Genomic DNA, 57,671 nt, shown 5'->3' with positions numbered 1-57,671 from the left:
GGGATAGAATCGCCCCACAAACGAAGCTGACAATCAACGGCGATATCCCTGATCGTACCAAAGGTTTAGAGCTAGCAGAAAAATATGGCGTAGACGGAATCATGATCGGTCGGGGTATTTTCAAGAATCCCTATGCCTTTGAAAAAGAACCGAAAGAGCATACCTCAGAAGAGCTATTAGGCTTGTTGCAGCTGCAATTAGACTTGCAGGACCATTACGCCAAAATGGTGCCGCGCTCGATCGCAGGATTGCATCGTTTCTTTAAAATCTATGTCAAAGGCTTCCCTGGAGCCAGTGATTTGCGGGCAAAATTGATGAATACGAAATCAACGGATGAAGTTCGGCAACTGCTGGCAGAGTTTGCTGAGAAAAAGAACCACGAGGAAAGTATTGAAGCGTAAGTTTCAATGCTTTTTTGTTTTTGGTTGCTGTACCCGCTCGCATTGTCAATCCTTTCTTGACAATAGATAGGTACCTATGTAAAATGGAGAGCGGACTTTTAACTAGGTACCTATCTAAATAGTGAAGAGGCGAAAGGAGCTGAAGGTCGATGGTTTCCGAACAAGAAATCGTGGAACGATTGTTTGAAGTGTATAAATTAAATCGGCGGTATGCGGAACAAAAATATGGGCGTTTTATGCCAGGTCGGGGACAGTTCAATTGCCTACTGGTATTGGACGAAAAAGGCACGTTGACCCAAAAAGATCTCGCCGCGTATTTAGCGATTCGCTCGACATCCACTGGCGAACTACTAAAAAAACTGGCTGAAAAAGGGCTGATCCAAAAAGAAGTCGATCCGAAAGATAAACGCAGCCATCTGATTTCGCTGACGGAAGCAGGCAAGGAAGAGGCACAGCGAATGAAAGAAAAACGCAGCAAGGCGCACCAAGAAATGCTGACCTATTTGACGGCAGAAGAAAAACAAGCCTTTGGTCAAGCCTTAGCAAAAATCGAACAGTTTTATCTTGAGAAGGAGGCGGACGTTGATTGAGTGAAACAGTCCAACGAACGGAACGTCAGCGGACGCTGATTTTTATTAATTTAATGATTACATGTATTGCCGTATCCATGTTGGCGACCGCCTTGACGACGGCTTTACCCGCCATCGTCACTGACCTGCAGATTTCCGTCACTACGGGACAATGGCTGACTAGCGGTTATTCCTTGGCGATGGCGATCGTTATGCCCTTGACGGCATATCTTATGAATCGTGTGCCAACCAAAAAGCTGTATCTCGCTGCCTTAGGAATTGCGTTGGTGGGCTTGCTGCTTTGTGCTGCAGCTCCCAATTTTCTAGTCATGATGCTTGCTCGTATTTTGCAGGCCGTAGGCAATGGAATCTTGACCGCAATGGCGCAAGTGATCCTCTTATCGATCTATCCGATCAATCGTATTGGTGTCGTGATGGGCTGGTATGGACTATCGATCACCGCGGCACCCGTGATCGCACCGACTCTTGCTGGGGTGATCGTGGACCGCTTGAACTGGCATGCGATTTTTTATATCGTTGCCGTGATTGTTTTGATTTCACTGATTTGGGCCATAAAGGTTTTTGATGATGTGTTGCCAGTAAGCAACAGCAAATTTGATCAGACCTCTTTTGTTTTGAGTGCCTTCGCCTTTGGTGGGATTACTTTAGGCTTTGGCAATATCGGCAGCTATGGCTTTTTCAGCTTACCCGTTTTAGGAACCTTAGGGCTCGGTTTGGTAGCAGGGATCTTCTTTGTCTTCCGTCAGTTAAGAGCGGAAACTCCATTTTTGGATCTGCGGGTCTTAAAAACAAAAGAGTATGCCATCAGTGTCTTTGGCAGTATCATGCTTTACTTGGTCTTGATGGGTTCGGCGATGCTGATGCCGCTTTACGTGCAGTCGATTTTAGGCAAATCAGCGACGATCTCGGGATTAGTCGTTTTGCCAGGTTCTCTGGTCTCGGCTTTTTTAAGTCCCGTGGCTGGGCGAATCTATGACAAAGTCGGCATCCGTTTGTTGACGCTTTTTGGCGGCGGCTCACTGGTCTTGAGCAACATCGGCATGTATTTTATCCATATGCACACGGGTATTTGGGTAGCAGTGGTTTTGAACATGCTGCGCTGTGCCGCCACAGGTTGTTTGTTGATGCCCTTCGTGACATGGGGAAATAAAAATATTCCGCCGCAGCTGACGGCGCATGGAACAGCGTTATTGACTTCTTTGCGAACGGTGGCAGGCGCCATCGGGACAGCATTATTTGTCGGGATCATGAATAGTGTGGCGCAAAAAAGCACGACCTTAACAGGAACAAGTGCACTGCTTCATGGGATGAATGTTTCTTTCTTATTGATGACGATCGCTTCTGGACTGCTGTTTGCAACGGGGCTATTCTTGATTCGTGATCAGAAGCCAGAAGCCGTTTGGCTAGAAGGGGCAGAAGAACCACTGGAATAAAGAGGGGCACCTTTCTTTGAAGGGTGCTTTTCTTGATTTATTTCATGAAACTCTATGAAAAACCAAAAAATTCGATATAATAAGATAACTTATGGTTTAGGAGGAGTATTTTTTTTCATTAAAGGCTTGCTTTAATGGAAAAAAATCAGGGAGAAAATGAAGAATAAAGGCGTTTATTTTGGGTTGTCTGCCTATGTCTTGTGGGGCTTGGTCACACTATATTGGAAAATAATCGTTGGGGTTTCGCCATTAGCAACGATGTGCTACCGAATCGTGTGGTCCTTTGTTTTTATGGTGTTGTTTATCGTGCTTTCTGGGAAGAAAACGCAATTTTTACAAGAAGCGCGTCTGCTGTGGAAGAACAAAGCATTTGCTGGACTGATCGTTTTAGCTTCTGTGCTGATCTCCATCAACTGGTTCACCTTTATCTTCGCGGTGAGTGCGGGCCACGTGATGCAAGCCAGCTTAGGCTATTACATCAATCCGCTAGTCAATGTCTTGTTAGCGACCGTTTTTTTGAAGGAACGCCTTAGTCGTACTGGCATGCTGGCGTGTCTGCTGGCAAGTATCGGGGTGATCTTATTATCGATCCAAACAGGAACGATTCCTTATGCCTCACTGATCATGGCCTTTTCCTTTAGTACGTATGGCTTGATCAAAAAAAGAATCCCCATTAGTTCGGTTACTGGGTTAACGATCGAAACGATGGTGATTTTCCCCTTTGCCCTCGTGTATATTTTAGGATTTTCAACCGTCGGCTTTATGAATTATCCCTTGCAAACCAATCTCTTATTGATGGGTGCTGGGATCGTGACGGCTATTCCGCTGCTGCTGTTTGCGGAAGCCGCGAAAAATGTTTCTTACATTACGCTTGGGTTTATTCAATACGTCAACCCGACGATCATGCTTTTGTTAGCCATCTTTTTGTTTCACGAAACCTATTCACTGGCCCAATTTTCCGCCTTTGCGTTTATTTGGCTGGGGATCGCTGTCTTCACCTATGGTACGTTAGGAACGGCGATGAAAGAGCGGCGCATGGGACAGCAAAGAAAGCAACTCTGATAGATCAGGAATGGCTGCAGCTGGGCCGTTCCTTTTTTTATTAAAAAACAAAACATTTTAGGTAGTGAAGGATGTTGCAAGGAGAACGCTTCAATGGTATAACAAAGGAAAAACCCGTTGTAGAAATTCTGCTTGAAAAGGGTTGCATCTGCCACAGGGGTGTGTTATTATTCTTTCAGTTACAAGGATTGTTACTGTTCGGCAGGCAAAACCAGAATTGACCGCAGCGCGCTAACGGGGAGATTCTAGGTTTTTTTATTTTGGAGTGAGGGAAAACGATGGTTATTGGAAAAATTTTAAATAATAATGTCGTCATCTCGACCAATGATGCCGGTCAGGAAGTGATCTATATGGGCCGCGGCATTGCGTTTAAGAAAAAAGTCGGCGATCCAGTGGATGAAGCCTTTGTCGAAAAAGAATTTGTGTTAAAGGATACCTTTACTGCAAATCAGTTTCAGCAATTGTTTTCAGACATTCCTGTGGAAGAAGTCGAAGCCGTCAAGCAAGTGGTGGATGATGCGGAAGCATCCTTGGGGATCGAGCTGTCGCCAAATATTTATTTGACCCTGACCGACCATATCCATTATGCGCTGGTTCGGGCACGAGAAGGCATTGAGCTGCCGAATCCATTGTTGTTTGAGACCCGCAAATTTTATCCGAAAGAGTATGCGGTTGCAGCAGATGCCGTTGCTTATTTTGAAAAAGTCTTCGGGATTACATTGCCAGAATCGGAGATCGGCTTTATCGCCTTTCATATCGTCAATAGCGAACAAGCCAATGGCACGATGGAAACCACGATGCAAGCGGTAGAAATCGTACGTGACGTACTGGCGATCATCAGTCGCTTTTATGGACGAGTCTTTAACCCAGATTCCTTGAATTATCAACGGATCACCACGCATTTGCAGTATTTTGCGCAGCGTTATTTAAGCGATGAACTTTCGGGGGAAAAAGATGAATTTTTATTTGCCCTTGTGCAATCGAAGTACCCTAAAGCGTTTCAAACGGTCCAACGGATCAACGAGTACTTGATCAAAACCTACGACAAATCGATCGGTGAATCAGAAATGATCTACTTAACGATCCACATCGAACGTGTCGTCAATGATCAAACCAATTAACATTCAATCATTAACGGATTGTTACTGTCAGGCAGGCAATACCCAGATTGAAAAGACAACAGTCAGCGAGGAAAAAACTCGTTAGACGGTCGTTTTTTCAATCTGGGTTTTTTTATTAAAAAAAGGAGTGTTGAAAAAATGAGTTCAAATAAAGAAATTGCCGTTCGTGTCCTTGATGCGGTGGGCGGCAAAGAAAATGTCAACAGCGTGGTGCATTGTGCGACCCGCTTGCGTTTCAAATTAAAAGATGAGCACAAAGCGGATACGGCACGCTTGAATCAAGACGACGATGTGATCCAAGTCGTTCAAAGCGGCGGTCAATACCAAGTGGTGATCGGCAGTCATGTCAGCGACGTTTACCGTGAATTGAATGGAGTAGCGAACTTTGATGGCGAAGCAGACAGCAAAGGCGACAAAGGCAATTTGTTGAATCAACTGGTGGATATTATTTCGTCGATCTTTACGCCATTTTTAGGCGCAATGGCAGGTGCCGGGGTCTTAAAAGGATTCTTGACGCTGGCAGTCACCTTGAATTGGTTAGCGGCTGATTCTGGGGTCTACACCGTATTGTATGCGATTGCCGATGGGTTATTTACCTATTTACCAGTGATGTTGGCTTTTACTGCAGCGAAGAAGTTTCGTACCAATGAATTTCTAGCGGTTTCCTTAGCGATGGCGTTGGTTCATCCAGACATCACCGCTTTGGCTGGGCAAACGTTGAGTTTCTTAGGCCTTCCGGTCATTATTGGTGCGAGTGCTTATACGTCTTCCGTCATTCCGATTATATTAGCGGTCTTTTTACAAAGCTATGTGGAGCGTTTCTTTAAAAAAGTCATTCCTAGCTTCTTACAGATCATCTGTGTGCCTTTAGCGGTCTTCTTGATCATGGCGCCATTGACCTTTATTGTCGTCGGTCCACTAGGAACGATTTTAGGAAACTTGTTAGGTAGTGCCTATGACAGCATTTACCACTTCAGCCCACTGATCGCTGGCGCTGTCATGGGTGGTTTATGGCAAGTCTTTGTGATGTTTGGCATGCACTGGGGCTTTGTACCGATCATCATGTTGAACCTCAGCCAAACTGGTGTCGATACCATGGTACCCATGCTATTGCCAGCTGTCCTTTCTCAAGGGGGTGCAGCGCTAGCAGTGTTCTTTATGACAAAAAATGTGAAATTGAAAGGCTTGGCCCTTTCTTCAACGATCACCTCAATTTTTGGGATCACAGAACCGACGGTGTATGGGGTGACCTTACCTTTGAAAAAACCATTCATCGCCGCGTGTATCAGTGGTGCCCTCGGTGGTGCCTTCATTGGCTTCAGCCAAGTCGAAAACTATACCTTTGGATTAGTCAGCTTACTAAGTCTGCCGTCCTTTATCCCACAAGATACGAAAGATCTAAGTGGTCTGATCGCAGCTTCGATCGGCACGGCTATCGCTTTTGGGGCAGCGTTTGTCTTGACCTTCTTCTTACGTTTTGAAGATCAGCCAGCAACTGATGCCAGTGCAGCACCAGCAAAAGAGCCAGCAGCACCCACAGAGAGTTCGTCTAAAGAACGAGTGATCCTCAGCAGTCCGTTAGAAGGCAAAGTGGTTCCCTTAGCAGAAGTCAAAGACCAAGTCTTTTCTTCTGGTGCATTAGGAAAAGGTATCGCTATCGAACCAACTGTCGGGGCTTTATATGCGCCAGCAGATGGCACCATCACGACGCTCTTTCCTACTGGCCATGCCGTTGGTTTGACCACCACGGATGGAGCCGAAGTCTTGATGCATATTGGTATGGATACTGTGGAACTAGACGGCAAAGGCTTTGAGGTCTTTGTTAAACAAGACGATCAAGTCAAACGCGGCGATTTGTTAGTGAAGTTTGATCTAGATACGATCAAAGCAGCTGGCTTATCCACGATCACACCGATCGTTGTGACGAACACCCCGCAATATTTAGATGTGATGGATATGAACCAAACCGATGTCTTGCAAGGAGAAGACTTCTTAGCCATCGTAAAATAAGCAAAAGAAACCCGATCCTCGACTGAATATCAGCAAGGATCGGTTTTTTTGTAAGAAAATAAGGCGCAGTTGCCCTTCTCGCTTGCCTGACATGGTAGAAAATGCTTGTCACAGCGCGAGTTAAGGGCAAGACCAACATCAGGAACGCCTACTCAGGGAAAACCCGAACATTCTTATGGTCTGCTCCTTACACATGGCTTAAATTTTCGGCAAGCGACTCTAAAGCGGGGAAATCGAGAATCGCATAGCCCTGTTTTTGTTTTTCGATCAGCTTGTCTTCCCGAAAGCTGGTAAAGGTTCGCAGCAGGTGGCGATAGCTGACATTCAAGATTGCGGCACAGGTGGTCAACTGAAAGGAAAAGTGTTGATTTTCTTGATGCGCAAGAATAAATTTGGCCAACCGTGTCTCTACAGGTTCCGTCAATGAATTCGCTAAGTTGATCCCCGAATTCAAGCGGGAACTGAGCAACTGACAGATGGTTTGCAAAAAGCGGACGTCTTGTTGCAAGGTGTTGCGGTAGCGATTCAAAGGGATGCAGACACAGACGCAAGCAGAAGCGGCTTTGACACTGCTTTTCGGCAGGAGTTCCCACAAAGAGGAAGCTTCTCCTAAAGGTGCAGCTGGCTTGGCGTAATCAATACAAATTGTTTGGGTATCCGAAGAGAAGGAATAGACCATCACGGTTCCATCTACGAGAAAATACAAGTATTCAGAAGGCGTACCTGTTCGAATCAGGTGCTCTTCTTTTTCAAAGGAATGCAAAGTGGCCATCGCTAACAAATCATTGTCCATATAAGATTGCAGATCGAAGGTGTCAATGTAATTACTGAGGCGTGCGGTATCATCGATTTTTTTCATGGAAATCAGCCACTCCTGAATGGTTTTCTTTAAGTATAGCTTAGTTCCCCTTTTGACTCAACACGAACGATAAATAAAATCTAATGTAAATTGTATGTAAAAATAAGGTAAAATAGGACATGTGTCACTTCGTTTTGACGGGATACTTGGTATGATTTGAATGTAAGAAAGCGTCAAACCATTAGGAGGAGAAAAAATGCCATTGAAACGAATTGTTAAAGGAATGTTAGGAATTGCGTTAGTTGCCGCATTGACCGGCTGTGGGAATGGGAGCAGCAGCAGCGACAGCAGTGCCACAGCCGAAAAAGAAAAGCTGGTGGTACAATTCGTACCGACCAATAATGACGGCTCGATGCAAGCCAAAGCAAAACCGTTTGCTGAGTATTTATCAAAAAAATTAGACCGTGAAGTAGAAGTAACGTTAGCAACGGATTATTCGACGATCGTAGAAGCGATGGCTTCTGGACAAGTTGATTTAGGGATCATGCCGCCAGCCGCTTATGTTCAAGCCAAAGACATGGATGCAGCTGAAGCGATTTTGACTTCTCAATTAGGTGCTTATGATCCAGAGACGGGTTTGCCATTAGAAGGGGAAAAAACCAATACCTTCAAAGGGGAAATCTTGGTCCGTGCGGATAGCGACATGACAGAATTGACGGACTTAAAAGGGAAAAAAATCGCCACATTGAGTCCAAACTCTGCCAGCGGCTATATTTACCCAGTTGCCGAGTTGAAAGATGCAGGAGTTGATCCAACGACGGATGCTACATTAACGACGGTGAATGATATTCCAAGTGAGATCACTGCAGTCTTGAATGGTCAGATGGACGCCGCCTTTGTGTTCCAAGGGGCACGAAATGTCTTTGCATCAAGCTTTCCAGACAACGATTTATTCAAAGACCTAAAAGTCCTTTACTTGACTGAAGGGGATATTCCAAATGACGCCATTGCCGTCCAACCATCAATGGATGCTGAACTAAAAGAGCAGATCAAAGAAGTGTTCTTGAACATGGCAGATGATGAAGAGGGTGCCGAAGCAATGAGCTTGTGGGGACACCAAGGGTATGAAGAAGCAGCAGATTCTGCTTACGATACCATTCGCGATTATACACAACGAGCAGCAGAGTAAAAAATCAGGGATTGCGGTAGAAGGATAACGGGACACGGAGATGTGCAGCGATTTACTAGGGGAATAGGTGGAATACGCAGTACCAGTGCATTTTTTAGTGAGATAGACCGTGACCGATTGGGGAAACTTTGCCGCGGTCCCTACATAATGGAGAAAACAGATGATAACTTTTGAGAATGTATCCAAAGTCTACCCAAATGGGGTCAAAGGATTACAGAACATAGATGTAACGATTGAGCAAGGTGAATTTGTGGCCATCATTGGCTTGAGCGGTGCTGGTAAGAGTACCTTTTTACGCTCAATCAATCGTTTAGTGCCAATCACTGAAGGAGATATCCGGGTAGACGGCAAATCAGTCACGAAAGCCAATAAAAAAGAATTGCGCTTGATTCGTCGACAAATCGGATTGATCTCGCAAAGCTTCAATTTGGTCAAACGCAGTACCGTTCAAAAAAATGTTTTGTCTGGGCGTTTGGGATATTACGGGACCTGGAAAAGTATTTTAGGGTTGTTTACGAAAGAAGACTACGAAAGAACGAAAGAAGCGCTAGCGACTGTCGGCTTGTCAGACAAACTGCAAACGAGAAGTGACCAGTTGAGTGGGGGGCAACAGCAGCGGGTATCCATCGCCCGTGCCTTGGTCCAACAAGCGCCGGTGATTTTAGCAGATGAACCTGTGGCATCACTAGATCCCATCACGACAGAGAAAGTGATGGAGGATCTGAAGAAGATCAATCAAGAAATGGGCAAAACGATTGTCATCAATCTGCATTCGATTCCCTTGGCTCGTCAGTATGCGACAAGGATCATTGCCTTAAAAGCAGGTGCGATCGTTTTTGACGGCAACGCAGCCGCTTTGACAGATCAGCGTTTAGAGCAAATCTATGGCAAAGCAATTTTTGAAGAAAAGGCAGGAGAAATCGATGAAACTGAAAGAAACAGTTCATTTTAATTGGTACAAACACCTGCTGCTGGTTCTTTTATTGCTGCTCTTTTTTCAAAGTAGTGCCTGGATCACAGGGGCTGATTTTGCACAAGTGTGGTCGAATCGCAGCCAGATGACGGCTTTCATGGCTCGCTTTTTGCACCCAGACTTTAGTTATCTACCGCAACTGATGATGCCCTTGATCAAGACATTGCAGATGTCCTTTTTAGGCACCGTTTTAGGAGTAGTCGCAGCGATACCGGTGAGTCTGTTGGCGACAACAGTCGTGACAGAAAGCCGTTGGGTCTCGGTGCCGATGCGTTTTCTCTTAGGGCTGGTGCGGACGATCCCCAATCTATTGTTGGCGGCATTGTTCGTAGCGATTTTTGGGATCGGTGAAGCCACTGGTGTTTTGACCATCGCGGTCTTTACCTTTGGTATGGTTTCACAGCTGATGTTCCAAGCGATCGAAACCATTGATTTTGCGCCGATCGAAGCAGCAGCGGCGGTAGGAGCGAATAAATTTCAAGTGACCGTTTGGGCGATCATTCCCCAAGTCATCAGCCAGTTTGCCAGCTATACTTTTTATGCCTTTGAAGTCAATGTTCGAGCTTCGACGGTGTTAGGGTATGTGGGTGCCGGCGGGATCGGGGTCATCTTGAACGCCTCATTGGCATTGTTGAATTATGAGCGGGTCTCAATCATTATCTTGACGATTTTGCTGACGGTAGCGATCGTTGATTTTCTCAGTGAGCGGGTAAGGAGGTCTTTCCTATGATGATCAGAGAAGTGAAGAAAACGACTTGGCTGTTATGGGGACTCTTTGCTGTTTTACTAGTTTTATCCGCTGCGACACTGGATTATTCTGGATTAAGCACCTTTTCCTTAGCGATGGGAAGAGATGTCTTGCAAGGGCTGAGTCAGCCAGACTGGACCTTCTTTTATGACGGCAGTGGGGAAGATCTGTGGAGCTTGTTGTTACTGACGATCGGGATCGCTTGTCTAGGAACGATGATCGCAACAGTCTGCGCGATTCCAGTGACCTTGCTGAGTGCCGCCAACCTATGGACCTCGACACCCTGGGTCGCAAAAATCGGCAAAATGATCTGCAATATCTTGCGGGCATTTCCCGAGCTGGTTTATGCGATTATTTTTGTCCGTGTGGTAGGTCCAGGACCTTTTGCTGGAGTTATGGCGATCGGTGTCCACCAGATCGGTATGCTGGGTAAATTGTTCACCGAAGAAATGGAAGCCATGGATGAGCGCTTGACGGAAGAGATGCAAGCCGTCGGTGCCAATTTTTGGCAGACGATGTTTTTCGTGCGGGTCCCTTACTTAGCACCCATCTATAGTTCCTTTGCACTGAATCATTTTGAAATTGCGGTCCGCAGTGCGGCAACGTTAGGGTTAGTCGGTGCTGGCGGGATCGGTGCATCATTGATTTTTGCTATTCAAACCAGAACCTGGAGCAAGGTAAGTATTATTTTGTTGGGCGTCGTTGTGACCGTCTTCTTATTAGACCAGTTGACTGGAATCATCAGAAAGAAATTGAGATAAACCTATGAATGTATTGCATATATCAGATATCCATTTTCGAGAAAGTTACCTGCCTTGTGAAGAAGGGTATCAAGGAATGCTGGCAGCCATGCAAAATCCCTTGATTCCTCTTGAAGAGTGTATCCAAGATGCCAAGGCGCGAGCAGCGATCGATTTGGTGGTGATCAGCGGCGATTTGACCGAAGATGGCGCGCCTGCCGATTATGCCTCTTTGAAGCAATATTTAGAAAAAGCCTTTGGCTCAGTGCCCATCGTAGTAACGCTGGGTAATCATGATATCAAACGGCATTTTCGCCAAGGCTGGCAAGGTAAGTCAGTAGAAACCGCCAGTGATACACCTTTTAATCAAGTCTATGAAACGGAGACATTGGCGATCGTGACTTTCGATAATTCCTGCTATGGCTATGCCGACGGTATCGTAGATGAGCGACAGTTTGAATGGCTGCAAGCCACGCTGGCGCAGCTCAAAGAGAAAAAGATCGTTTTTGTGACGCACCATCATTTGTTGCCCGACCAAGCAAGCACGCCGGCATGGGCCGGTGCCAATCGTTTGGTGGCATTATTGCAGCAGTATCAAATCTCTTGTATTCTCAGTGGACATACCCATCATGCGTTTACGGGAACGATCGCAGGGATTCCTTACTATACTGTGGCAAGTATGTCGTTTGTCGGGGAAGATGAAGGCGATGGGATGGTCCGTTTTGAAGAACGCTATGGATACAATTTGTATCGTTTTGAGGAAGGTGCATTGGTTCATCAATCCTCAGAAAACTATCGACCGAACCGTGTATTGATGCGGGTCAACATGCAAGGATAAAAAACAGACGTTCCGTCAACGCTGCCTTTAGCAGCAGGAAAGGAACGTCTGTTTTTGTGTGAAAAAGGCTTAGCCTTGATTGCCAAAGGTTTTGACAACTTCAATCGTGCCGTCGATATGAAAAAACAAGGTATAATTTTCTTCGGTTTTGATACCGTCAAAGCGGCGGGCATAATAGGTGACCGCGTCTTTGAAGGTTTGTGGGGGAACCCCTAAAAAATCAGCGCATGCCGCCAATGTTTTGCAGCCTTCTTCAAAACAAGCGATGATATCATAGGGCGTGACCACGATCGCAGAACCAATGTCGCGGGCTTTGCGTTCTTGTTTGCGCTTTTCGTTGGTATCTTGGGCGGTAATGTCGCCAGCACTGGTCAGATAATGACCGATTTCTTCACCGATGGTGCTCAAGAGGTCTTCTTGTGATTGGTCAGGGTTCAAGTAAATATGGTGATCGATGTACAATCCTTGCTGACCATCAGGCATATTTTTATCGAAAATAAAGTGCAAGTCTGGGTAGGCGGCCATCAGTTCTTCTACTTTATCCATTTCCATCATTCCTTTTGGGCGTGCCGCTGTTTTATAAATTCAATATAGCTGAGGATATCTTCCATCTGCTCATCGGTGACGTCATCATCAATATGGGCCGCAACGGTTTGAACTTTTGCAGAGGGCTGCGTAAAGCCTGCCGGGACTTGTCTGCCTAATAAAAAATCGGTGGATACTTGAAAAATCTCCGCGAGTTTGACGATGGTCTCGCCATCGGGTTCGTTACGATCATTTTCGAAATGAGAATACGCTGCGCGGGTGATTCCCAGCTGATCTGCGATCTGCTGTTGGGTTTGATTGGTTCGTAGTCTGAGTGTTCTTAGCCGTTCGCCAAGCATGAGTGATCGCCTCCTTTTTTGTAGTATAGCACGTTAGATATAATTTGTATCTATTTTTGTATTATTTGATATAAAAAATATCACATCAGTTGACGATACGAATTGTATCTTTTATACTGGAAACAGATGATATGAATCGTATCAAAAGAATGGGGGAGGATCATGGATACATCGATCGTAACAGTTGTCTTGCCGTCACTCATTACTGGTGTACTTACTTATTTGGCTACCCGAGTATCCAGCAAAGCGAATTTGGAACAAACGAATATCGAAAATGCCCAGAAGCTTTACCTAAAATATGAACAGATCAATCAAGAATTGACCCATAAAATCGATCAGTTAGAAGAAGAAGTCCAAAAGACCGCCAAAACTTACCAAGAAGAAGTCTTAGTTTATCAAGGAAAGCTTGCTACTGCCCAAAGCGAACGGGATTTTTTGCGGGCAGAAAATCAGGTGCTGAAAGAATTACAGCGAGTAAATCAAGTGTCTGGCACGCGTGAAGAGAAGCAACATTCAGCCGTTGGCTAATCGAAAAAAACTGCTTATCCGTCAATAAGCAGTTTTTTCGATTAGTTGATCATTTGTTCATTGACATAGGCAGCATAAAGCGGGTGGTTGTTGATCAATTGTGCATGGGTACCTTGACCGGTAATGGTGCCTTTTTCTATAAAGTAGATTTGGTCGGCATCCACGATGGTCGATAAGCGATGAGCGATCACTAATGTCGTACGTCCTTCCATCAGATGATCCAACGCCCGCTGGACTTTTTCTTCTGACTGAGAATCTAGGCTGGCAGTCGCTTCATCCAGCATCAGCAGCTTGGGATCCCGCAAGAATGCTCGAGCGATAGCGATCCGTTGTTTTTGCCCGCCAGATAGTTTGACGCCGCGTTCGCCGATTTGTGTTTCTAGTTTTTCGGGGAACTCTTGGACGAACTGATCGGCATAAGCCAATGCCAGTCCTTGCCACAATTCCTCCTCTGACAGCGTCCGGCCCAATCCGTATTGCAAGTTTTCCCGAATCGTACCAGCAAAGACCGCACTGTCTTGGGAAACATAGCCGATCTGTGCCCGCCAGTTTTGCAGATCAATGTCAGCTATCGGCTGATCTCCAATCAGCAAGCGCCCGCTGGTGGGCTCATAAAAGCGTTCCAGTAAAGCAAAAATCGTGGATTTTCCGCCGCCGCTTGGTCCTGCAAAAGCAATCACGGTGTTGGGTTTGGCTTCAAAAGAAATGTTTTGCAAAATCGGCCGTTTGGGATCGTAACTGAAATCGATTTGTTCTGCTCGTAAGACTGCGCCATCGATGGCGGCTTTGGGTGCTGCTTGAATTGGTTCTAGCGGCGTATCCAAAATTTCTTGGATCCGTTCCGTAGCACCCATCGCTTTTTGGACTTGTGAAAAGAACATCGCAAACGTCGTCACAGGCGCAATAATATTAAAGAGATACAGTAGAAAAGCGATCAATGCGCCGCTCGTCAAGGTGCCGGCTTGCACACGGATCGCGCCATAACCGAGGATTCCTACGAGTAAGCCCAGCATGGCCGTCGTCATGATTGGCTGCAAAATCGCACTGACTTTCGCATCCTTGACCCCGAGGGTAAAAATTGCCCCAATGTTGCGCCGACCGTTTTCTTGTTCACTGGCTTCTCCGTTGCTGGCTTTGATCAAACGGATCTCTGAGAGCTTTTCGCTGGCATCCGCATTGAAATCGGCGGTCGCTGCTTGCAACTGGCGTCCTAGTTTCGACATGATCTTGCCGATTGGCCACATGATCAAGGTGATCAAAGGCACCGCACTGAACATGATCGCAGCCATCTTCCAATCCATCAAAAACAAGATGATCATTGAACCGACCAATTGGATCAAGCCAGTGACAAAGCTGGGAAATTGCGAGGTGACTAGTTCTTTGATCACGGAAGTATCATTGACGAGTCGCGAACTGCTTTCCCCCGACTTGTGGTCATCAAAATAGCTGACTGGCAAATGCAGCAGATGTTTCCAAAGACGTTCCCGCAACGTTTTCACAGCACTTTCTCCCACATAGCGCAAGAGAAAGCCGCCTAAAGTCCCTACGCCTAATTGCAGCACAAAGGCTAGGATCAAAACGACCAGCATGGAGGTGCTGAACGTGGGGGTGCCGCTGGCATCGACCAGTGTTTTCGTCAGCTGCGGCACGACCAAACTGGCGGCACTTGTGATCAGGCTAAAGAGCATCCCTAAAAGAAACAAGCCTTTCTTAGGATTGACACTGACGATCAGGTGGATAAAGTCTTTCATTTTAAATTTGTTTTTGTTCACTGTTGGTGTCGTTGTTTCCATTCGTTTTCCTCCGCAGCAAGCAAGATGGCTCACCGCTTTTTCTTTTTAATTAGGTGCTATTAGAAATCCTGCCAATCCTCCTCGGCGGCTTCGTCTTTAGAAGCGGAAGTCGGTCTTGCTTTGCGGTCTTGTCCAAACCCGTAGGCATCAAAAAAGTTGCCTTTTACCCATGTGTACCGTGGATCATTCGCCTCGCTACTATCAAACGGCCCAAACGGCCCAAACGGCTCAAATGGTCGATTGCCAACCATGCCGCGATGACCAGGAAACGGCATTTGCCGCATGGCTTCCTTGATCTGTTTTTTCATTTGGCGCCGCTCATCAACGCCCATTTCTTGCCAAGTATCTTTCATTTGTTGCCTCATTTTTCGGCGCTCGTTATTCGACATTTCCTGCCAATTTCCGCCCCATTGCTTCATCATTTCTTCCCGAATCTCTTGCATGGCTTGCAAACGATCCATTGGGTCAATAAAGCGCTGTGCCTGCTGTTGGAAGTCCGTCTCCCACCCAGCGGCGATGTTTTCAAGCAGACGAGCAAATTCGGTTTGTTCCTCCTCTGAGAGCCCAGCAAAAAACGACTGACTGCTGGTGGCTTCTTTTTGTGCTAGTAATTTTTCCGCTTTTTTTCTTCCAGTTTCTGTCAGGTAGATTCGTTTGATCCGTTTGTCAGCAGCATCTTCTTTGCGCTGAATATCGCCACTATTTTCCATTTTCTTCAATAGTTCCGCTAGAGAGCTTGGCCGTAGGTCTAAGACTTCTGCAAGATAACTTTGCACCAAGCCGTCTTCTAAATTTAAAACGGCCAGGACACGTTGCTGTCCAGAAAGGCGCTGGTTGTTTTGACTCATAAAGGCATTGCTGGCTTCGCTGATAAAACGAAGCTGTTTCATTAAGTGGTCGGTCATTGTACTCATGGTGTACACTCCTTTTGATTTATCGTTCGGTACCTAACGATATCGATGAGTTGATTATAGTTCGGTACCGAACGAATGTCAATAAGAAGCAGTTGAGATTTTTTTCTAACAAAAAGTAAGCAGAATGATTGACTTACTAAAAGTAAGTTTGGTATGCTGAGTCCATCGTTAAAGAAACCACAACAAAAGGAGTACAAAAGAATGGTCTTTGGATTTGGGAAAAAAGAACAAATAATTGAAAAAGAAGTAATGAAAGAGGTCTATCGCACCCCGGAAAAGAAAAAAGCGCAAAAAATCGGGATCATCGTTGGCAGTACGAGAGAAGGCCGCGTGAGTCCGCAAGTAGCCAATTATGTTTTACAAACAGCACGCGCGCATAGCGACCGCTCGTTTGAAATCATTGATATCAAAGACTATGACTTGCCATTTATGGGTACAGGTGAAGTGAACCAAGCGTGGAACGAAAAAATCGCTGAGTTAGACGGCTACCTCTTCATCGTACAAGAATACAATCATGGCATATCAGCTTCCTTGAAAAATGCGTTGGACAGCGCTCGAGAGGAATGGTTCAACAAAGCAGCAGCGATCGTCAGCTATGGTTCGGCAGGAGGGATTCGTGCCGCTGAGCAAGTTCGCTTGATTTTGGCGGAACAAAAAGTAGCCACGGTGCGCACCAATCCTGCCTTCAACTTATTTACTGATTTTGAAAACTTTGCCACCTTTACCCCTGGCGAGCATATGACTGCAGGAATGAACGACATGTTGACGGAATTATTGGACTGGGCAGACACATTCGCCAATCGTTAAAAAAACAAACGAAAACAATCTTAGGAGGAACCTATCATGAAATTTGGTATTATTTTAGGCAGTACAAGAGAAGGACGCGTAAGTCCGCAAGTCGGAGCATATATTCAAGAAATTGCTAATCAACGGTCAGAGCATCAGTTTGAGATCGTTGATGTAAAGGCATTTGATCTACCGTTTATGGGAACAGCTGAGCCAAACATGGCGTGGAACAAAAAAATTTCTGAATTAGATGGCTATATCTTCATCGTGCAAGAATACAACCACGGTTTTGCAGCTTCCTTGAAAAATGCCGTAGATTCTGCTCGGGAAGAATGGTTTGATAAAGCTGCTGGGATCGTCAGCTACGGTTCTGGCGGTGGGATTCGGGCCGCTGAACAATTGCGCAACGTATTAGCTGAACAAAAAGTTGCCACCGTGCGGACCAACCCAGCCTTCAACTTATTTACTGATTTTGAAAGTTTCAGTACCTTCAAAACCGGTGCGCACATGGCTGCGGGTGTCAATGATATGCTAGATGAATTGTTGTTGTGGTCAAAAGCTTTTGCAACGATCCGCTGATCTGTTTTTAAGACACAATCATTTATAAGCGATCCTTTGCTGTTTCATCCATGGATGGAACAGCTTTTTTGGCGTCTGCCAAGCAAGGGTTCGATTGGCAAGGGTGTTTCACTGAAAGAAAGACCAAAAATCGGGTATACTAGAAGAACAGAAGCTGCGTGCAACAGCAATCGATTTTTTTCCAAAAACCTGCACGCAGCCAGTAACAGAGGAGTGAACAAGAGCATGAATCTACTTTTTGCGATTGATGATCGATTCAGTGAACAATTAAAAACAACGTTATATTCAATCAAACGTCATACGACAGCAGCATCCTTTGATGTCTATGTCTTACAAGAAAAAGAATTGAGCCATGCTGCAGAGCTGGAGGCTTTTTGTCAAAAGCTGGCGATGACCTATCATCCCATCATCATCGGTTCTGGCTCGATTTTTAAAACCGCGCCAGTCAGTGATCGCTACCCTGAGTCGATCTACTATCGATTATTGGCACAAAATTACTTGCCGCAGCAAGTGGAAAAAATCCTGTATCTGGATGCGGATATTTTGTGCATCAATGATTTGCGCCCCTTGTATGAGCTGACGTTAGGGGATTTTCTGTATGCCGCCGCCAGCCATTCTAAGCTGACAGAAGTAACAACAGTCATCAATAAAGTCCGTTTGCGCAATTATGAGTCGGAAGGCTACTATAATTCAGGTGTTTTGCTGATGAATGTGCACCAGCTGCGACAAGAGGTCAAAGAAGCAGAGATCGCAGCGTTCATTGAGAAAAATCATTTGAACCTCTTTTTGCCAGATCAAGACATTTTGAATGGGTTGTACGGCGATCGGGTGCTGGCGATCCCTGATCAGCTCTACAACTATGACGTACGAAAAAACCGTACCTATGAAACGATCAGTTTAGGGGAATGGAGTTTGGATTGGGTCATCGAGCATACTGTTTTGTTACATTTTTGCGGTAAAGAGAAGCCTTGGAAAAAAGGCTACCGCAGCCGCTACGGGGCGCTATACAAGTATGTGGAAAATGAACGACGGAAGTTTGAAGAAAAACAATCAAAGAGCGTATGATTAAAAAAGCTTTACTTGGACAAAAGACAAGTAAAGCTTTTTTTTCGATCATTTTTTGAAGGGAATTCTTGTAAAATCAAGTAGACGCATCTAGTTTGTTTCCGCATCGATAAGGAAACACCTTGTGTTCGAAAAGAAAGCGCTATCTATTATGATGACAGTATCAACCCATCGCAATGCTAAGTCAGTGAACAACTTTTTTATTCAGCGGAAGAATGGTCAGAACCACGCCATCATTTAGCAACTACTGAACATAGATAGTGAAATAGAGTGTCATCGTTAAGGAGGAAAACTATATGAAAAAAGCATTAATCATCTGTGCAGGCGGTATGTCTTCATCAGTCATTGCCAAAAAAACGACGGAATATTTTAAAGAGCGAGGAAAAGAAATTGAACTAGATGCAACGTCTGCCTCTCAAGGAGCAGCCACGATCGCCAAAGATGAATACGACTTATACTTAGTCAGCCCGCAAACCAAAATGTACTTTGCGAATCTTGAAAAAGCTGCCATCAAGTACCAACGACCCATCGTAAATATTCCGCCCCAAGCTTATGTGCCGATACCGATGGGCATTGAAAAATTAGCTGCTGTGGTGGAGCAAAATATACAATAGTCGTTCAAACAAAAAGCTTCATGAGAATAGGTTGATGAAAAAGGTTGATGAAAAATGTTGAGTAAAAAAGAGATCATCATGCTAAAAATGCTTTACCAAAATCGTAACACGTATACCAGTAGTAAACAGATCGCAAAGCAACTGGGGGTCTAGATCGGACTGCGCGCAAGTATGTTCAAGGGTTGGGGCTTATCTTGAAGAACCATAAGCTTGGTCAGATTTGTGCCAAGCAAGGGCAGGGCTATCGGCTGAACATCACCGACCAGCGTTCCTTTGATCGTTTTTATACAGAGAAAACCAACACCAGACCAACAGCTGCCGACCTTACGACGATCAATGAAGCCAATGACCGCCAATATTTTGTGTTAAATCAATTGTTATTTGGGCAAAAGCCTGTTTTTGTTGATGACTTGGCGTCGGATCTATGTGTTTCTCGTTCAACGATTTCCAACGACATCGTTGAAATCAAGCAATTGTTAAAGCCTTATACGATCGAGTTGAAACATCGAACCAGTCAGGGGATCTACGTTGCAGGATCTGAAAATAGTCTACGGCATTTCATCATGAATTACTTTTTCATGAATCGCCTGCAAGACAATCTGTATGCCTTCTCCATGTACAAACATCTATTAGAGGGGATAGCGATCGAGGAAATCGTGATCATCGTTTTGGATACATGCCGCAAGTATTTTTTGAAACTCTCTGATTTTATGATCTATACGATCGTCCTTCATATTGGTCTAGCAATAAAACGGCTGCAGGCGGGCTTTGAGATCCAGCTGCATCCGCAAGAGGCAAACTTAGCGCAGGAAGTGGAATACCAATCAGCTTTAGAGATCGTCGAGAAGATCCGCCAACAGATGGGCATCGTCTTGCCACCTGAAGAGGCTTTCTATATCGCCATTCATTTAAAAAACAAACTAGTTTCTGAAACCATTCGTGAACAGATCGATTTAGACGATAACGAAGTCAAACAACAGCTGCTAGTCGTTTTACAAAAGATCGATCAAGAAACGGGCTTTTGCTTAGCCGAAGATCCCTTATTGATAGATGGGCTGATGATGCATATCACCCCCTTATTGCAACGATTGAATAACGGTACGAGCATGGAAAATCCTTTGTTAGAGACCATCAAAAAAGATTACAGTGACTTTTTTCAGCTAACGATTCGGCATTTTTCTGATGTCCCCTTCTTTGCCCCCTATAAAGTGACCGAAGGAGAGCTCGCCTACTTGACGATCCATTTGACTGCTGCGATGGAACGCTTAGCGAATCAGCAAAAAGCACGGGTCTTAGTGATCTGTGCAACAGGAATCGGTAGTTCACAAATGTTAAAAAATCGTTTGGAACACGAACTTGGTTCAAAACTCGTGATTGAAGAGATGATCAGCTATTACGAAATCAGTGAACAAAAACTAGCAGGGATCGATTTGATCATTTCATCTATCAAAGTACCAGATGTGGTTCTAAATATCCCCATCGTCACAGTCAGTGTTTTTTTAGATAAAAAAGATATCCAAAAAATCAATCGCCAATTGAAACAGTATAAAACGAAAAAACAGTACCGTAGCGTTCTGAAACAGCGACCGAAGACCTTGTCTGACAAAGAGCGGGAACTGATTGAGACTAGCTTTCGCCCAGAACTTTTTCTTTGGCTCGCCGAAGAGACCGATAAAGAGGCTGTTTTGGACCAGCTGCTGACGAGGATCGAAAGCGTGGAAAAGCGCGCGGTGAAAGAAGCGCTAGGCAAGCAGCTTACTTTACGAGAAGCCTATAGCTCAGTAGCCTTTTCCGATCATTTGGCGGTGGCGCACCCTATTGAACCGATCACCAATGATGCTTATGCGGCCGTTGCTATACTAAAACAAGGCATAAAATGGGATGACGAGCATGACCAGATCCAGCTGATTTTCTTACTTTCCCCTGATCGATTGGGGCAAGTAGAATTGAACAAAATCAGCCAACTGTTAGTACCGATCATTGAAGATGAGTCATTTAAAGATGCACTCATAGCAAGTGGTGATTTTGAACATTTTATGGAATGCTTTATCGGGTATCACCTAGGAACACATTTATCGCACATGTAAGGGAGAAAGAACAATGAAATCAGAAAAACTACAAGAGACAGCCTTTCAAATTATTCTTAGCAGCGGAGATGCTCGGACGATCGTTCATGAAGCATTCCAAGAGATGCGTCAAGGAACTTTTGAAGCAGCACAAGCAAAACTGGATCAAGCAAACGAAGCACTAGTAGAGGCCCACAAAGCACAGACGGGCTTATTACAAGAATACGCCAGCGGCGAAAAAATCGACATGGAGATCATCATGGTCCATGCACAAGATCATCTAATGACAACGATGACTTTGCGAGAAGTGGCGATTGAAATGCTGGCGTTATACCAGCGAGAGCGATAGAAAGGAAGGGATCAAATGACCAATCGAGAACAGCAGAAAAAAATGGCAGAAAAAACGTTTCGGTTTCACCGCTTTTTATTTCTAAGGTATGTATTAGCAGTCTTTTTCTTTGCAAATCTTTATTGGTTCTTAGCAGCGATGGTCAGCAATGCCGTACTCTTGATCCTCCCGCTGGCACTGCTGATTTTGGCCATTTCGGCGATCGGGGAATACGTGCGTCTTTATGGCAGCTATTCAGAGCAAATAGCTGGAAAACTGCGCTGGACGCGCTTGTTTTATCTTTGTCAACTGACGATGAATCTCCTGTTAATCGCCATCTGCTGCTTCTCTCATCTGTTTTCATTCGTTTTTCCTTTTCTTGAAAATACGCCGATCAATCGAGGCATTCTTACACTCTGGCTTAGTGTGGGGCTAATGTTAGCTGCGTTATGTTTGCAGCGTGTCAATAAGATCCGTCGCAAAAAAGATACGTATTATGGATACATTAAAGAATACCAAAAACTCATTGAAGGGAAGTAGTTACATTATGGAACAATCAAATAGCAAGTTGTTCAGTCTCTTAGAAACGGCCGTCATGGGACCGTTAGGAAAAGTGGCACAGTTCAAAATCGTACGTGCCATCATGGCTGCTGGGATGGCTTCGATTCCTTTTACGATCGTTGACTCGATGTTTTTAGTTATCAATGTATTGCCGCAGACCTTTACCTTTTTAGAAGATTTCTTCAATAATACTTTTTTCAGAGTCAGTGATTTGTATATGCTGGCAAACAGCACGACAATGGGACTTTTGGCATTATATTTTTGTATCGTTCTCGGCTATGAATACACCAAGATCTATGCGGAAGAAGAAGAGTTGGATCTTGCGCCTATGAGTGGGGCGTTACTATCGATGTTTGCCTTTTTCATGTCGATCCCACAATTGATGATCGTGGATGGCAGCATGTCACGAATCACCGATCAAGAAAATGCCATCATCAATGGCTGGGCGATCGGTGGCGACGGGGTGGAGCGTTTAGGAACGACCGGGATATTTACCGGTATTATCATGGCGGTGTTGGCTGTTCAGTTGTACCGCTTGTGTGTAACGAAAAAATGGGTCATTAAAATGCCCGAAGAAGTACCATTGGGAGTCGCCCGTGCCTTTACAGCATTGATCCCTGCCTTTGTCGTCGCATTCACGGTCCTTATTATCAATGGGGCTTTGGTTGCAGCGGGAACGGATATTTTCCAAATCATTGCCGTGCCTTTTGGGTTTGTGACGAACTTGACTAATAGTTGGTTAGGGTTGATGGTGATTTACTTTTTAGTCAGTGCATTATGGTTAGTAGGGATTCATGGTGCAAATATCATTTTCTCTGTATTGACGCCAATCACCTTAGGTAATTTGACAGCCAATGCTGAGGGCGCCAATTTTGCATTAGCTGGTGAGTTTAACAATGCGTATGTGACCGTCGGAGGTTCAGGGGCAACGCTAGGTCTCGCTTTGTTCTTGGTTTATCTGGCAAAATCAAAACAATTGAGAGTGTTAGGAAAAGCTTCGATCATTCCAGCCTTATTCAATATTAACGAGCCGTTGATTTTCGGGATTCCTTTGATTTATAATCCTTTCTTAGCGATTCCCTTTTTCTTAGCACCGATGGCATCCGCATCGATTGCCTATTTTGCGATCGAATTGGAAATCATTCGACCGATGATCGCCCAAATGCCATGGCCTTCTCCAATCGGCATCGGCGCATTCATTGGAAGTGGAGGCGATTGGAAAGCCGCAGTTTGTGCGTTCTTATGTGCAGGCGTTGCCTTTTTGATCTACTTCCCATTCGCTCGTTCTTATGATGCAGGACTAGTCAAGCAAGAAGCCCAAGAAGGGGAGCAAGCAGCATAAATTGCAAGGAACAAGAAAGAAACGTCCACACGGGCGTTTCTTTTTTTAAGCGTTCTGTTCTGCTTTTTTTCGATTCGATGGTACGATGAAATGAGAGCGTCATGAAAAAAAGAAGGAGTGGAGAACATGAAATTTTTGATTTGGCTGGTCTGTGTGATCGGCATCGAAGCAACAGGAATCATCTCGAGTTTGTTTGCAGGAGACATCGCTGGAACGTATGCGCAAATGGAAAAACCCTTTTTAGCCCCTCCTGGTGGGATCATTGGGATCGTTTGGACGATTTTGTATGCCTTTATGGGAACAGCATTGTATCTGTTGATCGTAGCCAAAGTCAATCCAGCGCTTAAAAAGAATGCCTATATTTTCTTTGCGATCCAGCAAGTACTAAACTTCTTGTGGAGTATCGTTTTCTTTGGCTGGAATGCTTACTGGGCAGGAACGGTCATTATTGTCTTGTTAGTCCTATCAGTGATTATTTGTATGATCCTCTTTGCTCGCATCGACAAAAAAGCAATGTACTTGTTTATTCCTTATTTGATTTGGTGTCTGTACGCAGGCTACTTAACGATTGGCTTAACTTTATTGAATGCCTGATAGAAAAAAACCTCTTCCAAGCGTCGTGTTGGAAGAGGGTTTTTTCTTTTAGATATAGTCTTCAGTCAATTCCATAAAGCTGGCAACATCTTTTAGGACCATATCGATCCCTGCTTGCCAGAAGTCTGGTTTTGTTAAATCAACACCAAGGTGTTTTTGCGCCAGTTCTTCCGTCGTCATTGAAGCAGTATCTTGCAATAAAGCAATGTACTCTTCTTCAAAGCTAGACCCTTTTTCATTGGCATACGCATAGATCCCCATGCTAAAGAGGTAACCAAAGGTGTAAGGGAAGTTGTAGAATGGCACATCATCAATAAAGAAGTGCAATTTGGCTGCCCAGAAATGTGGATGATAAGTCGCTAACCCATCCGCATAGCTTTCTTTTTGCGCCGCTGTCATCATTTCCGTGATTTGCTCCGCTGAAACTAAGCCGTTTTGACGGGCTTGGTAGAAGCTGTTTTCAAAAATAAAGCGTGCATGGATGTTCATGAACATCGCGATCGCATTTTGCATTTTGGCATCCAATAGATTGATTTTTTCTTCCTTCGTTGTCGCTTCTTTGAGGGTTGCATCAGCAACGATCAATTCAGCAAAGGTACTTGCTGTTTCGGCAACGTTCATGGCATAGTTGCGGTTTAATTCTGGTAGCTCCCAAAGAACGCTGCTATGAAACGCGTGACCTAACTCATGGGCAAGCGTCGCTACTTCGTTGACTGAATTGCTGTAGGTCATGAAAATACGTGACTCTTTGGTTTCTGGCAAGCTGGTGCAATAGCCGCCAGGACGTTTGCCAGGACGATCTTCTGCTTCGATCCAGCTTTTTTCAAAAGCAACTTGGGCAAAGTCAGCCATTTTAGGACTGAACTTACGGAAGTTGGTCAAAATAAAGTCAGCTGCTTCATCAAAGGTGTAGGTTCTTTCTTCCATGTTCCCAAGGATGATCGGCGCATCTTGATCTTGCCATTCCATTTTTTCTTTGCCGAAAAGCTGGGCTTTGCGGGTCAAGAAATCAACGATCGGCTGTTTGTTCTTTTGGATCGTGCCCCACATAGCATCCAATGTCGCTTTTTGCAGACGATTGTATTCTAATGGTTCTTTCAAGTAATCAGTGACCCCGTGAAGCTTGAAGGTAGAAAGGCGGAAGCCGTCTAAATGGTTCAAGGTATCTGCAAAGAGGTCTTCTTTTTCTGCCCAAGTCTTTTCCCAAGTGTCAAATAAACGTGCACGAACTTCTGGATCTGGATCACCCATCATTTTATTGAAGGCTTGACCAGCGGACAAGTTGATCGTCGTGCCGTCTTCTTGAAGGAAAGGAATTTCGATCGAGGCAACGATCGTATCGTAATGTTGGCTCCAAGCATTTAAGCCATCTAAATTTAACGTGTTGATGATGGTTTCTTCTGCTTCAGATAACAATTCTTTGCCGTCGCGACGAATCTCGCTTAGACGAAAGGCGATTGGTGCTAAGTTTTCCACGGTAAGTAACGCAGTCCAATCATCCTCAGAAATTTCTGTCAATTTTTTCGAGAAGACGGTTTGTGCTGCTTGCAATGCTGGCAGTTTTGCGTAGAGGTCGCCTGTCAGGATTTTGGCTTTGCTGTCGTTGACATTCGCTGAAAGCAAGGCATTGATAAAACTGCCACATTGTGAAAATCCCTGATTGATTGTGCCAGAAAGTTCGATTAATTCCTCTAATTTTGGCGCATTGTCTGTAGCGTTTGGTGCCCAAGCGTCAACTTTTTCACGGTAAGTTTTGATTTCTTCTTCCAGCTGGCTCATGCGTTCTTTTAATTGAACAGAATCACTGCCTCCTGGAAAAATTGTTTCTAGATCCCAATTGATTGAATAGGTCATTCCTATCAAACCCCTTTCTTTTCCTACGATCTTATTAAGTATAGCATAGCCACATTTAGTCGCAACCATCGGATTTTTTTAATCGAAAAAGGAAAGCTGTTGGTTGAAAAAGTTCTTTTCTTTCGTAAGCTTTGCCTGCATTGGTCAGGGACGTCAAAATCAAAGAAAAGAATAAAATTGATCAAATTTTAATTCTCATCAAATTCTTATTTAAAAATTGCTGAATAAATATTACATAAAAAAAAATAACAACGAGTAAAAAAACGCTCGCAAGAAGATATTCACTCTTTATTGCATAATGACAAATTCTTTGCATAATGAAGGCGAAATACGTCGCTTGGTAAGCGCATACATTCTTGTACTATGTAGGCGTAATCAAAACAAAGGAGGATGTAAAGAAATGTCAAATGCTATTCATGTTTTTTCAGAAATCGGCCGCTTGAAGCAAGTCATGCTCCATCGCCCTGGTCGAGAATTAGAAAACCTCGTGCCCGATCATTTAAATCGCTTGTTATTTGATGATATTCCCTTTTTGGAACAAGCAAGGGCTGAACATGATCAATTTGCCGATGTATTGCGTAATAATAATGTGGAGGTGTTGTATTTAGAAGATTTAGCAGCAGAAGCGTTAACTAGTCAAGAAATCAAAGAGCAGTTTATCAAGGAATATTTAGAAGAAACAACGTTACAAAGCCCAGAAATCATTGCTGAAATTACCGATTATTTCTTATCTTTTGAAGATAACCGTCAATTCATCGATAAAACGATGGCAGGTTTAGCGAAAAATGAACTGAAATTGCCCCATAGTCAAAGCTTAGCTGGTGCTGTGGATGACCAGTATCCGTTTTTGATCGATCCAATGCCGAATTTGTATTTCACTCGCGATCCGTTTGCGACGATCGGTAACGGGGTTTCCTTGAATCGCATGTATTCAGAAACAAGACGTCGTGAAACGTTGTATGGCAAATACATTTTTGCTCATCATACAATGTTCCAACAACAGCCACCGCACTTGCTTTATGACCGTGATCAGCCAACACGAATTGAAGGTGGCGATGAATTGGTTCTGTCAAAACGAGTGTTAGCGATCGGGATCTCCCAACGAACAGATGCCACTTCCATTGAACAGTTGGCTCGTAATGTGTTCCACCATGAACCAAGTTTTGAGTACGTCTTAGCTTTTGATATTGGTCAAGAACGCAAATTCATGCATTTAGATACAGTATTTACAATGGTTGATTATGACAAATTTACGATTCATCCAGAAATTGAAGGCGAACTGACCGTTTATTCAATCTCACGTGACGGGGATGGCGTAACCATCAAAGAAGAAAAAGATACGTTAGAAAACATTTTGTGCCGCTACTTAGAATTAGATGCAGTGGAATTGATTCGCTGTGGGGGGAACGATTTGGTCGCTGCAGCTCGGGAACAATGGAATGACGGTTCCAATACCTTGACGATCGCACCTGGCGAAGTCGTGGTCTATGACCGTAACACGATCACCAATCAAAAATTAACTGAAGCCGGCATCAAATTGCATAAAATCTCCGGCAGTGAATTGGTTCGCGGCCGTGGCGGCCCTCGCTGCATGAGCATGCCATTTATCAGAGAAGATATTTAATCTAGAGGAGGAATTACTAATGAAACAAGTATTTAAAGGAAGAAGCTTCTTAGCAGAAAAAGATTTTACGAAAGCCGAGTTAGAATACCTTATTGATTTTTCCATCTATTTGAAACAGTTGAAAAAGCAAAATATTTCTCATCGCTATTTGGAAGGCAAGAACATCGCCCTCTTATTTGAAAAAACGTCGACTCGGACACGGGCGGCATTTACGACGGCTGCCATCGATCTTGGTGCCCATCCAGAATTTTTAGGTGCGAATGATATCCAGCTAGGCAAAAAAGAATCCGTTGAAGATACCGCCAGAGTTTTAGGCAGTATGTTTGATGGCATTGAGTTCCGCGGGTTCAGCCAACAAGTCGTTGAAGATTTAGCCAAATTCTCTGGCGTTCCTGTTTGGAATGGCTTGACCGATGAATGGCATCCAACCCAAATGATCGCTGACTTCATGACGATCAAAGAAAACTTCGGTACATTAGAAAACATTACGTTAGTCTATGTGGGCGATGGCCGAAACAATATGGCGAATAGTTTGTTAGTGACGGGGGCGATTTTAGGTGTCAATGTTCGCATCTGTGCACCAAAAGAACTTTTCCCAGCTGAAGAAGTGACAGACTATGCCAACAAATTTGCCAAAGAATCTGGCAGTCAGCTGATGGTAACAGACGATATTCAAAAAGGCGTCAAAGATGCCGATGTTCTGTATACCGATGTTTGGGTTTCAATGGGGGAAGAAGACCAGTTTGAAGAACGGGTGAAGCTGTTGAAAGATTACCAAATCAACCGCGAAATGGTAATGGCGACTGGAAAACAAGACGATGGCTTGATCGTGCTTCACTGCTTGCCAGCGTTCCATGATACGAATACGACGTATGGAAAAATGATCGAAGAAAAATTCGGCATTTCTGAAATGGAGATCACAGACGACATTTTCCGCAGTCAATGGGGCCGTCAATTTGAAGAGGCTGAAAACCGAATGCACTCGATCAAAGCAATCATGGCAGTAACCTTAGGCGATCTCTTTATTCCTAGAGTGTAAGAAGGAGCAGTGAGCAGATGAGTGAAAAGAAACCAACGATCGTTGTCGCCCTTGGCGGCAACGCTATCCTAGCAGATGATGCCAGTGCCAAAGGGCAAAAAGAACGGCTTAAACAGACCGTCGAGTATTTAATTCCCCTGATCCAAAAAGACGTTCATTTGATCATTACTCATGGGAATGGGCCTCAAGTGGGAAATTTGGTTTTGCAGCAACAAGCCAGTGATTCTAGCAAAAACCCAGCGATGCCTTTAGATACCTGTGTGGCAATGACGCAAGGCAGTATTGGCTATTGGTTACAAAATGAGCTGAGAATCCAGTTGAAAGAAGCCCAAATGGCTAAGCCGGTGGTGACAGTGGTGACGGAAATTACAGTCGATGCACAAGATCCAGCATTTGCCCATCCGACCAAACCGATCGGTCCTTTCTTAACGGAAACAGCTGCCAAAGAAGCCATGGCGGCAACAGATGCCATCTATCGTGAAGATGCTGGTCGTGGTTGGCGGAAAGTCGTTGCCAGTCCAGCGCCACAAGCGATTCAAGAAGTTGCCAGCATTAAGGCGCTGATTGAACAAAACACGATCATTATTTGCGCAGGCGGCGGGGGCATTCCCGTGTTAGATAATGGGCTGGGGGTTGAAGCCGTGATCGATAAAGATTTTGCTTCTGAAAAATTGGCTCGTTTAGTCGATGCGGATCAGCTGATCATTTTGACGGGCGTGGAAAAAATCGCTTTGAACTTTGGCAAGGAAAATGAGCAGTGGTTGGATCATGTGACCGCCGCTGAATTGGAAACCTATGTCGATGAAGGGCATTTTTCACCGGGAAGCATGTTACCGAAAGTACAAGCAGCTTTGAATTTTGTCAAAATGGGCACAGAGAAACGGGCAGTGATTACTTCCTTAGATAAGCTGGCAGAAATTGAAGACGCTGGTACACAGATCACCTGGAAATAAGCGAAGTAGCAAAGCAAGTCCAAAACATTGGAGTGAGAGAAATGATCGACTACCAAATAAAAGATCCATCAACAAGAGCGAATAGCTTTCAATGGCTGGAAGAAGAAAATCAACAGCGATTGAAGGAGCATATATACTGCCGTACGTACAAAAAAGGCCAAGTGCTTTTTTATGAAGGCGACGTAAGAGATCGGATATTCCATGTGATCGAAGGTCTCGTACGGATCGAAAAAACCGACGGAACTGATTCCTATTGTTATGTAGATTTTGTTGGGCCTGATCAGTTATTTCCTTTGATTGGCTTGTTTGAAAGAGACAACTATGATGTATCGGCATTCGCTGCAACAGACATTGTCGTGCAGTTTGCAGCGATGTCGCTGTTTGAACCGCTGGTTGTTTCATCTACAAGTCAGTTGCTGTGGCTGAATCAGCAAATGAGCCAGCAGTTGGAGAAGCAAAGACGCCGAGTGGAGTACTGTGTCACCTCTAGCGCGCAGACAAGAGTCATCAATACGATCGGTCTCTTGATGATCGAGCACGGACAGTCACAAGGAGAGCAGATTCGCATTCCTTTTCCAGTTTTTATCAATGATATTGCTAAATACAGTGGAACGACGCGAGAGACGGTCAGTCAAACCATCAAGGCGCTCGTGCATAAAAGAAAGATTTATTATCGTTACAAAGAACTCATTATTTATGACAAAGATTATTTTTCCCATGTTGCGAATTGACCACAGACAGACTAGCTGTTGGCAATTTGCACCTAAGATTGATTCAATAGAGGAGGAACGAAGATGAAAAAAAAGCAAAAAGAAAAAAAGTCGCTGACATCGTTCAGTATCTTATTTCTGATCATTATTGCGTTGACGGTCGCTTCTTGGCTACTAGCCGGTCAGCCCTTTGCACCTTCATTACCAGCAGGCCAAGAAGAGATGGTCAGCCAAGTCGTCGGTGCTAAGTTTTCTGATTTCTTTATGGCGCCTTTTAACGGATTTCGTGATGCGATCGAGATCTGTGTGTTTATTCTTTGTTTGGGTGGCTTTTTGAATATTGTCACACGAACAGGCGCTTTAGAAGCTGGTATTCAGCATTTGGTCAAAAAACTCAAAGGCAACGAGTTGATTTTGATCCCGATTTTGATGGTGTTGTTTTCAATTGGTGGCTCAACTTATGGGATGGCGGAAGAAACGATTCCATTCTATTCCTTATTAGCAATCACAATGGTGGCATCGGGCTTTGATACGATCGTCGCAGCAGGAACCGTCATGTTGGGGGCGGGTGCCGGTGTGATCGGCTCCACCGTTAACCCTTTCGCTACTGGGGTGGCAATGGATGCCTTACGAAGCATCGATATTGCTCCGAATAATGGCACGATCCTAGTAGTTGGCGCATTGCTTTGGCTAGTCACGACCGCGTATTGTATCTTTGTGGTGATGTCTTATGCAAAAAAAGTTAAAGCCGACAAAGGCTCCACGATCTTATCGCTGCAAGAGCAAAAAGAAATGGAAGAGCATTTTGTCAAAGACACGAACGAAGCCTTGGCGTTTACGCAAAAGCATCGCCTGATTTTGACGATTTTTGGCTTATCCTTTGTGATCATGGTGGTTTCCTTGATTCCTTGGGGCGACTTTGATATCCATGTGTTTGACGGTTGGACCGCCTTTTTGACCGGGAATAGCTTCGGTGAATGGTATTTTGGTGATTTGGCTATGTGGTTCTTCTACGTCAGTATCATCATTGCATTGATTCAAGGATTCTCAGAAAAAGAAATCGTGACCAACTTTATCGATGGGGTCAAAGACATTTTATCCGTTGTCTTGATCATCGTTGTGGCACGGGGGGCTTCCTACATTATGCAAACGACGTACTTGGATCTGTTTATTTTGGATCGGGCTTCCCATCTTTTAGAAGGGTTATCACCTGTCCTGTTCGTAATTGGCGCCTATATTTTGTATCTGCTCTTATCGTTCTTGATTCCATCGACTTCAGGACTGGCATATGTATCGATCCCTATCATGGGTGCCTTGGCGCAAAGCATCGGACTCAATCCGAACGTCATGGTCATGATCTTTACTGCTGGTTGCGGATTAGTGAATTTGATCACACCAACTTCTGGCGTCGTGATGGGCGGATTGGAGCTGGCTCGGGTCAACTATTCTACTTGGACTCGCTTTATGCGCAAACCGTTACTGGTTATCGGAATTTCCAATCTTGCCATTTTAATCTTCTCGATGTTGTTCTTGTAAGCTGCGTTTCAAGAAGTGAACGAGACGGATCAACTATTCAGTAAGCGAGGCGACTTGAGAGGAGCGGATCAAGTAAATGAAAAAAAAAGAGCGACAAGCAATTATCAAAAAACTTTTTGTCCTACATCGGATTGAGTCTCAAGAAGAATTGATGAATTTATTAAAAAAAGAAAATGTTTCAGCTACCCAAGCCACGATTTCTAGAGACATGCGGGAAATGAACATTGCTAAAACGTATGCCAAAAATGGCCGACCGTATTATTCGATCTTTGAATCCAAAGAGCAGGATCTAGAAGACAGAATTGCGTTTTCGATGTATGAGTATCTAAAAAAGATTACGCAGATTGACTTTTTAGTTGTCGTTCATACGGCTGAAAATGGCGCCGATGTGATCGCCAATTATCTTGATGAAATGGAGCTGCCAGAAATTGTCGGCACCATTGCAGGGTTTGATATTTTATTGATCATCACGCCGTCACAAGAAGCGGCAGCAGAGGTCGTCGAGCGGTTGAATCATTATGTAGAAGGCTACGAGATGGGTTCATCATTATTTACTGGAGAAAAAAACGCAAAACAGCCCTGAGAATCGTTGAAGAAGCTGAACGTCACAAGCCCAAAGATCTCACAACCAAACGGGTGACGGCTTTTCATACCGATGGCTATTTTTAAAAAGAAAGAGTGCTTCTAAACTTGACGGAAGCACTCTTTTTGTGTGTGCAATGTCTCCACGGTTTGCTGGAAAAACAGTTGCATCACCAAATGAAAATGGTAAGATAGGAAAATGAGGAGTGAAAACTATGAAAAAATTACTGAAAGAACCGAATTTTTACTTTTGTATCGCAGTTGCGGTAATGGTCATCCTCTTTATCAGTTCTTCACAAACCTATGAGCAGCAATCACAAATCGGGTTGCTTTCACGTATCTTAAAAAATGAACCATTGAAAGATTGGTTGGAGACGATCTCTTTTTCCTATGCTGGTTCGGAGATCAGTATTGCGGAAAAAGGCTATTTCTCATTTGTGGAATTTTTCATTCGCAAAGGCGCGCATTTCTTTACCTATTTTGTCCTAGGTGGCAGTTTGTTCTTAACGCTTGTTTTTCGAAAACAGCCGTATTGGCTAGCCGCTTTTTTTGCTTGGTTGGCAGCCACCGGCTACGCTGGGATCGATGAATACCATCAAATGCTGACGGGAGGACGGACGCCGCTTTTTCAAGATGTCATGCTGGATTCAGCGGGAGCACTGACCGCCGTTCTTTTGGGGTGGTTGATTTGTCAGCTATCGAAAAAGTCACCTAAACGCCGCAAAACATAACGAGTTGTCGACGTTTTTTTAGCAGTAAGCTGTCAGAAAGTATAAAAACAAGAGGCGAAACCAATGGAAAAAAGTTTGAGCAGTGTCAAAAGCAAATCGGAGTTTGTCGTGCATGAAAGTTTACCGGTGGGGATTCTTCTTGCTATGGCGGGCGGTTTTTTAGATGCGTATACCTACTTGTTTCACGGGGAAGTGTTTGCAAGTATGCAGTCGGGGAATGTCATTTTGTTAGGGATCAATCTTTCAACGGGGCAGTTTGAACAAGCCTTTCGATATCTGCCACCAATCTTCATGTTTTTAGTGGGGATCGTAGTGACGAATTATCTGCAGCATCATTTTCCGACAGGGGGCTGGATCGTTTGGCAAAATGCCGCATTGATCTTTGAAGCAATCGGTATTTTGGTTCTGGGCTTTTTTGCTCGATCATTACCCAATGTCATGATCGATTCGGGGTTATCTTTTTTTGCAGCGATTCAATATGCCGCCTATCGTCGATTGGCAGGGATGCCCTATGCCACCACGATGACCACCGGCAACTTACGTTCACTGGCTGATTATTTGTACATGCGCTGGTTTAAGAAGGACCGATCAGTGACACCCAAGATCATTTCTATTTCCTTGATCATCGGCGGCTTCTTTTTTGGTGCAGTTTTAAGCAGCTTGCTAGGGATTTTCTTATTCCACCGCACCATCTGGGTGGTTTCAGGGATTTTAGCCTTGGTGTTGGGGATCACGATCCATCATCAAAATAAACAATAGAAAAAAGACATTCGCTGGAATGTCTTTTTTGTCTTACTTTTTGGTGCTTGTGCGTGAATCTTTGAGATACAGTGCCGTTTCTACGAGTAGCGCTGCTAGAAGATAGCTGCCAAAAACGGCTACTTGGTAAAAAGCCTCTGCGATCAGCTCGTTGTGATGCAATAAAACGACCCCGCCTAGAAAGAGCATCGCTAACAAGGAGAACCACTGCTGGGCAAAACGCCAATTGCTGACACTGGCTGTACTGCGCTTGGTGCGAAAGCCGAATACATAATTGGGTTCTTCTCGGTAAAAGCACCAGAAGACGATGAAAAAAATACCCGTAAAAATCAACAACAAAAGTCCAATATCGATCGAGATCACTACCTTTCACGTGCGATTTGTTGGATAAGTAAGTGAAGCCACTAAAGATAAGTACATACTTATTGTATCCGCTATGAACGCTTCTATGAAGGGGAACAATCGAAAAATACGTGCTTCTAGCAAAAAAACGGATGGCGATTTGCAGCGCCATCCGTTTTTTTATCCCCGTTGAAAAGGGCCTTTTGGTGCAATCAATTCAAGATTGGTGCCGTCTGGATCTGTAAAGTAGGCGACGCCTGTCCCAAAGCCGCTTTTCAAACCGTCTTGTGCTTCAAAAACGATGGGGGTGCCGTCAGGCTCAACGCCAATGGCTTTTAGACGAGCAACGGCTTCATCAATATTTTCGACTTCAAAACAAAGATGCATCGCGCTGATTTGCTCATTGGAATAGCTAGCTTTGTCGGATCTTGGTTCGACGTATTCTAAAAGATCGATGTTGAGATTGTCTAAATGAAGATTGGCATATTTGATCAGTGTATCTGCTAATCCTTGCGTTTGCGCCATGCGTTTGCCGCCGATCGTATCTTGATTGGCGATTTTCTTTCCCGTTAATGCTTCATAAAATTGGATGGAACGTTCGAGATTGCTGACGGTGATTCCCACGTGGTTGACCATTGAAAAGCCTGTGTTTGTCATTATACTTCCTCCTAAGGTTTTGTTTAGTATATCGTTTGGTTAATGAAAATCGAATGTGTCTGGATCTGGACCCACTCGTAAGTCTTCATTTAATGCGTTCAAGCGGGCTATGTCAGCTTCTGATAAATGGAAATCAAAAATCGCTGCATTGGCGATCATTCGCTCAGGGTGTGTCGATTTGACATTGACTAAGATCCCTTGTTGAATAGCCCAGCGTAAAAGCACTTGTGCCGCTGATTTTTGCTGTGCATCGGCGATCGCCAAGACGGTGTCATCTTTCAGCGGTTTGCCTTGCATCAATGGCGACCAAGCTTGGATCGCAATTGCTTTTTCGCCACAAAAAGCCCGCAGGTCTTGTTGCGTCAGTTTGGGGTGCAGCTCGATCTGATTGATAACAGGAACGACCTTAGCAATGGCCAATAATTGCTCCAGATGATGGATCTGGAAGTTGCTGACTCCGATCGCTTTGATTTTTCCTGCCGCATAGAGGTCTTCCAAGGCACGCCAGGACTCTTGAAATGCTTGATTTCCTGGCCAATGGATCAAGTACAAGTCGAGATACTCGAGGTTTAAGCGGGCCAGACTTTCATTGAAGGCGTGGATCGTTTCATCATAAGTTAAATGATCGTTCCAAAGTTTGGAAGTGACAAAGAGTTCTTCACGAGCCAACCCCGTTTCTTGTAAGCCTTGTTTGATTCCTGCCCCTGTTCCTGTTTCATTGCCGTAAATAGCCGCTGTATCAATCAGGCGATAGCCATTGATAATCGCTTGCTTAACGACCTCTGCTGTGTCAGCTTCAGGGATTTGAAAGACACCTAACCCCAACCCGGGGATTTCGCTGCCGTTGTTCAGGGTGACGGTATCTGATAATTTTTCGATCATAAAAACATCTCCTTTATTTTTTTTCTGGTATCATCATATAATGAGGTGGTAATACTGTATAGTACGTACTTTTTTGTTTGATACCCACCTTTTGGTAACCTTTGTGTGGTATCAGACGTAATGAGGTGAAAAAATGGCAGAAAAAATTTATAATATCGGTGTTGAAGCAACCATGGATGTCATCGGCGGGAAGTGGAAACCAATCATTCTTTGTAATTTGCGCCATGGGGCATTACGTCCCAGTGATTTACGGCGGAAGATTCCTGGCATCAGTCAAAAAATGTTGACCCAGCAATTGCGGGAATTAGAAGAGTCTGACATCGTTACTCGCAAGTCCTATAACCAAGTACCACCCAAAGTTGAGTATTCCTTGAGTGAATATGGAGAAACCTTAGGCGGCTTATTGGATACTCTTTGCCAGTGGGGAACGATGCACGTTGCTGCACTGCAAGACAAAGGAGAGCAAGTTACTTTGTTAGAACAAGAAGAAGCGATAGTCTAGCAAAGGGAAAGTGGCATGAGAAAAGGCGGCAGAAACCATTGGTTTCCGTCCGCCTTTTTAGGTTATGCTTGTTGGATCAATTCTAGAATGGCTTCAGTATTCATCCCGCTGTAATGATTGACGGGAAACGAAAGGCGCTTGATGCGTGGTGGGATGGCCTGCTTGATCATCGGATCTGTTAAAGAAAGCAAGGGATCGACCAAAACGAGTTTTTCTTGCGCAAAACGATAATTCGCCAGACGTTCTGGTGTCACAACAGTTACGCTGATTTGATCCTCGGACAGCAGTTGGATGTTGCGGGCGAAAATTTTGATCAGACTTCCAGCCAAAGTAGAACGATCAATAAAAACGACTTTTTCCAATATGATTCTCCTTGTTAATTAAATTGGTTAATTAAGTATATTAATTAAACCGTTCTTTGTAAATAGGAACATTTGGGAGACAACAAAAAAGCCGCAAAAGATTTTTCTTTTGCAGCTTTTGGTTCGTCTATAAAAAGGTTTGATTCTTTTTTGATTAAATCACGATCACGGGTGTCCCGACTTCGGCTTTGCTGTACAATTCTTTCATCACGCCTGGCGGAGTATTGATACAACCGTGAGAACCACGGGTTTTCCAAAGATCGCCACCGTATTCCGTCTGCCAATCAGAATCATGGATACCGACACCGGTCCAATCGATGGGCATCCAGTAATCAACAGGGGACGCATAATCTTCACCAGTCAAGGTTGCATCTTCTTCTTTGTTCCAGACATAGAAGACACCAGTTGGCGTTGGTGTAGCTGGTTTCCCAGAGATAATTTTTGTATTCAACACCAACTCGCCATCTTTGTAATACCACATGTGTTGGTTTTTTAGATCAACTTCGATATAGGTGTTGCCAAACAGCGGGCTGCCGGCATCGGTGCTTCCTTGAGCGATCGGTGTGCGGGTGAAGTCTTCGCCTGCTTTTAACGCCTCGATCAATGCTTCTGTTTCCGCATCGGTTTGGATCGTCCAGCTAAGAGTACCAGCTGGGACTGTCACTTCGCCTTGCTTGGTACTTTGGAAGGTCGAAGAATTGGTGCTAGTATTGTATTGTTCGCCGATCGATGTGACATAGCTTCGTACTTTGTCTTCGTCGATCGTTGTGTTGCCGTCTTTATAAGAGAGCCAATCCATGATCGTTTCTCTTGGGATTTGAAACGTATTTCCGTTGATCGTATAATTGCCGGTTACTTTGGCGATTTTATTCAACGAATCCATTTCTTTCGTTAAGTCTGGATCATCGGCGGTCACACTTGGTTTTGTGACATAATCAACGAGATTCAATTCCTTTTCGCCGCTGACGATGGCTTCTTGCAAGTCTGCCACTGCTTTGTCAACATCGATGGCATCGCCGTCAACTTCTGGTTTGATAGAAAAGCCGTCTTCGCCTTTTTCCAACGTGGCATCAGCCGATTTGGTACGATCTTCATTTAAGGTTTCGAGTTCTTTTTGGATCGTGTTGGTCTCGCTAGTCAAGGTGTCTTGGTCTACTGAGAGATTGTCTAGCTTCTTTTCTTCGGCAGCCGAAACGTAAGCCATTCCCCAGCTCCACTGATTTTGTTCATCTTTTAATGATTGCAGCTCATCGGTGAAATCCGTCTGCAAACCAAATTGAGCAAGGTTGACTGTTTTCCATTCGCTATCACCATCTTTGATGGTAAAGTCTTCTTGTGAATAGCGATCATGCAGCAGGTCGTTGGCCTCGGCAACGGTTTTGTTGCTGATGTCGATCCCATCGATTTCAGTCTTTGGTAGAAAACGGTTTGCATAATATGTACTTCGGTAGGTATAGCCGCCAGCGATCACGACGAGTAAAGCAGCCACAACGATCAGAACAATTTTCTTCGTATTATTCTTGGCGTCAGTATGTTTGTTTGAACGAGTCATTCAACTACTCCTTTTTTTCTAATGGCATAATAGATAATAACGCTTAAATCATACCATATTCCCACGGGAAAGCGAATATGGCAAATGAAACTTCCATGAAAAATAGAAAATTCTTAAACTATCTTTAGGCAAGCTGTAGAAACGCATTTCTTACGATAAAAAAACTGAACGAATCGGCAGCAAGCCATCTTGATCAAAGGGTTCTGAAAAAGAGTGAGCTGGAGGATTCGTTCAGTCGCATAATTGACTAACTAAAATTGACTATTTAACACGAGGGAAAAGAAATTATTGATTGTCTTCCGCATCTAATTTTGCAAAAGCTTCATCAAGAATATCTTTTAATTGTTTTGCCGAAGCGGCCATCCGGTCTTTTTCACCGTCTGTTAATGGGATCTCAATTACTTTTTGGATCCCTTGGGCATTGATGACTGCAGGCGCACCGATGTACAAGTCGTTTAAGCCGTATTCGCCGTTCATGTACACAGATAATGGGAGAACAGCATTTTCATCGTCTAAGATCGCACGAGTGATCCGTGCTAAGGCTACCGCGATCCCGTAGAAGGTCGCACCTTTTTTCTCGATGATGGTGTAGGCTGCATCACGAACACTGAAGAAAATGTTGACCATTGCTTCTTCATCGATGTCTGGGTTATTTTTGACCCATTCATAGATTTGTAGGCCAGCTACGTTGGCATGAGACCAAACAGGGAATTCTGAATCGCCGTGTTCCCCTAAAATATAGGCATGGACGTTACGGGCATCGACATCGACCAATTCAGCCAATGCTTGACGGAAACGGGCAGAGTCTAATGAGGTACCTGAACCGATAACGCGTTCTTTCGGGAAGCCTGAGAATTTCCAAGTAGAATAAGTCAAAATATCGACTGGGTTTGCTGCAACTAAGAAAATTCCGTTAAAGCCTGAATCAACGATTTGGGTAACTACTTCACGGTTGATTTTCAAGTTTTTATGAACTAAGTCTAAACGGGTTTCGCCTGGTTTTTGAGGCGCACCAGCAGTAATAACGACTAAATCAGCATCATGTGCATCTTCATAAGAAGCGGCATAGATTTTTTTAGGGGAAGTAAATGCCAAAGCATGGGACAAGTCAATTGCGTCGCCTTCTGTTTTTGCTGTATTTATATCAATGATTCCGACTTCTTGCGCAATGTTTTGGGTCACCAGCGCAAACGCGTAACTAGAACCAACCGCACCGTCTCCAACAAGAATTACCTTTTGGTGATCTTTTTTGTTCGTTTTTGCAGTCATCTGTGTATCATTCCTTCCGCATAATTGTTTTACTCGCTATCATCCTACCATTTTCAAGTATGTTTGTCATGTGATTTGCACAACAATATTACACAAAATATCGCTGTTTCAGTTGTAAATGCTTTCTTTGTTATTAGGTCAAAAAGAAGATATATCAAGGTTTTATTAAGATTCGTTAAGAAAGATAAAAACTGAGCAAGAGGGTGCCACCATAACAGTCCATTTCGTGTTATAATTACCTAAGCAAAAGAACTGGGCGCATTTGTGTGCCCAGTATTTTGTGTTTGGATAAGAAAACCGATAAAATAGATGAAGAATCAGCTTGAAACTAGAAATAATGGAGCGTAAATAAAAAATGAAAATGATTGTAGGCTTGGGAAATCCTGGCAAAAAATATGAAAAAACCAAACATAATGTTGGCTTTATGGTAGTGGATGCGTTGGCACAAAAGTACCAAGCAACCTTTAAAAAGTCGGCTTTTGAAGCAGAGGTGGCAGAGTTTTTCTTGAAGGGTGAAAAAATCCTTTTGGTCAAACCACAAACCTTCATGAATGAATCCGGTCGTGCGGTAGGCCCGTTGATGACCTATTTTGGCATCTACCAAGAAGAACTAGTGGTGGTCTATGATGACCTCGATTTAGCATTAGGGAAAATTCGTTTGCGCCAAAAAGGCAGTGCAGGTGGCCACAATGGGATCAAGAGTTTGATCGCTCATTTGGATTCAACAGTCTTTGACCGTATCAAAATCGGGATCGATCGTCCACGTCCAGGACAAACCGTGGTCAATCATGTCCTGAGTCCTTTTGCAAAAGACGATCTGCCCATCGTTTTACAAAGTATTAATAAAGCGGTCGAGGCAAGTAGTGATTACTTGACCAACGGCGACTTTCTTGCCACAATGAATCGATTTAACTAAGGAGGGCCGAGATGGATTTAATTGAATTAATAAATAAAGTGCCGACAGTGGTGGCTTGGCATACAGGTTTACGTGAACAGGCCCCCCGGCAATTGCTGACCGGTCTAGCTGGATCGGCAAAAACATTAGCGATCACTGGTGTGTATCAGGCATTTCAAAAACAAGTGATCGTCGTGACACCTAATCTCTATTATACAAATCAACTAGCCGAAGATCTGCGCAATGTGACGGAAGATGTCTACGTTTTTCCAGTGGATGAAGTGTTGTCAGCCGAAATGGCTTTTTCTTCACCAGAAGCCAGAGAAGAACGCGTGGCAGCGCTGAATGCTGTTTCTCAAGGGAAAACGGGGATCTATGTGTTGCCGGTGGCGGCTTTGCGAAAGTATTTGCCTGAAAAGAAAACCTGGTTAGCCAATCAATTTCAATGGCAGATCGGCGATGAGATCGATTTAGAGCGTTTGCCGCAACAATTGATTTTGATGGGCTACGAACGTCAGTCAATGATTGGCAAACCTGGCGAATTCAGTATTCGTGGGAGCATCCTCGATATTTATCCATTAAATGCCGAATATCCCGTACGGATCGAGTTATTCGATGTAGAAATCGACTCGATGCGTTCTTTCAACGTGGAAACGCAACGCTCAGTGGAAACGCTGCAGCAAGTGGCTATTTTACCCACTACTGAATTGGTTTTCTCAGCGGAAGATTTAGCTGCGGGGCAAAAGCAGCTGCAAGAATTATTGAACAAACGGTTGGCAGTCACCAAAGAAGTAACCGATCGCGCCTTTTTAGAAGATTATTTTGGCCAGTTGGCTTCTCAATGGCAAGCAGGGATTCCTGGTGAAAGTGCCCGTTATTACACGGATTTACTGTATCGTCAGCAAATGAGTGTCTTAGATTATTTTTCTGAAGATGCCTTTTTGATGATCGATGATTATGCTCGGATCATGGAGACCAATCGTGAGATCGAACGGGAAGAGGCGGAGTGGCATACCCAAAAATTAGCGGAGCTGCGGGTCTTTTCTGAACAGCAATTCGGGATCGATGTCCATCAGCTGCTGCAAAAAGAAACCTTTGTGACCAGCTTCTTTTCTTTATTCCAAAAAGGAATGGGGAACATTCGCTTCCAAGCGATCCATCAATTTCAATACCGGCCGATGCAGCAGTTTTTCAGCCAAATGGGTCTCTTGAAAGTTGAAATCGATCGCTGGGAGAAGCAGCAGCAGACGGTGATTTTTCTGGTCAGTGACCAAGAGCGGGCCAAGAAGTTAGAGCAAGATTTGCGAGATCATGATATCTATGCCGTGCAGACGCAACAAGACCGCCTGTTTACAGGACGCACCCAAATCGTGGTGGAACGTTTGCAAAGCGGCTTTGAAATGCCGCAAGACAAGCTAGTGGTGGTTACGGAAAAAGAAATTTTCCAAAAGATGAACAAAAAAAGAGCCCGCAGGCAAAATGTCACCAATGCGGAACGGCTCAAAAGCTACAATGAGTTAAAAGCGGGCGATTATGTCGTCCATGCGAATCATGGGATCGGGAAGTACATCGGCATGGAAACCTTAGAAGTCGATGGCGTCCACCAAGATTACATGACGATCTTGTACCAAAACGAAGACAAGCTCTTTATTCCAGTCACCCAATTGAATTTGATTCAAAAATATGTGGCTTCCGAATCGAAAACACCGAAAATCAATAAATTAGGTGGCAGCGAGTGGGCGAAGACCAAGCGCAAAGTGACGGCTAAAATTGAAGACATTGCAGATGATTTGATTTTATTGTATGCCAAACGCGAATCAGAAAAAGGCTATGCTTTTCAACCAGACGATGCCTATCAAAAAGAGTTTGAAGATGCCTTTCCGTATTCGGAAACCGATGATCAGCTGCGCAGTACGGCAGAGATCAAGCGGGATATGGAAAAAGAAAAGCCGATGGACCGCTTGTTAGTCGGGGATGTTGGTTTTGGGAAAACAGAAGTGGCGCTGCGGGCTGCTTTTAAAGCGATCAAAGAAAGCAAACAAGTGGCTTTCTTAGTACCGACAACGATCTTGGCGCAGCAGCACTATGAAACGATGGTCGATCGTTTTGAAGGATTCCCCGTCAATGTTGGGGTACTGAGTCGTTTTCGGACGAAAAAACAGCAGAATGAAACGATCGAGCAAGTGCGCAAAGGGCAAGTCGATATTTTGGTGGGGACCCACCGATTATTGTCAAAAGATGTCGAGTTTGCTGATTTGGGCTTGTTGGTGATCGATGAAGAACAACGGTTTGGGGTCAAACACAAAGAGCGCTTGAAACAACTGCGTTCGCAAGTCGATGTGTTGACGTTGACGGCAACGCCGATCCCACGAACATTGCATATGTCGATGCTGGGGGTACGGGACCTATCTGTGATCGAAACACCACCAGAAAATCGTTACCCGATCCAAACCTATGTGATGGAGATGAATCCAGGAGCGGTGCGAGAAGCGATCCAACGGGAGATGGCACGGGGAGGTCAAGTGTTTTATCTCTATAATCGTGTCGATACGATCGAGCGAAAAGTCGAAGAACTGCAGGCGTTAGTGCCAGACGCACGAATCGCGTATGCCCACGGGCAAATGACCGAGATTCAATTGGAAAATACCCTGTTTGACTTTATTGAAGGGCAATACGATGTGTTGGTGACAACGACGATCATTGAAACCGGTGTGGATATTCCCAATGCCAATACGTTGTTTGTGGAAAATGCCGATTACATGGGGCTTTCGACGTTGTATCAGCTGCGCGGCCGTGTCGGTCGAAGCAATCGGGTCGCCTATGCGTATTTCATGTATGAACAGCAAAAAGTGTTGAATGAAGTCAGTGAAAAACGCCTGCAAGCCATTAAGGACTTTACCGAGTTGGGGTCAGGTTTCAAAATCGCGATGCGAGATCTTTCGATTCGTGGAGCGGGAAATCTATTGGGGGCGCAGCAGCACGGCTTTATCGATGCAGTCGGGTTTGACATGTACTCGCAAATGCTGTCTGAAGCAGTCACTCGGAAACAAGGGAAAAATACCCAAACAGAAAAAACGACCGTCGAGATCGATCTGGGGATCGATGCCTACTTACCGACTTCGTATATTGAAGACGAACGGCAAAAAATCGAGATCTACAAACGAATTCGTGAGCTGGAATCCCAAGAAGCAGTTGATGAACTTCAAGATGATCTGTTAGACCGTTTCGGTGAATACCCTGTAGAAGTGGCACATCTCTTAACGGTGGGCGAGATCAAAATGAACGGCGATCGTGCCTTGTTAGAAACTATCCGCAAGCAGCAGCAGACGGTGTCGTTTACTTTGAGTAAAGTCGGCACGAAAAATTATTCGGTGGAGCAGCTGTTTGAAGCATTGAAAGCTACTAAATTAAAAGCCACGATGGGTGTCGATCATGAGCAAATGACCATCAAATTACAGATTCCGCCAGTGATGAAGGAAAGCACCTGGCTATTAGAAATCCAAGATTTTGTCAAAGCGTTACGGGAACAAAAATACGCCAGCCAAGGCTAGAAAGGAACCAGCGGGATGCCGAAATCACAATTGAAGCGTACGATGGAAGGGGCGTTTATTTTAACGATCGCTTCCTTTATCGCAAAAATCTTAAGTGCCGTTTATCGGGTCCCTTTTCAGAACCTGGTAGGGGACGAAGGGTTTTATGTGTATCAACAAGTCTATCCGATTTATGGATTGGCGATGACGTTAGCGTTGTCAGGGTTGCCACAGTTTATCTCCCGCATCGTCGCTGAAGAACCCGATCCTTTGAAAAGCAAGGAACGGCTGCAAGCGTTGACGCCTTTCGTACTTTGGTCTGCGATCGGTTTATGGGCGGTGACCTTTTTATTTGCCGGTCCGATTGCGCAAGTGATGGGGGACCACCAACTGGCGGGCTTGATTCGAGTCGTTTCTTTTACCTTCTTATTTGTCCCGCCTTTGACCTTTTATCGAGGAATGTTTCAAGGAAATTTGCAAATGGTGCCGACAGCAGTTTCCCAAGTCGTAGAGCAGCTGCTTAGAGTTGGTGTGATTTTAGGTGCTGCGGCAGCTTTCCAGCAATTGGGCTGGACGATTTATCAAACGGGGACTGTCGCCATGATGGGTGCCTTAGTCGGGGGGCTTGCGGCGTGGTGGATCTTAAGTTATTATAGCCGACAAATCAACGGCAAACGCCTATCACTATGGCATAAACCAGTCACCAGTACAGGAGAAAATCCCGCTGGTTTATCCGCCTCGTTGAAGAAACGGTTCTTCTTAGAAGGCGGTCTGTTGACGATTTATAGCGGCTATTTGATCTTGTTCCAGTTAGCGGATTCGTTTTTATTGACCAATGCGCTAGAAGCGGGGGGGATGACGGCGCAAGCAGCCCGAATTTCAAAAGGGATCTATGATCGCGGACAACCCCTCGTCCAACTAGGTCTTGTGGTGGCGATGGCGTTAAGCTCGACGTTTTTGCCAACGTTGACTAAGTATTTGACGGTAAAAAATCAGCAGCTGTTTGAAAAGTCGGCAAAAATGTATTTGCGCCTGACGATCGGGATTGCTTCGGCTTCCGCCGTGGGCTTAGCGATTTTGCTGCCTTATATCAACTTTGCCTTATTCAAAGACGGTTCTGGCAATGCGGCGCTGGTATTGTTTGTCTTTTCTATCGCTCTGATGGCGACGATCCAAGCCTATCAAAGCATTCAACAAAGTCGCAATACCTACACCTTCGGCTTGCTCGCTGCGGGGATCGGTCTTTTGATCAAATGTCTATCGATGTGGCCGCTGACTGCTTCTTATGGGACTGCAGGAGCGAGTATCAGTACATTGTTGGGGTTAGGCGCGACCTTATACTGTTTTGTGGTTTCCGAACAGCGTCGAGCAAAAAGCAGCATCAATCACTTTTGGCATGAAGGAAATTATGGAAAAAAACTATTTATTTGTTTAGGGATCATGGCAAGCGTGCTATTCTTATATTATAGCTTCGTTGCGATCTTATTGAACGGTCCTTTGACCCATCGATTACAGGCACTGCTTTTTTGCCTAGGCGGTGTCGGTCTGGGAGGCGCAGCCTTTATCGGGGCAGCGATCAAAATCAAATTGTTAACGATTCGCGAATGGCTGTTAGTTCCATTTGGAAAGAAACTATTAAGAAGAGGTGAAAAACATGAGATTAGATAAATTTCTTAAAATCTCCCGCATCATCAAGCGTCGCTCTGTGGCCAAAGAAGTGGCAGACAAGGGACGCATTCAGATCAACGGCAAATTAGCCAAGTCAAGCAGTGACGTCAAAGTAGGCGATACCATGCGCATTCAATTCGGGAATAAGGTCTTGGAAGTAAAAGTCAATGAATTGCATGAATCGACGAAAAAAGAAGACGCTGCAAAAATGTATGAGATCGTTTCAGAGGAAAGAATCTCAGAAAATGCTTGATTTTTACGGCATTTTCAGTTAGACAAGCTTTGCGGATGTTGGTATAATGTAAAAAACAAAGACAGCGACGGGAGCGAGTTCAGGTGGCAAAAGAATCAAATAAAAAAATAGAACTATTGCAGACCGATTATGCGAAAGAGCAATTTGCCAAGTTTGAAAAAGAGCGGCGGCAAGTCGTGTTTCGCCGACGTCGGCTGGTGGCGTTTTTCGTGGCGGCATTAGCGATATTTGCGATCGTAGGGATTCAGATGTTCAACGATCAAATGCGCCTGCAAAAGCTAAAGGAATATAAGGCGGAAACAGTCGCCGAACAAAAAGAGGCAGAACAAAAGGTGGCTTCACTGGAGCGAGACGTTGCCTTGCTGCAAGACGATGAGTATGTGGCAAAATTGGCCCGCAGCCGATTCTTCTACTCAAAAGATGGCGAAAAAATCTATCCAGTCTTGCCAGACGGGACGGATTCTCAAAACACCAATGAGCGTTCTTCGCAAAGCGGACAAGAATCATCATCCACAGAGTCACAAGATTAAGCAATGTCATACCTACTCAGCGCAGTAGTTTGAATTATTTTAAATGGGTAAAAATTAGGAGGAACATTTTTTATATGTCAATCGAAGTTGGAGCGAAACTAAAGGGCAAAGTGTCTGGTATTACAAATTTTGGTGCGTTCATTGATCTTGGTGAAGGGAAAACTGGTTTGGTGCATATCAGTGAAGTATCAAACGGATTCGTCAAAGACATTCACGACGTGTTGTCTGTTGGGGATGAAGTGACAGTACTTGTTACGGCAATCGGCAACGATGGAAAAATCGGCCTATCGATCCGCAAAGCAGAAGATAAACCGGAAGAAAAACGTGAATACCCGAAAAAAGAATTCAATCGACCAAATCCGAAAAAATCTTTTTCACGCAATCAAAATACGAATGTAAATAAACAAGACTTCGATTCATTGATGAGTTCTTTTCTAAAAGATAGTGATGATCGTCTTTCGTCATTACGTCGAAATACAGAAGGAAAACGCGGTGGCCGCGGCGGACGCCGTAACTAAACATGAATAGCAAGTTGGAAAAAGCTGGAACAAAACTGTTGGTTCGTTTTGTTTCAGCTTTCTTTCTTGTGGGATTACCAAATGAGAAGGAGGTCAAACGATGGTCATTCAAACCGTTCGAGGGCAACTCACTGCCATCGATCCTGAAAAAAAACGCCGCTTTTTGCTGGCGGTATCGACGGGCGTCGATTCGATGGTCTTGTTGCAGATCTTTTGTCAGTTGTTTCCTGAAATGCAAAAAGAGCCATGTTTTGGTGTGGCACATGTGAACCATCAATTGCGTCCAGCATCTGCCAAGGAAGCGGCTTTTTTACGGCAGTACTGCCAAGAATGCGGCATTCCTTTTTATGAACGGTGTTGGGAAAACCCGCCAGAAACCGGCGTAGAAGCTAGCGCTCGAAACTTTCGCTATACATTTTTTGCCGACGTCATGTCTCAAGAAGGCTATGATGTTTTGCTGACTGCTCACCACAGTGATGACCAAGTAGAAACGATGTTGATGAAGATGATGCGAGAAGGTCGCTTGCGATCGGCTGGCGGGATGAAACAGCAGCAGCCTTTTCACACAGGGATCTTGTTGCGTCCACTGCTTACTGTCAGCAAGGCAGCGATTTACGAGTATGCGCAAGCACAGCAGATTCCCTACTTTGAAGACGAAAGCAATCACGAATCGCTGTATTTGCGAAACCGACTACGCCAGCAAGTAGTGCCAGCCTTAAAAGCGGAAAATCTGCAGCTGCTGCCGCATTTTCAACAGCTTTCTGAAGAAGTACAGTTCGCCAATCAGCTGATCCAACAAGAGCAGCAGCAATGGTTGTCTGCGTTCGTTCAACAGCAAGCTGCTCGCTTAGTGATCGATCTGCAGCAGCTGCCGACGTTTTCGCCAGCGCAACGCTATTTTTTCTATGCGGGTTTTTTACAGCAAGCAGAGGCTTTTACGAAACAGCCCCTCAATCAAAAACAGCTGCCGCAGGTATTGCGTCTGCTAGATGAAAAGAAAGGGCAATGGCAATTGGCGTTGCACAAACAGTGGCAGCTGCGGCGCAGTTATGACCAATTGTTATTGGAACCTGTTACTGTTCCCCAAAAGCCTGCAGCGCCGTTGACAGAAGTTAGTCAGCGACTGGTTTTAGGGGAGGGGATCTATCTTTCTGAAAAGGAATGGATTGGGTATTTTCCGATAAATGAACAGCATATTCCCAAAAAAATCACAAATTGGTCAGAGTTTTCCCAAGATTTACCGCTAAACTATTCCTCTGAGCTGGTGGTGCGTAAGCGCCAGCCGGGAGACCGAATCCGCTTGGCGCGTGGTCTGACCAAAAAGATCAGTCGTTTTTTTATCGATTCAAAAATTCCTAATGAAGTGCGAGAAAAAAGTTGGGTCGTCACAAACCTTGAAAAAGAGGTGATTGCCTTACTACCTCATACATTTTCCTATTTGAGTATTGCGCCAGAAACTGATAAAATACACTACATACTTCTTTATAAATATCAGAAGTAAGAGTTGGAAGGAGAACTTTATGCTAGATAAAGATATTGAGAAAATTTTGATTTCCCGTGACGAAATCAAAAATCGTTGTGTGGAACTTGGTCAAGAATTAACGGCGGCTTATGCGGATAAAAATCCTCTAGTCGTAGGTGTGCTGAAAGGTGCCGTTCCTTTCATGGCAGACATCGTTCGTGAGATGGATTGTTACTTGGAGTTAGACTTCATGGATGTCTCAAGTTATGGCAATGCCATGATTTCATCTGGGGAAGTCAAGATCATCAAAGATTTAGATACAAATGTTGAGGGCCGTGATCTCTTGATCGTTGAAGACATCATTGACAGCGGTCGCACATTGGCTTATCTGGTGGATCTATTCAAATACCGTAAAGCGAAATCAGTGAAAATCGTAACGTTATTAGATAAGCCAGAAGGTCGTGTCGTTGAGATCGATGCAGATTATGTCGGCTTCGATGTGCCAAATGAGTTTGTTGTTGGATATGGACTGGACTATGCAGAGCAATATCGAAACTTACCTTACGTTGGCGTCTTAAAACCTAGTGTTTATCAGTCAAATTAGTGACTGTTCTAAATCAATTGTGATACAATTAAATGGTCAGGATTGATAAAACAAAATAGCCAGGGAGGTACGCATGAATAAGAAAAATAACGGTATGGTAAAAAATACCTTATATTATGTACTTGTCTTGTTGGCGATGGTCATGGTCGTATATTTCATTTTTGGAAATGGCAATCAGCAGACCCCAACGATCGAGTACTCCACGTTTACAGAGCAACTGAAAGACGGGAAGATCAAACAGTTTACTGTTCAACCCGCTAACGGTGTGTATCGAATCGTGGGTGAATACAATGAAGAACAAACCGTCAGCAATGACAACAGCTTGTCTGTTTTAGGTAATACACAGGCGAGTTCGACCCGCTTTTCAACGATCATTTTACCGAATGATTCCACACTAAGCGAAGTCACCAGTTTGGCCTCGGCAGAAGGGGTCAAAACCACGATCGAAGAAGAATCCAACAGCGGCATTTGGTTATCGCTTTTGGTTAGCTTCTTACCACTTGTGATCATCATTTTCTTCTTCTACATGATGATGAGCCAACAAGGTGGCGGCGGTGGCGGTGGCGGCCGTGTGATGAACTTTGGCAAATCAAAAGCCAAAGAAGCGGATAAAAAAGCCAACCGCGTGCGTTTTTCAGACGTAGCCGGTGCAGAAGAAGAAAAACAAGAGCTTGTCGAAGTCGTGGAATTCTTGAAAGATCCTCGACGCTTCGTTGAATTAGGTGCTCGTATCCCAGCAGGTGTCTTACTTGAGGGGCCTCCAGGAACCGGGAAAACGTTACTAGCCAAAGCCGTTGCTGGTGAAGCTGGCGTACCGTTTTACTCGATCTCTGGTTCAGATTTCGTTGAAATGTTTGTCGGTGTCGGTGCAAGCCGGGTGCGTGACTTATTTGAAACAGCGAAGAAAAATGCACCAGCCATCATCTTTATCGATGAAATCGATGCAGTCGGTCGCCAACGTGGTGCCGGTATGGGTGGCGGACATGATGAGCGGGAACAAACATTGAACCAGTTGTTGGTTGAAATGGATGGTTTTGATGGGAATGAAGGCGTGATCGTCATTGCCGCAACGAACCGTTCGGATGTTTTAGATCCAGCGTTGCTACGTCCAGGTCGTTTTGACCGTCAGATTTTGGTTGGTCGTCCAGACGTGAAAGGTCGTGAAGCGATCCTCCGTGTCCATGCCCGCAACAAACCTTTATCAGATGATGTTGATTTGAAAGTCGTTGCCCAACAAACACCAGGCTTTGCCGGTGCGGATCTGGAAAACGTCTTGAATGAAGCGGCATTAGTTGCTGCTCGTCGTAACAAGAAAAAAATCGATGCTTCAGATATCGATGAAGCAGAAGACCGCGTGATCGCTGGTCCAGCGAAGAAAGATCGGGTCATCAACAAACGCGAACGTGAAATGGTTGCTTACCATGAAGCAGGACATACCATTGTTGGGTTAGTCTTGAGTCGTGCCCGTGTGGTACACAAAGTAACGATCATTCCTCGGGGACGTGCGGGTGGTTACATGATCGCCTTGCCGAAAGAAGATCAATTCTTGATGACCAAAGAAGATATGTTTGAACAAATCGTTGGGTTGCTTGGTGGTCGTACGGCTGAAGAAATCATCTTCGGTGTACAATCAACGGGTGCTTCCAATGACTTTGAACAAGCAACTGCGCTTGCAAGAAGCATGGTGACAGAATATGGAATGAGTGACAAGTTAGGTCCAGTTCAATATGAAGGAAACCATCAAGTCTTTGTTGGTCGTGATTATGGTCAAACAAAAGCTTACTCTGAACAAGTTGCCTTTGAAATCGATCAAGAAGTTCGCAAGATTTTAATGGATGCTCATCAAAAAGCCCATGAAATCATTGAAGAACACCGTGCACAGCACAAATTGATCGCTGAAAAACTGCTTGAACATGAAACATTAGATGCCAAAGCAATCAAATCCTTGTTTGAAGAAGGCAAGATGCCTGAAGGAACCGAAAGCTCTGAGTATCCTAGTGAAAAAGCTCAAACGTTTGAAGAAGCGAAACGTGCGCTGGAAGAAAAAGATGCAGAGAAGCAAGCTGCAGAAAAACACAGCGAAGATGCACCATCAAACGATTTTGATCAACAATTGGAAGACGTTCGCCGCAATAGCGAAAGCCAACCGACTGATCAAGAAAACAAAGATGATAACGCCTAAAACAAGACGTATCAAGGCACCGAGGAAACTCGGTGCCTTTTTGTTTCTATTTAAGAAGACTTTCCTTAAATTCAAACACATTCAGTTGAAAAAAGCGGCGCTTCCTAGTATGATTCATTAATGAATAAAAAGGAGAATCAAGATGAAGGATTATTTAGTAAAAGCACTAGCATATGACGGCTTCGTCCGAGCATATGCAGTATCGGCAACAGAAACGATCGCCGAAGCACAACGACGCCATGAAACATGGAATACGGCATCCGCTGCTTTAGGGCGAGCGATGGTGGGAAGTTTGTTATTAGGCAGTACCTTAAAAGGGGAAGACAAATTGACCGTCAAAATTCAAGGAAATGGTCCTGCTGGGGCAATCGTCGTAGACAGCAATGGCCGTGGGGACGTAAAAGGATACATAAAAAATCCGCAGATCAGTCTGCCGTTGAACCCTCAAGGGAAATTGGACGTTCGGGGCGCAGTGGGTGACCAAGGGATCTTTACCGTGATCAAAGACTTAGGGCTAAAAGAACCCTTCTCTGGACAAACACCGATCGTCTCTGGGGAGCTTGGGGAAGACTTTACTTATTATTTAGCAGTGTCAGAACAGATTCCTTCTGCTGTTGGTCTGAGTGTATTAGTAGAAACCGATGATTCGATTCGGGCAGCCGGTGGCTTTATGCTGCAGATCATGCCTGGTGCCAGTGAAGAGATCATTGATGCCATCGAAAAACGTTTGGGAGAATTGCCTCGAGTATCAACCTTGATCGATGAAGGACAATCACCAGAGGAGATCTTAGCGACATTGTTGCCAGACACGACGATCGAAGTACTAGAAAAAATGCCCGTCCAGTTCCATTGTGATTGCACGAAAGAAAAATTTGCGACGGCGATCATTACCTTGGGGGCTGATGAGATCCAAGCGATGATCGATGAAGACCACGGGGCAGAGGCAGTCTGCTCGTTTTGTGGCAACAAGTATCATTTTGATGAAACGGAATTGGCGGCATTGAAGAAAGAGGCGGAAGCGTAAGTGAAAGATAGACAAACATGGCAGATCGGGTCGGTTGAGATTCCCAACCGCGTCGTCGTTGCGCCAATGGCAGGGATCACCAATTCTGCGTTTCGTGTGACAGTCAAAGAATTTGGCGCGGGTTTAGTCGTCTGTGAGATGATCAGTGATCGAGGGATTCAACTGCGGAACAAGAAGACCCTTGAGATGCTATTTATTGACGAGACCGAGCATCCTCTTAGTATTCAGATTTTTGGTGGGAATAAAGCATCTTTGGTAGAAGCAGCGCAATTTGTCGCAGAGAACACAACTGCCGATATCATTGATATCAACATGGGGTGTCCTGTAAACAAAATTATCAAAGCAGAAGCTGGTGCGAAGTGGCTTTTAGATCCCGACAAGGTTTATGAAATGGTCCATGCTGTTTCCAGTGCGATCGACAAGCCCGTTACCGTAAAAATGCGGATCGGCTGGGATGAGCAGCACGTCTTTGCGGTTGAAAATGCCCAAGCCGCAGAAGCAGCGGGTGCCGCAGCGATCGGTATGCATGGCAGAACCCGTGTACAGATGTATGAAGGATCGGCAGATTGGGACGTGTTGAAACAAGTGAAGCAAAGTATCACGATTCCCTTTATGGGCAACGGTGATGTCAAAACCCCTGAAGATGCCAAGCGAATGTTGGAAGAAGTCGGTGCAGATGCAGTGATGATCGGACGGGCAGCGTTAGGCAATCCATGGATGATCCACCGCACCAAGCAATACTTGGAGACAGGCGAGTTATTGCCAGAACCAACACCCCGAGAAAAAATTTCGACAGCGAAACTTCATTTAGAACGTTTGGCTGATCTAAAAGGGGAAAAAATCGCTTCGCGAGAATTTCGTCAACATGCTGCGTACTACTTAAAAGGTATTTCGCGGGCAGCCAAAGTTAAAGCGGCAATTAACCAAGCGGAAGATAAGCAGACGATTTTTGATTTATTAGATGCATTTGTGGAAAAGGTCGAAAAACAGCCGCTAGCAACTCTTAAGGAATAAGAAACAAATCAAGTCGATTCGAAAGTTCGGCTTGATTTTTTGCGTCATCATTGGCATTATAAGAAGGAAACCCAAGTTAAGAATGGAGGAAAACTCGTGACAGAGGAACGACAAACACAAGAAGAATTGAATGATCAAATGTTGGTTCGCCGTGAAAAGATGGAAAAACTACGGGAAGAAGGCATTGATCCTTTTGGCAAGCGATTCGAACGCACCCATAATTCTGCCGAGTTACATGAGTTATTTGATCAAAGAACCAAAGAAGAATTAGCCGAAATGAATCTTTCAGCAAGCATTGCAGGAAGAATCGTTACAAAACGTGGAAAAGGTAAGGCTGGTTTTGCGCATTTACAAGACCGCGAAGGCCGTATTCAAATATATGTACGTAAAGACCAAGTAGGGGATGAACCTTACGAAGTATTCAAACACGCAGACTTAGGTGATTTCTTCGGCGTATCTGGTGAAATCATGAAGACCGATACCGGTGAAGTGACCATCAAAGCCAAAGAAATCGTGATCTTATCAAAAGCATTGCGTCCATTGCCTGACAAATACCATGGCTTGACGAACGTAGAACAACGCTACCGTCAACGTTACTTGGATTTGATCAGTAATAAAGAAAGCTTTGATCGTTTCATGAAACGAAGCCAAATCATCAGCGAAATTCGTCGTTACCTTGACGGTCATGGGTATATCGAAGTCGAAACGCCAGTATTGCATAATCAAGCAGGTGGTGCAGCGGCTCGTCCCTTCATTACCCACCACAATGCCTTAGACATGGATCTGTATTTACGGATCGCTCTTGAGCTTCACTTAAAACGATTGATCGTGGGCGGCATGGAAAAAGTCTATGAGATCGGCCGCGTTTTCCGAAATGAAGGGATCGATACGACCCATAATCCTGAGTTTACAATGCTAGAAGCGTATACGGCATATACAGATTTCAAAGATGTGATGGATCTGACCGAAGGCATTATCCGTAATGCTGCTGAAAAAGTCTTGCATACAGCAACGATCCAATACGATGGACAAGAAGTCGATCTAGCTAGCGACTTTGCACGAATCCATATGGTCGATGCAATCAAAAATCAAACAGGTGTTGATTTCTGGCAACCAATGTCCGTTGAAGAAGCCCGCAGCTTAGCGAAAGAACATCATGTTGAAATCACTGATGCCATGACTGTTGGCCATATCATCAATGAATTCTTTGAGACATTTGTTGAAGAAACGTTACAGCAGCCAACCTTTGTCTTCGGTCATCCAGTGGAAGTTTCGCCATTAGCGAAAAAGAATCCAGAAGATGAACGCTTTACCGACCGCTTTGAATTATTTATCGTTGGTCGTGAATTTGCGAATGCCTTCACGGAACTAAATGATCCAATCGATCAAAGAGAACGTTTTGAAGGGCAAGAAAAAGAGCGCGAAGCAGGAAATGATGAAGCCCATGGGGTGGATGAAGATTTCTTAGAAGCACTTGAATACGGTATGCCGCCAACTGGTGGATTAGGGATCGGGATCGATCGCTTAGTGATGCTGTTGACAGATGCGCAATCGATTCGCGACGTTTTATTATTCCCAACAATGAGATAAAAAAACTCCGTCCACTCGCAAGAGATGGGCGGCTTTTTTTCTTGTCTGCTGGATCAGGGTGAAAAACAGCGAGGAATTAGAGGGGAAAACGCCACGAAAGTTGCCAGAAAACGGATTAAATGCGAACGATAAAAGCTGGATCCAATGCGATTAGACGGGTTTGTAAAAATTAAAAAAAGCCATAGAAAATGATTGACCACAAGGGATTTAGTTGGTATATTATTACATGTGCCAAATGACTAATTGAATTCCTAAAAAGAATTGAAAAAAGTAGTTGACGCACAGCTCGACAGATGATATTATAACGAAGTCGCAATTTTAAAACAGTTAATTGATGTTGATACATCAACAAAATTAATTAAAAAAAGTTGTTGACAAATAACGAATCATTTGTTATTCTAATTAAGTCGCTGAGACAGCCGCTACGAAGTTGAAAAACAACGAGCGAAAAAAACTTTTAAAAAAAGAGTTGACAATCAAATGTCGCTCTGATATGATATAAAAGTTGCTAACACAGCACGGTAGACCTTTGAAAACTGAACAAAGCAAGCAAACGAACCAATGTGTAGGACGTTTCAATTTATTGAAACAAATACATGCAAGCAATAGCTAGCAAAGTTAATTTTTATGAGCTTAATGACCGTATGGTCATTCAAACAAATCATTATGAGAGTTTGATCCTGGCTCAGGACGAACGCTGGCGGCGTGCCTAATACATGCAAGTCGAACGCTTTTTCTTTCACCGGAGCTTGCTCCACCGAAAGAAAAAGAGTGGCGAACGGGTGAGTAACACGTGGGTAACCTGCCCATCAGAAGGGGATAACACTTGGAAACAGGTGCTAATACCGTATAACACTATTTTCCGCATGGAAGAAAGTTGAAAGGCGCTTTTGCGTCACTGATGGATGGACCCGCGGTGCATTAGCTAGTTGGTGAGGTAACGGCTCACCAAGGCAACGATGCATAGCCGACCTGAGAGGGTGATCGGCCACACTGGGACTGAGACACGGCCCAGACTCCTACGGGAGGCAGCAGTAGGGAATCTTCGGCAATGGACGAAAGTCTGACCGAGCAACGCCGCGTGAGTGAAGAAGGTTTTCGGATCGTAAAACTCTGTTGTTAGAGAAGAACAAGGATGAGAGTAAAATGTTCATCCCTTGACGGTATCTAACCAGAAAGCCACGGCTAACTACGTGCCAGCAGCCGCGGTAATACGTAGGTGGCAAGCGTTGTCCGGATTTATTGGGCGTAAAGCGAGCGCAGGCGGTTTCTTAAGTCTGATGTGAAAGCCCCCGGCTCAACCGGGGAGGGTCATTGGAAACTGGGAGACTTGAGTGCAGAAGAGGAGAGTGGAATTCCATGTGTAGCGGTGAAATGCGTAGATATATGGAGGAACACCAGTGGCGAAGGCGGCTCTCTGGTCTGTAACTGACGCTGAGGCTCGAAAGCGTGGGGAGCGAACAGGATTAGATACCCTGGTAGTCCACGCCGTAAACGATGAGTGCTAAGTGTTGGAGGGTTTCCGCCCTTCAGTGCTGCAGCAAACGCATTAAGCACTCCGCCTGGGGAGTACGACCGCAAGGTTGAAACTCAAAGGAATTGACGGGGGCCCGCACAAGCGGTGGAGCATGTGGTTTAATTCGAAGCAACGCGAAGAACCTTACCAGGTCTTGACATCCTTTGACCACTCTAGAGATAGAGCTTCCCCTTCGGGGGCAAAGTGACAGGTGGTGCATGGTTGTCGTCAGCTCGTGTCGTGAGATGTTGGGTTAAGTCCCGCAACGAGCGCAACCCTTATTGTTAGTTGCCATCATTTAGTTGGGCACTCTAGCGAGACTGCCGGTGACAAACCGGAGGAAGGTGGGGATGACGTCAAATCATCATGCCCCTTATGACCTGGGCTACACACGTGCTACAATGGGAAGTACAACGAGTTGCGAAGTCGCGAGGCTAAGCTAATCTCTTAAAGCTTCTCTCAGTTCGGATTGTAGGCTGCAACTCGCCTACATGAAGCCGGAATCGCTAGTAATCGCGGATCAGCACGCCGCGGTGAATACGTTCCCGGGCCTTGTACACACCGCCCGTCACACCACGAGAGTTTGTAACACCCGAAGTCGGTGAGGTAACCTTTTTGGAGCCAGCCGCCTAAGGTGGGATAGATGATTGGGGTGAAGTCGTAACAAGGTAGCCGTATCGGAAGGTGCGGCTGGATCACCTCCTTTCTAAGGAATATTTCGGAAGACTACACATCGTTTGCCTTTGTTCAGTTTTGAGAGGTCTACTCTCAAGTAAATACCCGGGGCCTTAGCTCAGCTGGGAGAGCGCCTGCTTTGCACGCAGGAGGTCAGCGGTTCGATCCCGCTAGGCTCCATTAACGACAATGGTCGTTAAGCTTTGTTCATTGAAAACTGGATATCGAAGAAATAATCAAAACAAGTAACACACACCGAGTTGAAATGTTAAAAGAGTTTTTTAATAAGTTCAACGCTTATTTTCTTGAGCAACCTTCTATCGCTAGAAGAAGTACTCAAAACCGACCGTAAGGTCAAAGGTTAAGTGAATAAGGGCGCACGGTGGATGCCTTGGCACTAGGAGCCGATGAAGGACGGGACTAACACCGATATGCTTTGGGGAGCTGTAAGTAAGCTATGATCCAGAGATTTCCGAATGGGGGAACCCAGCATCTTTTATAGGATGTTACGTCTGCGTGAATACATAGCGCAGTCGAGGTAGACGCAGAGAACTGAAACATCTAAGTACCTGCAGGAAGAGAAAGAAAATTCGATTCCCTGAGTAGCGGCGAGCGAAACGGGAAAAGCCCAAACCAACAAGCTTGCTTGTTGGGGTTGTAGGACTCCGATATGGTAGTCTATTCAGATAGTCGAAATACTTGGAAAAGTATGTCAAAGAGGGTAAAAACCCCGTAGGCGAAATTTGGATAACACCTAGGAGGATCCTGAGTACGGCGGAACACGAGGAATTCCGTCGGAATCCGGGAGGACCATCTCCCAAGGCTAAATACTCCCTAGTGACCGATAGTGAACCAGTACCGTGAGGGAAAGGTGAAAAGCACCCCGGAAGGGGAGTGA

The 57,671-nt window shown here is 44.7% G+C and carries 53 protein-coding genes, 1 tRNA gene, 2 rRNA genes and 1 pseudogene (2 of these 57 cut by a window edge); 45 read left to right on the top strand and 12 right to left on the bottom strand.

Translation table 11 applies throughout. The features are described from left to right. The 6 genes from QN079_RS15590 to QN079_RS15565 form a co-directional block, all read left to right on the top strand. A protein-coding gene (locus tag QN079_RS15590) for a tRNA dihydrouridine synthase (protein WP_289230077.1) crosses the window boundary here: on the top strand, positions 1 to 401 show its final stretch. The gene continues 586 nt to the left of window position 1, outside the view; only the last 401 of its 987 coding nucleotides appear in the window; its start codon lies off the left edge, out of view; it ends in the stop codon at positions 399 to 401. Positions 402 to 550: 149 nt separating this feature from the next. Next, a complete protein-coding gene (locus QN079_RS15585) occupies positions 551 to 991 on the top strand; it encodes a MarR family winged helix-turn-helix transcriptional regulator (RefSeq protein ID WP_005230651.1) in 441 nt (146 codons plus the stop codon). After that, the gene (locus QN079_RS15580) at positions 988 to 2,424 is read left to right on the top strand and encodes an MDR family MFS transporter (protein ID WP_236550388.1); all 1,437 of its coding nucleotides are present in this window, start codon (positions 988 to 990) and stop codon (positions 2,422 to 2,424) included. The genes QN079_RS15585 and QN079_RS15580 overlap by 4 nt, the downstream gene beginning before the upstream one ends. Positions 2,425 to 2,580: 156 nt before the next feature. After that, entirely contained in the window at positions 2,581 to 3,486 is a 906-nt protein-coding gene (rarD, locus tag QN079_RS15575) for an EamA family transporter RarD (protein ID WP_005230654.1), read from the top strand. Positions 3,487 to 3,764: 278 nt separating this feature from the next. After that, positions 3,765 to 4,607: a BglG family transcription antiterminator LicT gene (gene licT, locus QN079_RS15570; protein ID WP_123833966.1), complete on the top strand. Its 843-nt coding sequence runs from the start codon at positions 3,765 to 3,767 to the stop codon at positions 4,605 to 4,607. A 138-nt stretch (positions 4,608 to 4,745) separates the two neighbouring features. Next, on the top strand, positions 4,746 to 6,617 hold the full coding sequence (locus QN079_RS15565; protein ID WP_086338764.1) for a beta-glucoside-specific PTS transporter subunit IIABC: 1,872 nt from the start codon (positions 4,746 to 4,748) through the stop codon (positions 6,615 to 6,617). A gap of 187 nt (positions 6,618 to 6,804) precedes the next feature. Here the strand turns inward: QN079_RS15565 and QN079_RS15560 are convergent, their stop codons facing one another. Then, complete coding sequence (locus QN079_RS15560) at positions 6,805 to 7,476, bottom strand: cyclic nucleotide-binding domain-containing protein (RefSeq protein WP_289230076.1); 672 nt, start codon at positions 7,474 to 7,476, stop codon at positions 6,805 to 6,807. Positions 7,477 to 7,672: 196 nt separating this feature from the next. Here QN079_RS15560 and QN079_RS15555 point away from each other — a divergent pair, with 196 nt between their 5' ends. The 5 genes from QN079_RS15555 (at position 7,673) to QN079_RS15535 (ending at position 11,904) form a co-directional block, all read left to right on the top strand. Beyond that, positions 7,673 to 8,605, top strand: a complete 933-nt coding sequence (locus QN079_RS15555) for a phosphate/phosphite/phosphonate ABC transporter substrate-binding protein (RefSeq protein ID WP_289230075.1) — start codon at positions 7,673 to 7,675, stop codon at positions 8,603 to 8,605. A gap of 160 nt (positions 8,606 to 8,765) precedes the next feature. Next, positions 8,766 to 9,557 carry a phosphonate ABC transporter ATP-binding protein gene (gene phnC / locus QN079_RS15550; RefSeq protein WP_005230661.1) on the top strand — a complete coding sequence of 264 codons (792 nt, stop codon included), beginning with the start codon at positions 8,766 to 8,768 and terminating at the stop codon, positions 9,555 to 9,557. Then, entirely contained in the window at positions 9,529 to 10,308 is a 780-nt protein-coding gene (gene phnE, locus QN079_RS15545) for a phosphonate ABC transporter, permease protein PhnE (RefSeq protein ID WP_010748971.1), read from the top strand. The genes phnC and phnE (QN079_RS15545) overlap by 29 nt, the downstream gene beginning before the upstream one ends. Then, positions 10,305 to 11,087: a phosphonate ABC transporter, permease protein PhnE gene (phnE, locus tag QN079_RS15540; protein ID WP_289230074.1), complete on the top strand. Its 783-nt coding sequence runs from the start codon at positions 10,305 to 10,307 to the stop codon at positions 11,085 to 11,087. Before phnE (QN079_RS15545) ends, phnE (QN079_RS15540) begins: the two co-directional genes overlap by 4 nt. A 4-nt stretch (positions 11,088 to 11,091) precedes the next feature. Then, a complete protein-coding gene (locus tag QN079_RS15535; RefSeq protein WP_010748973.1) occupies positions 11,092 to 11,904 on the top strand; it encodes a metallophosphoesterase family protein in 813 nt (270 codons plus the stop codon). 69 nt (positions 11,905 to 11,973) lie between these two features. Here the strand turns inward: QN079_RS15535 and QN079_RS15530 are convergent, their stop codons facing one another. Both QN079_RS15530 and QN079_RS15525 read right to left on the bottom strand, forming a co-directional pair. Further along, positions 11,974 to 12,450, bottom strand: coding sequence for an ImmA/IrrE family metallo-endopeptidase (locus QN079_RS15530; protein WP_034858679.1), 477 nt, complete (start codon positions 12,448 to 12,450; stop codon positions 11,974 to 11,976). A gap of 5 nt (positions 12,451 to 12,455) precedes the next feature. Continuing rightward, positions 12,456 to 12,788: a helix-turn-helix domain-containing protein gene (locus tag QN079_RS15525; RefSeq protein ID WP_015510522.1), complete on the bottom strand. Its 333-nt coding sequence runs from the start codon at positions 12,786 to 12,788 to the stop codon at positions 12,456 to 12,458. A 162-nt stretch (positions 12,789 to 12,950) separates the two neighbouring features. Between QN079_RS15525 and QN079_RS15520 the strand changes: the two genes are divergently transcribed. Then, complete coding sequence (locus tag QN079_RS15520; RefSeq protein ID WP_289230073.1) at positions 12,951 to 13,316, top strand: hypothetical protein; 366 nt, start codon at positions 12,951 to 12,953, stop codon at positions 13,314 to 13,316. A gap of 41 nt (positions 13,317 to 13,357) precedes the next feature. Here the strand turns inward: QN079_RS15520 and QN079_RS15515 are convergent, their stop codons facing one another. Continuing rightward, positions 13,358 to 15,109, bottom strand: a complete 1,752-nt coding sequence (locus QN079_RS15515) for an ABC transporter ATP-binding protein (RefSeq protein ID WP_142965276.1) — start codon at positions 15,107 to 15,109, stop codon at positions 13,358 to 13,360. Positions 15,110 to 15,168: 59 nt separating this feature from the next. Then, positions 15,169 to 16,023 carry a MarR family transcriptional regulator gene (locus QN079_RS15510; RefSeq protein ID WP_289230072.1) on the bottom strand — a complete coding sequence of 285 codons (855 nt, stop codon included), beginning with the start codon at positions 16,021 to 16,023 and terminating at the stop codon, positions 15,169 to 15,171. A gap of 201 nt (positions 16,024 to 16,224) precedes the next feature. Between QN079_RS15510 and QN079_RS15505 the strand changes: the two genes are divergently transcribed. The 9 genes and pseudogenes from QN079_RS15505 to QN079_RS15465 all read left to right on the top strand — a co-directional run bounded on the left by QN079_RS15505 (position 16,225) and on the right by QN079_RS15465 (position 23,958). After that, positions 16,225 to 16,830 carry an NADPH-dependent FMN reductase gene (locus QN079_RS15505; RefSeq protein ID WP_015510518.1) on the top strand — a complete coding sequence of 202 codons (606 nt, stop codon included), beginning with the start codon at positions 16,225 to 16,227 and terminating at the stop codon, positions 16,828 to 16,830. A gap of 36 nt (positions 16,831 to 16,866) precedes the next feature. Then, on the top strand, positions 16,867 to 17,388 hold the full coding sequence (locus QN079_RS15500) for an NADPH-dependent FMN reductase (protein WP_289230071.1): 522 nt from the start codon (positions 16,867 to 16,869) through the stop codon (positions 17,386 to 17,388). A gap of 225 nt (positions 17,389 to 17,613) precedes the next feature. Then, complete coding sequence (locus tag QN079_RS15495) at positions 17,614 to 18,453, top strand: glycosyltransferase family 8 protein (RefSeq protein WP_016608464.1); 840 nt, start codon at positions 17,614 to 17,616, stop codon at positions 18,451 to 18,453. 296 nt (positions 18,454 to 18,749) lie between these two features. Beyond that, complete coding sequence (locus tag QN079_RS15490; protein WP_015510515.1) at positions 18,750 to 19,067, top strand: PTS cellobiose transporter subunit IIB; 318 nt, start codon at positions 18,750 to 18,752, stop codon at positions 19,065 to 19,067. A gap of 54 nt (positions 19,068 to 19,121) precedes the next feature. Further along, positions 19,122 to 21,154: pseudogene (locus QN079_RS15485) on the top strand (BglG family transcription antiterminator). A gap of 13 nt (positions 21,155 to 21,167) precedes the next feature. Beyond that, positions 21,168 to 21,482, top strand: a complete 315-nt coding sequence (locus QN079_RS15480; RefSeq protein ID WP_015510513.1) for a PTS cellobiose transporter subunit IIA — start codon at positions 21,168 to 21,170, stop codon at positions 21,480 to 21,482. A gap of 15 nt (positions 21,483 to 21,497) precedes the next feature. Next, positions 21,498 to 22,001, top strand: coding sequence for a hypothetical protein (locus tag QN079_RS15475; protein WP_015510512.1), 504 nt, complete (start codon positions 21,498 to 21,500; stop codon positions 21,999 to 22,001). Positions 22,002 to 22,008: 7 nt separating this feature from the next. Continuing rightward, on the top strand, positions 22,009 to 23,364 hold the full coding sequence (celB, locus tag QN079_RS15470) for a PTS cellobiose transporter subunit IIC (protein WP_289230070.1): 1,356 nt from the start codon (positions 22,009 to 22,011) through the stop codon (positions 23,362 to 23,364). 126 nt (positions 23,365 to 23,490) lie between these two features. Next, on the top strand, positions 23,491 to 23,958 hold the full coding sequence (locus QN079_RS15465) for a TspO/MBR family protein (RefSeq protein WP_010748985.1): 468 nt from the start codon (positions 23,491 to 23,493) through the stop codon (positions 23,956 to 23,958). 48 nt (positions 23,959 to 24,006) lie between these two features. On the opposite strand, the gene QN079_RS15460 is transcribed toward QN079_RS15465, so the two are convergent. Then, positions 24,007 to 25,812: a M3 family oligoendopeptidase gene (locus tag QN079_RS15460; RefSeq protein WP_289230069.1), complete on the bottom strand. Its 1,806-nt coding sequence runs from the start codon at positions 25,810 to 25,812 to the stop codon at positions 24,007 to 24,009. A gap of 400 nt (positions 25,813 to 26,212) precedes the next feature. Here QN079_RS15460 and arcA point away from each other — a divergent pair, with 400 nt between their 5' ends. From arcA to QN079_RS15420, 8 genes are all read left to right on the top strand, one after another. Next, entirely contained in the window at positions 26,213 to 27,436 is a 1,224-nt protein-coding gene (gene arcA, locus QN079_RS15455; protein ID WP_289230068.1) for an arginine deiminase, read from the top strand. Positions 27,437 to 27,455: 19 nt separating this feature from the next. Then, a complete protein-coding gene (gene argF, locus QN079_RS15450; protein ID WP_016608459.1) occupies positions 27,456 to 28,475 on the top strand; it encodes an ornithine carbamoyltransferase in 1,020 nt (339 codons plus the stop codon). 17 nt (positions 28,476 to 28,492) lie between these two features. Further along, the gene (arcC, locus tag QN079_RS15445; RefSeq protein ID WP_289230067.1) at positions 28,493 to 29,428 is read left to right on the top strand and encodes a carbamate kinase; all 936 of its coding nucleotides are present in this window, start codon (positions 28,493 to 28,495) and stop codon (positions 29,426 to 29,428) included. Between the two features lie 41 nt (positions 29,429 to 29,469). Beyond that, positions 29,470 to 30,159, top strand: a complete 690-nt coding sequence (locus QN079_RS15440; protein WP_270290756.1) for a Crp/Fnr family transcriptional regulator — start codon at positions 29,470 to 29,472, stop codon at positions 30,157 to 30,159. A 63-nt stretch (positions 30,160 to 30,222) separates the two neighbouring features. Then, complete coding sequence (locus QN079_RS15435) at positions 30,223 to 31,674, top strand: YfcC family protein (RefSeq protein WP_010748979.1); 1,452 nt, start codon at positions 30,223 to 30,225, stop codon at positions 31,672 to 31,674. A 76-nt stretch (positions 31,675 to 31,750) separates the two neighbouring features. After that, a complete protein-coding gene (locus QN079_RS15430; protein WP_005230706.1) occupies positions 31,751 to 32,257 on the top strand; it encodes an arginine repressor in 507 nt (168 codons plus the stop codon). Positions 32,258 to 32,471: 214 nt separating this feature from the next. Further along, on the top strand, positions 32,472 to 32,987 hold the full coding sequence (locus QN079_RS15425) for a VanZ family protein (RefSeq protein WP_118214631.1): 516 nt from the start codon (positions 32,472 to 32,474) through the stop codon (positions 32,985 to 32,987). A 63-nt stretch (positions 32,988 to 33,050) separates the two neighbouring features. After that, positions 33,051 to 33,746, top strand: coding sequence for a YoaK family protein (locus QN079_RS15420; RefSeq protein WP_015510508.1), 696 nt, complete (start codon positions 33,051 to 33,053; stop codon positions 33,744 to 33,746). A 33-nt stretch (positions 33,747 to 33,779) separates the two neighbouring features. On the opposite strand, the gene QN079_RS15415 is transcribed toward QN079_RS15420, so the two are convergent. The 3 genes from QN079_RS15415 to QN079_RS15405 all read right to left on the bottom strand — a co-directional run bounded on the left by QN079_RS15415 (position 33,780) and on the right by QN079_RS15405 (position 35,627). After that, complete coding sequence (locus QN079_RS15415; protein ID WP_289230066.1) at positions 33,780 to 34,109, bottom strand: SdpI family protein; 330 nt, start codon at positions 34,107 to 34,109, stop codon at positions 33,780 to 33,782. 159 nt (positions 34,110 to 34,268) lie between these two features. Continuing rightward, positions 34,269 to 34,745, bottom strand: coding sequence for a VOC family protein (locus QN079_RS15410; protein ID WP_289230065.1), 477 nt, complete (start codon positions 34,743 to 34,745; stop codon positions 34,269 to 34,271). Between the two features lie 39 nt (positions 34,746 to 34,784). Next, positions 34,785 to 35,627, bottom strand: coding sequence for an aldo/keto reductase (locus QN079_RS15405; protein ID WP_289230064.1), 843 nt, complete (start codon positions 35,625 to 35,627; stop codon positions 34,785 to 34,787). 133 nt (positions 35,628 to 35,760) lie between these two features. Here QN079_RS15405 and QN079_RS15400 point away from each other — a divergent pair, with 133 nt between their 5' ends. Further along, positions 35,761 to 36,129: a winged helix-turn-helix transcriptional regulator gene (locus QN079_RS15400; RefSeq protein ID WP_016608452.1), complete on the top strand. Its 369-nt coding sequence runs from the start codon at positions 35,761 to 35,763 to the stop codon at positions 36,127 to 36,129. Positions 36,130 to 36,191: 62 nt separating this feature from the next. Here QN079_RS15400 and QN079_RS15395 read toward each other — a convergent pair whose 3' ends face one another. The 3 genes from QN079_RS15395 to QN079_RS15385 all read right to left on the bottom strand — a co-directional run bounded on the left by QN079_RS15395 (position 36,192) and on the right by QN079_RS15385 (position 39,312). Then, entirely contained in the window at positions 36,192 to 36,491 is a 300-nt protein-coding gene (locus tag QN079_RS15395) for a hypothetical protein (protein WP_010748994.1), read from the bottom strand. Positions 36,492 to 36,645: 154 nt separating this feature from the next. Then, the gene (locus QN079_RS15390; RefSeq protein ID WP_289230063.1) at positions 36,646 to 38,043 is read right to left on the bottom strand and encodes a L,D-transpeptidase family protein; all 1,398 of its coding nucleotides are present in this window, start codon (positions 38,041 to 38,043) and stop codon (positions 36,646 to 36,648) included. Positions 38,044 to 38,328: 285 nt separating this feature from the next. Beyond that, complete coding sequence (locus QN079_RS15385) at positions 38,329 to 39,312, bottom strand: L-lactate dehydrogenase (RefSeq protein ID WP_005230720.1); 984 nt, start codon at positions 39,310 to 39,312, stop codon at positions 38,329 to 38,331. 355 nt (positions 39,313 to 39,667) lie between these two features. Between QN079_RS15385 and pth the strand changes: the two genes are divergently transcribed. The 15 genes from pth to QN079_RS15310 form a co-directional block, all read left to right on the top strand. Continuing rightward, positions 39,668 to 40,228: an aminoacyl-tRNA hydrolase gene (pth, locus tag QN079_RS15380; protein WP_289230062.1), complete on the top strand. Its 561-nt coding sequence runs from the start codon at positions 39,668 to 39,670 to the stop codon at positions 40,226 to 40,228. Between the two features lie 11 nt (positions 40,229 to 40,239). Beyond that, entirely contained in the window at positions 40,240 to 43,758 is a 3,519-nt protein-coding gene (gene mfd / locus QN079_RS15375) for a transcription-repair coupling factor (RefSeq protein WP_289230061.1), read from the top strand. Positions 43,759 to 43,773: 15 nt separating this feature from the next. Then, positions 43,774 to 45,405, top strand: a complete 1,632-nt coding sequence (locus QN079_RS15370) for a polysaccharide biosynthesis protein (RefSeq protein WP_289230060.1) — start codon at positions 43,774 to 43,776, stop codon at positions 45,403 to 45,405. Beyond that, on the top strand, positions 45,392 to 45,658 hold the full coding sequence (locus tag QN079_RS15365; RefSeq protein WP_005230745.1) for an RNA-binding S4 domain-containing protein: 267 nt from the start codon (positions 45,392 to 45,394) through the stop codon (positions 45,656 to 45,658). The genes QN079_RS15370 and QN079_RS15365 overlap by 14 nt, the downstream gene beginning before the upstream one ends. An 83-nt stretch (positions 45,659 to 45,741) precedes the next feature. After that, the gene (locus QN079_RS15360) at positions 45,742 to 46,188 is read left to right on the top strand and encodes an FtsB family cell division protein (protein WP_005230746.1); all 447 of its coding nucleotides are present in this window, start codon (positions 45,742 to 45,744) and stop codon (positions 46,186 to 46,188) included. Between the two features lie 74 nt (positions 46,189 to 46,262). Next, complete coding sequence (locus QN079_RS15355) at positions 46,263 to 46,706, top strand: S1 domain-containing RNA-binding protein (protein WP_010748998.1); 444 nt, start codon at positions 46,263 to 46,265, stop codon at positions 46,704 to 46,706. 100 nt (positions 46,707 to 46,806) lie between these two features. Continuing rightward, the gene (tilS, locus tag QN079_RS15350) at positions 46,807 to 48,207 is read left to right on the top strand and encodes a tRNA lysidine(34) synthetase TilS (RefSeq protein ID WP_289230059.1); all 1,401 of its coding nucleotides are present in this window, start codon (positions 46,807 to 46,809) and stop codon (positions 48,205 to 48,207) included. 19 nt (positions 48,208 to 48,226) lie between these two features. Further along, on the top strand, positions 48,227 to 48,772 hold the full coding sequence (gene hpt, locus QN079_RS15345; protein ID WP_005230750.1) for a hypoxanthine phosphoribosyltransferase: 546 nt from the start codon (positions 48,227 to 48,229) through the stop codon (positions 48,770 to 48,772). 73 nt (positions 48,773 to 48,845) lie between these two features. Next, positions 48,846 to 50,954 (top strand): ATP-dependent zinc metalloprotease FtsH, encoded by a 2,109-nt coding sequence (gene ftsH, locus QN079_RS15340; protein WP_010749000.1) that lies wholly within the window; start codon positions 48,846 to 48,848, stop codon positions 50,952 to 50,954. A gap of 142 nt (positions 50,955 to 51,096) precedes the next feature. Continuing rightward, positions 51,097 to 51,978, top strand: coding sequence for an Hsp33 family molecular chaperone HslO (gene hslO / locus QN079_RS15335; RefSeq protein WP_005230756.1), 882 nt, complete (start codon positions 51,097 to 51,099; stop codon positions 51,976 to 51,978). After that, positions 51,979 to 52,992 (top strand): tRNA dihydrouridine synthase DusB, encoded by a 1,014-nt coding sequence (gene dusB / locus QN079_RS15330; RefSeq protein ID WP_289230058.1) that lies wholly within the window; start codon positions 51,979 to 51,981, stop codon positions 52,990 to 52,992. A 96-nt stretch (positions 52,993 to 53,088) separates the two neighbouring features. Continuing rightward, a complete protein-coding gene (lysS, locus tag QN079_RS15325; RefSeq protein ID WP_005230758.1) occupies positions 53,089 to 54,582 on the top strand; it encodes a lysine--tRNA ligase in 1,494 nt (497 codons plus the stop codon). Between the two features lie 662 nt (positions 54,583 to 55,244). Next, positions 55,245 to 56,804, top strand: a 16S ribosomal RNA gene (locus QN079_RS15320). A 76-nt stretch (positions 56,805 to 56,880) separates the two neighbouring features. After that, positions 56,881 to 56,953: transfer RNA gene (locus tag QN079_RS15315), tRNA-Ala, on the top strand. Between the two features lie 179 nt (positions 56,954 to 57,132). Beyond that, a 23S ribosomal RNA gene (locus QN079_RS15310) occupies positions 57,133 to 57,671 on the top strand (it continues 2,376 nt past the right edge of the window). The 16S and 23S rRNA genes sit together here with 1 tRNA gene alongside, the layout of an rRNA operon.

This window comes from Enterococcus sp. FZMF, assembly GCF_030263915.1.
GTDB lineage: Bacteria > Bacillota > Bacilli > Lactobacillales > Enterococcaceae > Enterococcus_D > Enterococcus_D casseliflavus.
The sequence above is the reverse complement of the archived record's forward strand: the minus strand, read 5'-3'. Positions and strand labels throughout refer to the sequence as shown.

Excerpts from the sequence above, each read along its gene's own strand:
- QN079_RS15405 (WP_289230064.1), bottom strand. The coding sequence starts at position 35,627 with ATGATCGAAAAATTATCAGATACCGTCACCCTGAACAACGGCAGCGAA.
- QN079_RS15530 (WP_034858679.1), bottom strand. The coding sequence starts at position 12,450 with ATGGATAAAGTAGAAGAACTGATGGCCGCCTACCCAGACTTGCACTTT.
- QN079_RS15400 (WP_016608452.1), top strand. The coding sequence starts at position 35,761 with ATGGCAGAAAAAATTTATAATATCGGTGTTGAAGCAACCATGGATGTC.
- phnE (WP_010748971.1), top strand. The coding sequence starts at position 9,529 with ATGAAACTGAAAGAAACAGTTCATTTTAATTGGTACAAACACCTGCTG.
- QN079_RS15500 (WP_289230071.1), top strand. The coding sequence starts at position 16,867 with ATGAAATTTGGTATTATTTTAGGCAGTACAAGAGAAGGACGCGTAAGT.
- QN079_RS15435 (WP_010748979.1), top strand. The coding sequence starts at position 30,223 with ATGAAAAAAAAGCAAAAAGAAAAAAAGTCGCTGACATCGTTCAGTATC.
- QN079_RS15535 (WP_010748973.1), top strand. The coding sequence starts at position 11,092 with ATGAATGTATTGCATATATCAGATATCCATTTTCGAGAAAGTTACCTG.
- tilS (WP_289230059.1), top strand. The coding sequence starts at position 46,807 with ATGGTCATTCAAACCGTTCGAGGGCAACTCACTGCCATCGATCCTGAA.
- QN079_RS15440 (WP_270290756.1), top strand. The coding sequence starts at position 29,470 with ATGATCGACTACCAAATAAAAGATCCATCAACAAGAGCGAATAGCTTT.
- QN079_RS15510 (WP_289230072.1), bottom strand. The coding sequence starts at position 16,023 with ATGAGTACAATGACCGACCACTTAATGAAACAGCTTCGTTTTATCAGC.
- QN079_RS15505 (WP_015510518.1), top strand. The coding sequence starts at position 16,225 with ATGGTCTTTGGATTTGGGAAAAAAGAACAAATAATTGAAAAAGAAGTA.
- QN079_RS15465 (WP_010748985.1), top strand. The coding sequence starts at position 23,491 with ATGAAATTTTTGATTTGGCTGGTCTGTGTGATCGGCATCGAAGCAACA.
- hslO (WP_005230756.1), top strand. The coding sequence starts at position 51,097 with ATGAAGGATTATTTAGTAAAAGCACTAGCATATGACGGCTTCGTCCGA.
- QN079_RS15475 (WP_015510512.1), top strand. The coding sequence starts at position 21,498 with ATGACCAATCGAGAACAGCAGAAAAAAATGGCAGAAAAAACGTTTCGG.
- QN079_RS15430 (WP_005230706.1), top strand. The coding sequence starts at position 31,751 with ATGAAAAAAAAAGAGCGACAAGCAATTATCAAAAAACTTTTTGTCCTA.
- licT (WP_123833966.1), top strand. The coding sequence starts at position 3,765 with ATGGTTATTGGAAAAATTTTAAATAATAATGTCGTCATCTCGACCAAT.
- QN079_RS15420 (WP_015510508.1), top strand. The coding sequence starts at position 33,051 with ATGGAAAAAAGTTTGAGCAGTGTCAAAAGCAAATCGGAGTTTGTCGTG.
- QN079_RS15355 (WP_010748998.1), top strand. The coding sequence starts at position 46,263 with ATGTCAATCGAAGTTGGAGCGAAACTAAAGGGCAAAGTGTCTGGTATT.
- rarD (WP_005230654.1), top strand. The coding sequence starts at position 2,581 with ATGAAGAATAAAGGCGTTTATTTTGGGTTGTCTGCCTATGTCTTGTGG.
- QN079_RS15385 (WP_005230720.1), bottom strand. The coding sequence starts at position 39,312 with ATGACTGCAAAAACGAACAAAAAAGATCACCAAAAGGTAATTCTTGTT.
- QN079_RS15565 (WP_086338764.1), top strand. The coding sequence starts at position 4,746 with ATGAGTTCAAATAAAGAAATTGCCGTTCGTGTCCTTGATGCGGTGGGC.
- QN079_RS15425 (WP_118214631.1), top strand. The coding sequence starts at position 32,472 with ATGAAAAAATTACTGAAAGAACCGAATTTTTACTTTTGTATCGCAGTT.
- QN079_RS15490 (WP_015510515.1), top strand. The coding sequence starts at position 18,750 with ATGAAAAAAGCATTAATCATCTGTGCAGGCGGTATGTCTTCATCAGTC.
- QN079_RS15390 (WP_289230063.1), bottom strand. The coding sequence starts at position 38,043 with ATGACTCGTTCAAACAAACATACTGACGCCAAGAATAATACGAAGAAA.
- phnE (WP_289230074.1), top strand. The coding sequence starts at position 10,305 with ATGATGATCAGAGAAGTGAAGAAAACGACTTGGCTGTTATGGGGACTC.
- QN079_RS15460 (WP_289230069.1), bottom strand. The coding sequence starts at position 25,812 with ATGACCTATTCAATCAATTGGGATCTAGAAACAATTTTTCCAGGAGGC.
- QN079_RS15560 (WP_289230076.1), bottom strand. The coding sequence starts at position 7,476 with ATGAAAAAAATCGATGATACCGCACGCCTCAGTAATTACATTGACACC.
- QN079_RS15555 (WP_289230075.1), top strand. The coding sequence starts at position 7,673 with ATGCCATTGAAACGAATTGTTAAAGGAATGTTAGGAATTGCGTTAGTT.
- QN079_RS15520 (WP_289230073.1), top strand. The coding sequence starts at position 12,951 with ATGGATACATCGATCGTAACAGTTGTCTTGCCGTCACTCATTACTGGT.
- phnC (WP_005230661.1), top strand. The coding sequence starts at position 8,766 with ATGATAACTTTTGAGAATGTATCCAAAGTCTACCCAAATGGGGTCAAA.
- QN079_RS15365 (WP_005230745.1), top strand. The coding sequence starts at position 45,392 with ATGAGATTAGATAAATTTCTTAAAATCTCCCGCATCATCAAGCGTCGC.
- QN079_RS15480 (WP_015510513.1), top strand. The coding sequence starts at position 21,168 with ATGAAATCAGAAAAACTACAAGAGACAGCCTTTCAAATTATTCTTAGC.
- QN079_RS15515 (WP_142965276.1), bottom strand. The coding sequence starts at position 15,109 with ATGGAAACAACGACACCAACAGTGAACAAAAACAAATTTAAAATGAAA.
- hpt (WP_005230750.1), top strand. The coding sequence starts at position 48,227 with ATGCTAGATAAAGATATTGAGAAAATTTTGATTTCCCGTGACGAAATC.
- QN079_RS15370 (WP_289230060.1), top strand. The coding sequence starts at position 43,774 with ATGCCGAAATCACAATTGAAGCGTACGATGGAAGGGGCGTTTATTTTA.
- QN079_RS15585 (WP_005230651.1), top strand. The coding sequence starts at position 551 with ATGGTTTCCGAACAAGAAATCGTGGAACGATTGTTTGAAGTGTATAAA.
- argF (WP_016608459.1), top strand. The coding sequence starts at position 27,456 with ATGAAACAAGTATTTAAAGGAAGAAGCTTCTTAGCAGAAAAAGATTTT.
- QN079_RS15495 (WP_016608464.1), top strand. The coding sequence starts at position 17,614 with ATGAATCTACTTTTTGCGATTGATGATCGATTCAGTGAACAATTAAAA.
- QN079_RS15525 (WP_015510522.1), bottom strand. The coding sequence starts at position 12,788 with ATGCTTGGCGAACGGCTAAGAACACTCAGACTACGAACCAATCAAACC.
- arcC (WP_289230067.1), top strand. The coding sequence starts at position 28,493 with ATGAGTGAAAAGAAACCAACGATCGTTGTCGCCCTTGGCGGCAACGCT.
- QN079_RS15410 (WP_289230065.1), bottom strand. The coding sequence starts at position 34,745 with ATGACAAACACAGGCTTTTCAATGGTCAACCACGTGGGAATCACCGTC.
- ftsH (WP_010749000.1), top strand. The coding sequence starts at position 48,846 with ATGAATAAGAAAAATAACGGTATGGTAAAAAATACCTTATATTATGTA.
- arcA (WP_289230068.1), top strand. The coding sequence starts at position 26,213 with ATGTCAAATGCTATTCATGTTTTTTCAGAAATCGGCCGCTTGAAGCAA.
- celB (WP_289230070.1), top strand. The coding sequence starts at position 22,009 with ATGGAACAATCAAATAGCAAGTTGTTCAGTCTCTTAGAAACGGCCGTC.
- mfd (WP_289230061.1), top strand. The coding sequence starts at position 40,240 with ATGGATTTAATTGAATTAATAAATAAAGTGCCGACAGTGGTGGCTTGG.
- pth (WP_289230062.1), top strand. The coding sequence starts at position 39,668 with ATGAAAATGATTGTAGGCTTGGGAAATCCTGGCAAAAAATATGAAAAA.